General features: G+C 68.1%; 63 protein-coding genes and 1 pseudogene (2 of these 64 cut by a window edge). 30 read left to right on the plus strand and 34 right to left on the minus strand.

The annotated features are described in order from the left end of the window. From VMT65_RS13960 to VMT65_RS13975, 4 genes are all read left to right on the plus strand, one after another. Window positions 1–447 carry the end of an amino acid ABC transporter permease gene (locus VMT65_RS13960; protein WP_326308601.1) on the plus strand. 501 nt of this gene lie to the left of the window's left edge, so only the last 447 of its 948 coding nucleotides appear in the window; its start codon lies off the left edge, out of view; it ends in the stop codon at window positions 445–447. A gap of 108 nt (window positions 448–555) precedes the next feature. Beyond that, window positions 556–843 carry a hypothetical protein gene (locus VMT65_RS13965; RefSeq protein WP_326308602.1) on the plus strand — a complete coding sequence of 96 codons (288 nt, stop codon included), beginning with the start codon at window positions 556–558 and terminating at the stop codon, window positions 841–843. Between the two features lie 142 nt (window positions 844–985). After that, on the plus strand, window positions 986–1546 hold the full coding sequence (locus VMT65_RS13970; RefSeq protein WP_326308603.1) for a DUF1990 family protein: 561 nt from the start codon (window positions 986–988) through the stop codon (window positions 1544–1546). A 75-nt stretch (window positions 1547–1621) separates the two neighbouring features. Further along, window positions 1622–2155 (plus strand): DoxX family protein, encoded by a 534-nt coding sequence (locus tag VMT65_RS13975; RefSeq protein WP_326308605.1) that lies wholly within the window; start codon window positions 1622–1624, stop codon window positions 2153–2155. A gap of 4 nt (window positions 2156–2159) precedes the next feature. Here the strand turns inward: VMT65_RS13975 and VMT65_RS13980 are convergent, their stop codons facing one another. From VMT65_RS13980 to VMT65_RS13995, 5 genes and pseudogenes are all read right to left on the minus strand, one after another. Beyond that, the gene (locus VMT65_RS13980) at window positions 2160–2585 is read right to left on the minus strand and encodes a pyridoxamine 5'-phosphate oxidase family protein (protein ID WP_326308606.1); all 426 of its coding nucleotides are present in this window, start codon (window positions 2583–2585) and stop codon (window positions 2160–2162) included. A 216-nt stretch (window positions 2586–2801) separates the two neighbouring features. Then, a complete protein-coding gene (locus VMT65_RS38435; RefSeq protein WP_442790247.1) occupies window positions 2802–3224 on the minus strand; it encodes a hypothetical protein in 423 nt (140 codons plus the stop codon). Between the two features lie 186 nt (window positions 3225–3410). Further along, window positions 3411–3959, minus strand: a pseudogene (gene recX / locus VMT65_RS38440) (recombination regulator RecX); the annotation flags it as partial. A 1280-nt stretch (window positions 3960–5239) separates the two neighbouring features. Beyond that, window positions 5240–6274: a recombinase RecA gene (recA, locus tag VMT65_RS13990; protein WP_326308609.1), complete on the minus strand. Its 1035-nt coding sequence runs from the start codon at window positions 6272–6274 to the stop codon at window positions 5240–5242. Between the two features lie 171 nt (window positions 6275–6445). Then, on the minus strand, window positions 6446–7468 hold the full coding sequence (locus VMT65_RS13995; RefSeq protein WP_326308611.1) for an Lrp/AsnC family transcriptional regulator: 1023 nt from the start codon (window positions 7466–7468) through the stop codon (window positions 6446–6448). Window positions 7469–7563: 95 nt separating this feature from the next. Between VMT65_RS13995 and VMT65_RS14000 the strand changes: the two genes are divergently transcribed. Beyond that, window positions 7564–8973: an MFS transporter gene (locus tag VMT65_RS14000; protein ID WP_326308612.1), complete on the plus strand. Its 1410-nt coding sequence runs from the start codon at window positions 7564–7566 to the stop codon at window positions 8971–8973. Window positions 8974–9041: 68 nt separating this feature from the next. On the opposite strand, the gene VMT65_RS14005 is transcribed toward VMT65_RS14000, so the two are convergent. The 3 genes from VMT65_RS14005 to VMT65_RS14015 are packed head-to-tail and all read right to left on the minus strand — an operon-like array spanning window position 9042 to window position 10907. Continuing rightward, window positions 9042–9494, minus strand: a complete 453-nt coding sequence (locus tag VMT65_RS14005; RefSeq protein WP_326308613.1) for a nuclear transport factor 2 family protein — start codon at window positions 9492–9494, stop codon at window positions 9042–9044. Window positions 9495–9519: 25 nt separating this feature from the next. Continuing rightward, a complete protein-coding gene (locus VMT65_RS14010) occupies window positions 9520–10407 on the minus strand; it encodes a pyridoxamine 5'-phosphate oxidase family protein (RefSeq protein WP_326309173.1) in 888 nt (295 codons plus the stop codon). 47 nt (window positions 10408–10454) lie between these two features. Beyond that, a complete protein-coding gene (locus VMT65_RS14015; RefSeq protein ID WP_326308614.1) occupies window positions 10455–10907 on the minus strand; it encodes a VOC family protein in 453 nt (150 codons plus the stop codon). 154 nt (window positions 10908–11061) lie between these two features. Between VMT65_RS14015 and VMT65_RS14020 the strand changes: the two genes are divergently transcribed. After that, the gene (locus VMT65_RS14020) at window positions 11062–11583 is read left to right on the plus strand and encodes a CGNR zinc finger domain-containing protein (RefSeq protein ID WP_326308615.1); all 522 of its coding nucleotides are present in this window, start codon (window positions 11062–11064) and stop codon (window positions 11581–11583) included. Between the two features lie 48 nt (window positions 11584–11631). Here the strand turns inward: VMT65_RS14020 and VMT65_RS14025 are convergent, their stop codons facing one another. From VMT65_RS14025 to pgsA, 14 genes are all read right to left on the minus strand, one after another. Further along, on the minus strand, window positions 11632–11823 hold the full coding sequence (locus tag VMT65_RS14025; protein WP_326308616.1) for a DUF3046 domain-containing protein: 192 nt from the start codon (window positions 11821–11823) through the stop codon (window positions 11632–11634). Window positions 11824–11905: 82 nt separating this feature from the next. Beyond that, window positions 11906–13069, minus strand: a complete 1164-nt coding sequence (locus tag VMT65_RS14030) for a glycosyltransferase (RefSeq protein WP_326308618.1) — start codon at window positions 13067–13069, stop codon at window positions 11906–11908. 336 nt (window positions 13070–13405) lie between these two features. Further along, window positions 13406–14119 (minus strand): PIG-L deacetylase family protein, encoded by a 714-nt coding sequence (locus VMT65_RS14035; RefSeq protein ID WP_326308620.1) that lies wholly within the window; start codon window positions 14117–14119, stop codon window positions 13406–13408. Between the two features lie 33 nt (window positions 14120–14152). Beyond that, the gene (locus VMT65_RS14040; RefSeq protein WP_326308622.1) at window positions 14153–15304 is read right to left on the minus strand and encodes an ROK family protein; all 1152 of its coding nucleotides are present in this window, start codon (window positions 15302–15304) and stop codon (window positions 14153–14155) included. A 25-nt stretch (window positions 15305–15329) separates the two neighbouring features. Continuing rightward, on the minus strand, window positions 15330–16757 hold the full coding sequence (locus VMT65_RS14045) for a sugar ABC transporter permease (protein WP_326308623.1): 1428 nt from the start codon (window positions 16755–16757) through the stop codon (window positions 15330–15332). A gap of 33 nt (window positions 16758–16790) precedes the next feature. After that, entirely contained in the window at window positions 16791–17564 is a 774-nt protein-coding gene (locus tag VMT65_RS14050; RefSeq protein ID WP_326308624.1) for an ATP-binding cassette domain-containing protein, read from the minus strand. Window positions 17565–17574: 10 nt separating this feature from the next. After that, complete coding sequence (locus VMT65_RS14055) at window positions 17575–18744, minus strand: sugar ABC transporter substrate-binding protein (RefSeq protein WP_326308626.1); 1170 nt, start codon at window positions 18742–18744, stop codon at window positions 17575–17577. 124 nt (window positions 18745–18868) lie between these two features. Further along, entirely contained in the window at window positions 18869–19813 is a 945-nt protein-coding gene (locus tag VMT65_RS14060; RefSeq protein WP_326308627.1) for a quinone oxidoreductase family protein, read from the minus strand. A 71-nt stretch (window positions 19814–19884) separates the two neighbouring features. Continuing rightward, window positions 19885–20061, minus strand: a complete 177-nt coding sequence (locus VMT65_RS14065; protein WP_326308628.1) for a hypothetical protein — start codon at window positions 20059–20061, stop codon at window positions 19885–19887. A 425-nt stretch (window positions 20062–20486) separates the two neighbouring features. Further along, a complete protein-coding gene (gene pspM, locus VMT65_RS14070) occupies window positions 20487–21620 on the minus strand; it encodes a phage shock envelope stress response protein PspM (RefSeq protein WP_326308629.1) in 1134 nt (377 codons plus the stop codon). Window positions 21621–22094: 474 nt separating this feature from the next. Continuing rightward, complete coding sequence (pspA, locus tag VMT65_RS14075; RefSeq protein WP_326308630.1) at window positions 22095–22928, minus strand: phage shock protein PspA; 834 nt, start codon at window positions 22926–22928, stop codon at window positions 22095–22097. 211 nt (window positions 22929–23139) lie between these two features. Continuing rightward, window positions 23140–23595: a helix-turn-helix domain-containing protein gene (locus tag VMT65_RS14080; RefSeq protein WP_326308632.1), complete on the minus strand. Its 456-nt coding sequence runs from the start codon at window positions 23593–23595 to the stop codon at window positions 23140–23142. Between the two features lie 81 nt (window positions 23596–23676). Next, on the minus strand, window positions 23677–24171 hold the full coding sequence (locus VMT65_RS14085; protein WP_326309174.1) for a CinA family protein: 495 nt from the start codon (window positions 24169–24171) through the stop codon (window positions 23677–23679). A 64-nt stretch (window positions 24172–24235) separates the two neighbouring features. Further along, window positions 24236–24892 carry a CDP-diacylglycerol--glycerol-3-phosphate 3-phosphatidyltransferase gene (gene pgsA / locus VMT65_RS14090; protein ID WP_326309175.1) on the minus strand — a complete coding sequence of 219 codons (657 nt, stop codon included), beginning with the start codon at window positions 24890–24892 and terminating at the stop codon, window positions 24236–24238. A gap of 189 nt (window positions 24893–25081) precedes the next feature. On the opposite strand from pgsA, the gene VMT65_RS14095 reads away from it, so the two are divergent. Together VMT65_RS14095 and VMT65_RS14100 are read left to right on the plus strand one after the other, a co-directional pair. Continuing rightward, a complete protein-coding gene (locus VMT65_RS14095) occupies window positions 25082–25624 on the plus strand; it encodes an amino-acid N-acetyltransferase (RefSeq protein WP_326308634.1) in 543 nt (180 codons plus the stop codon). A 40-nt stretch (window positions 25625–25664) separates the two neighbouring features. After that, a complete protein-coding gene (locus tag VMT65_RS14100; protein WP_326308635.1) occupies window positions 25665–25949 on the plus strand; it encodes a YciI family protein in 285 nt (94 codons plus the stop codon). 157 nt (window positions 25950–26106) lie between these two features. Here the strand turns inward: VMT65_RS14100 and VMT65_RS14105 are convergent, their stop codons facing one another. After that, window positions 26107–27231 (minus strand): Gfo/Idh/MocA family protein, encoded by a 1125-nt coding sequence (locus VMT65_RS14105; protein WP_326308636.1) that lies wholly within the window; start codon window positions 27229–27231, stop codon window positions 26107–26109. 91 nt (window positions 27232–27322) lie between these two features. Here VMT65_RS14105 and VMT65_RS14110 point away from each other — a divergent pair, with 91 nt between their 5' ends. The 3 genes from VMT65_RS14110 (at window position 27323) to VMT65_RS14120 (ending at window position 29619) form a co-directional block, all read left to right on the plus strand. Continuing rightward, window positions 27323–27910 carry a TetR/AcrR family transcriptional regulator gene (locus tag VMT65_RS14110; RefSeq protein ID WP_326308638.1) on the plus strand — a complete coding sequence of 196 codons (588 nt, stop codon included), beginning with the start codon at window positions 27323–27325 and terminating at the stop codon, window positions 27908–27910. Between the two features lie 98 nt (window positions 27911–28008). Beyond that, window positions 28009–29169, plus strand: a complete 1161-nt coding sequence (locus VMT65_RS14115; RefSeq protein WP_326308639.1) for a type II asparaginase — start codon at window positions 28009–28011, stop codon at window positions 29167–29169. An 18-nt stretch (window positions 29170–29187) separates the two neighbouring features. Further along, a complete protein-coding gene (locus VMT65_RS14120; RefSeq protein WP_326308640.1) occupies window positions 29188–29619 on the plus strand; it encodes a TIGR03668 family PPOX class F420-dependent oxidoreductase in 432 nt (143 codons plus the stop codon). Between the two features lie 22 nt (window positions 29620–29641). Here VMT65_RS14120 and VMT65_RS14125 read toward each other — a convergent pair whose 3' ends face one another. The 3 genes from VMT65_RS14125 to VMT65_RS14135 all read right to left on the minus strand — a co-directional run bounded on the left by VMT65_RS14125 (window position 29642) and on the right by VMT65_RS14135 (window position 32045). Further along, the gene (locus VMT65_RS14125) at window positions 29642–30127 is read right to left on the minus strand and encodes an FKBP-type peptidyl-prolyl cis-trans isomerase (protein WP_326308641.1); all 486 of its coding nucleotides are present in this window, start codon (window positions 30125–30127) and stop codon (window positions 29642–29644) included. Next, complete coding sequence (locus VMT65_RS14130) at window positions 30111–31430, minus strand: glycosyltransferase 87 family protein (protein ID WP_326308642.1); 1320 nt, start codon at window positions 31428–31430, stop codon at window positions 30111–30113. The genes VMT65_RS14125 and VMT65_RS14130 overlap by 17 nt, the downstream gene beginning before the upstream one ends. Before the next feature lie 132 nt (window positions 31431–31562). Next, a complete protein-coding gene (locus tag VMT65_RS14135; RefSeq protein WP_326308643.1) occupies window positions 31563–32045 on the minus strand; it encodes a hypothetical protein in 483 nt (160 codons plus the stop codon). A gap of 132 nt (window positions 32046–32177) precedes the next feature. On the opposite strand from VMT65_RS14135, the gene VMT65_RS14140 reads away from it, so the two are divergent. From VMT65_RS14140 to VMT65_RS14180, 9 genes are all read left to right on the plus strand, one after another. Next, the gene (locus tag VMT65_RS14140; protein WP_326308644.1) at window positions 32178–32603 is read left to right on the plus strand and encodes a hypothetical protein; all 426 of its coding nucleotides are present in this window, start codon (window positions 32178–32180) and stop codon (window positions 32601–32603) included. A 119-nt stretch (window positions 32604–32722) separates the two neighbouring features. Beyond that, window positions 32723–34078 (plus strand): lipase family protein, encoded by a 1356-nt coding sequence (locus tag VMT65_RS14145; RefSeq protein ID WP_326308645.1) that lies wholly within the window; start codon window positions 32723–32725, stop codon window positions 34076–34078. A gap of 276 nt (window positions 34079–34354) precedes the next feature. After that, a complete protein-coding gene (locus tag VMT65_RS14150; protein WP_326308647.1) occupies window positions 34355–35035 on the plus strand; it encodes a vWA domain-containing protein in 681 nt (226 codons plus the stop codon). A gap of 2 nt (window positions 35036–35037) precedes the next feature. Further along, a complete protein-coding gene (locus VMT65_RS14155) occupies window positions 35038–36078 on the plus strand; it encodes a protein phosphatase 2C domain-containing protein (RefSeq protein ID WP_326308648.1) in 1041 nt (346 codons plus the stop codon). After that, complete coding sequence (locus tag VMT65_RS14160) at window positions 36075–37604, plus strand: hypothetical protein (RefSeq protein WP_326308649.1); 1530 nt, start codon at window positions 36075–36077, stop codon at window positions 37602–37604. The genes VMT65_RS14155 and VMT65_RS14160 overlap by 4 nt, the downstream gene beginning before the upstream one ends. 138 nt (window positions 37605–37742) lie before the next feature. Next, window positions 37743–39200, plus strand: coding sequence for a hypothetical protein (locus VMT65_RS14165; RefSeq protein ID WP_326308650.1), 1458 nt, complete (start codon window positions 37743–37745; stop codon window positions 39198–39200). Window positions 39201–39241: 41 nt separating this feature from the next. Next, a complete protein-coding gene (locus tag VMT65_RS14170; RefSeq protein ID WP_326308651.1) occupies window positions 39242–39619 on the plus strand; it encodes a hypothetical protein in 378 nt (125 codons plus the stop codon). 75 nt (window positions 39620–39694) lie between these two features. Next, on the plus strand, window positions 39695–40690 hold the full coding sequence (locus tag VMT65_RS14175) for a Gfo/Idh/MocA family protein (RefSeq protein ID WP_326308652.1): 996 nt from the start codon (window positions 39695–39697) through the stop codon (window positions 40688–40690). A 40-nt stretch (window positions 40691–40730) separates the two neighbouring features. Further along, window positions 40731–41696: an adenylate/guanylate cyclase domain-containing protein gene (locus tag VMT65_RS14180; RefSeq protein ID WP_326308653.1), complete on the plus strand. Its 966-nt coding sequence runs from the start codon at window positions 40731–40733 to the stop codon at window positions 41694–41696. A 10-nt stretch (window positions 41697–41706) separates the two neighbouring features. On the opposite strand, the gene VMT65_RS14185 is transcribed toward VMT65_RS14180, so the two are convergent. The 3 genes from VMT65_RS14185 to VMT65_RS14195 form a co-directional block, all read right to left on the minus strand. Then, a complete protein-coding gene (locus VMT65_RS14185) occupies window positions 41707–41919 on the minus strand; it encodes a hypothetical protein (protein WP_326308654.1) in 213 nt (70 codons plus the stop codon). 59 nt (window positions 41920–41978) lie between these two features. After that, window positions 41979–43601: a GMC family oxidoreductase gene (locus VMT65_RS14190; protein WP_326308655.1), complete on the minus strand. Its 1623-nt coding sequence runs from the start codon at window positions 43599–43601 to the stop codon at window positions 41979–41981. Between the two features lie 72 nt (window positions 43602–43673). Then, on the minus strand, window positions 43674–44741 hold the full coding sequence (locus VMT65_RS14195; protein WP_326308656.1) for an ATP-grasp domain-containing protein: 1068 nt from the start codon (window positions 44739–44741) through the stop codon (window positions 43674–43676). 219 nt (window positions 44742–44960) lie between these two features. On the opposite strand from VMT65_RS14195, the gene VMT65_RS14200 reads away from it, so the two are divergent. After that, window positions 44961–45377, plus strand: coding sequence for a hypothetical protein (locus VMT65_RS14200; RefSeq protein WP_326308657.1), 417 nt, complete (start codon window positions 44961–44963; stop codon window positions 45375–45377). 283 nt (window positions 45378–45660) lie between these two features. Continuing rightward, on the plus strand, window positions 45661–45942 hold the full coding sequence (locus VMT65_RS14205; RefSeq protein WP_326308658.1) for a hypothetical protein: 282 nt from the start codon (window positions 45661–45663) through the stop codon (window positions 45940–45942). On the opposite strand, the gene VMT65_RS14210 is transcribed toward VMT65_RS14205, so the two are convergent. Together VMT65_RS14210 and VMT65_RS14215 are read right to left on the minus strand one after the other, a co-directional pair. Next, a complete protein-coding gene (locus VMT65_RS14210; RefSeq protein WP_326308659.1) occupies window positions 45923–46279 on the minus strand; it encodes a hypothetical protein in 357 nt (118 codons plus the stop codon). The two genes, VMT65_RS14205 and VMT65_RS14210, sit on opposite strands and share 20 nt — an antisense overlap. A gap of 187 nt (window positions 46280–46466) precedes the next feature. Further along, complete coding sequence (locus VMT65_RS14215) at window positions 46467–46946, minus strand: Dps family protein (protein WP_326308660.1); 480 nt, start codon at window positions 46944–46946, stop codon at window positions 46467–46469. A 151-nt stretch (window positions 46947–47097) separates the two neighbouring features. Between VMT65_RS14215 and VMT65_RS14220 the strand changes: the two genes are divergently transcribed. Next, window positions 47098–48078, plus strand: a complete 981-nt coding sequence (locus VMT65_RS14220; RefSeq protein ID WP_326308661.1) for a TIGR03557 family F420-dependent LLM class oxidoreductase — start codon at window positions 47098–47100, stop codon at window positions 48076–48078. 170 nt (window positions 48079–48248) lie between these two features. Continuing rightward, window positions 48249–48596 carry a MerR family transcriptional regulator gene (locus VMT65_RS14225; protein WP_442790248.1) on the plus strand — a complete coding sequence of 116 codons (348 nt, stop codon included), beginning with the start codon at window positions 48249–48251 and terminating at the stop codon, window positions 48594–48596. 1 nt (window position 48597) lies between these two features. On the opposite strand, the gene VMT65_RS14230 is transcribed toward VMT65_RS14225, so the two are convergent. Continuing rightward, on the minus strand, window positions 48598–49062 hold the full coding sequence (locus tag VMT65_RS14230; protein WP_326308663.1) for a CinA family protein: 465 nt from the start codon (window positions 49060–49062) through the stop codon (window positions 48598–48600). Between the two features lie 351 nt (window positions 49063–49413). Between VMT65_RS14230 and VMT65_RS14235 the strand changes: the two genes are divergently transcribed. From VMT65_RS14235 to VMT65_RS14255, 5 genes are all read left to right on the plus strand, one after another. Further along, a complete protein-coding gene (locus VMT65_RS14235; RefSeq protein ID WP_326309176.1) occupies window positions 49414–49959 on the plus strand; it encodes a hemerythrin domain-containing protein in 546 nt (181 codons plus the stop codon). 19 nt (window positions 49960–49978) lie between these two features. Then, a complete protein-coding gene (locus tag VMT65_RS14240) occupies window positions 49979–50398 on the plus strand; it encodes a low affinity iron permease family protein (protein WP_326308664.1) in 420 nt (139 codons plus the stop codon). Window positions 50399–50407: 9 nt separating this feature from the next. Next, the gene (locus VMT65_RS14245; RefSeq protein ID WP_326308665.1) at window positions 50408–51019 is read left to right on the plus strand and encodes a UdgX family uracil-DNA binding protein; all 612 of its coding nucleotides are present in this window, start codon (window positions 50408–50410) and stop codon (window positions 51017–51019) included. 99 nt (window positions 51020–51118) lie between these two features. Then, window positions 51119–51355 (plus strand): cold-shock protein, encoded by a 237-nt coding sequence (locus VMT65_RS14250; RefSeq protein WP_326308666.1) that lies wholly within the window; start codon window positions 51119–51121, stop codon window positions 51353–51355. Window positions 51356–51434: 79 nt separating this feature from the next. After that, window positions 51435–52379 carry a YihY/virulence factor BrkB family protein gene (locus tag VMT65_RS14255; RefSeq protein ID WP_326308667.1) on the plus strand — a complete coding sequence of 315 codons (945 nt, stop codon included), beginning with the start codon at window positions 51435–51437 and terminating at the stop codon, window positions 52377–52379. Here the strand turns inward: VMT65_RS14255 and VMT65_RS14260 are convergent. After that, the gene (locus VMT65_RS14260) at window positions 52376–53437 is read right to left on the minus strand and encodes a helix-turn-helix transcriptional regulator (RefSeq protein ID WP_326308668.1); all 1062 of its coding nucleotides are present in this window, start codon (window positions 53435–53437) and stop codon (window positions 52376–52378) included. The genes VMT65_RS14255 and VMT65_RS14260 overlap by 4 nt on opposite strands. Window positions 53438–53726: 289 nt before the next feature. Here VMT65_RS14260 and VMT65_RS14265 point away from each other — a divergent pair, with 289 nt between their 5' ends. Beyond that, window positions 53727–54233 (plus strand): nuclear transport factor 2 family protein, encoded by a 507-nt coding sequence (locus VMT65_RS14265; protein ID WP_326308669.1) that lies wholly within the window; start codon window positions 53727–53729, stop codon window positions 54231–54233. 26 nt (window positions 54234–54259) lie between these two features. On the opposite strand, the gene VMT65_RS14270 is transcribed toward VMT65_RS14265, so the two are convergent. Beyond that, a protein-coding gene (locus tag VMT65_RS14270; protein WP_326308670.1) for a Crp/Fnr family transcriptional regulator crosses the window boundary here: on the minus strand, window positions 54260–54473 show its final stretch. The gene runs 449 nt beyond the window's last position; the window shows 214 of its 663 coding nt (coding positions 450–663); the start codon falls outside the window, past its right edge — the gene reads right to left on this strand; it ends in the stop codon at window positions 54260–54262.

The following is a 54473-nucleotide window of genomic DNA, read 5'->3' on the forward strand; positions in this document are numbered from 1 at the left end:
GTGCGCTCGGGCATCCGGGCCATCCCCAAGGGGCAGACCGAGGCGGCCATCGCGCTGGGCATGCGCAAAACGCAGGTGATGGTGACCATTCTGCTGCCGCAGGCCATTACCGCCATGCTGCCCGCGCTGGTGTCGCAGATGGTGGTGGCGCTCAAGGACTCGGCGCTGGGCTATCAGATCACCTACCTGGAGATCGTGCGCCGCGGTACGCAACTCGGTGCGGCGGAACAGAATCCGATTCCGGCGCTGATCGTGGTGGCCGTCATCATGATCCTCATCAACTACACGTTGACGGTGATCGCCACCCGCGTGGAGAAGTGGCTGCGCACCCGCAAGCGCGGCTCGCGCGCCGCGCTCGCCGCGGGCGGCATCGCGCCGCCGCCGGGCATGGCGATGGCGGACGGGACCGCCGCCGGCGTGATCGGCAATCCGGGCACGGGAAACTGACCCGATTTCCCGGTTCGGGGTCGTGAACCCCGAACCGGGACCGGGCATTCCGGGAATGCTGCGCGGACCTGCGGACAAGCGCTCCGCCCACCTCGCATACTGGAAATCATGAACGAAGACGACAGCGCTCGAAGAGAATTCGTCTTCGGGCTTTTCTTGATCACCGTCATCACCCCACTCATAGCAGGCCTAACCGCCTTCGCCGCCGCCCTGGGCACCTTCTTCGCCTCCCGAGGCCTCGACCGAATCCTCACCCGCCGCCGAGCCAAACCCACGGCCGGTGCGGGCCGACCATCCGTACCCCGCATGTCCACACATCGCACGTACCGCCGTGCCGACACCCGCCACGCCCGCCGCGCCCTCTCCACCCGCCGCCCGGGCGGCGTCCTCCACTGACCTTCCGCCCCGAATCATTCCACCCGGCAGCCCATCCGGGCACGCCCCCGAACCTCGGTCGTACGCGCCATGCGCTCATTGATGTGGGCCACACGGGGCACGGTCGAGCCGGCTGCCCGGGTGCGGGCCTAGGGTGAGGCTCGTGGATGGATCTCCGACGACGGCGGAATTCAGTTATGACGTGCCAGGGGCGACCGAACCGGGTGAGACGGTGTGGGCGGGCGCGGTCCCGGGGTTCCGGCGGTTCGAGCGGACCGTGGTGGTCGGTCGGGGAGATGATTGCTGGGAACGGCTCGGTGCGGAGGTACTGCGCTGGGGTGTCAAGCGGCGCAGCGGTTTTCGTGTCGCAGCTCTGGACGAAGCGGGCTCGGTTCTCGATGACGCCGATCTGCGGGTGACTCCCGGCGCGAACTTCCGGATCACCGCGGGGTGGGGGCCGATCACGGTTCGAGAACCGGTTCGAGTCGTCGAGGTCGTGGAGACCGCGATGCGCGTCGGGTTCTCCTACGGCACGCTTCCCGGCCATCCGGTGTCCGGCGAGGAGGCCTTTGTCCTGCATCGCGACGGTGACGCGGTGCGGCTGACGCTGCGGTCGCTGACCCGTCCTGCGCCGGGTGGTACCTGGCGGGTGGCCTTCCCGGCGTTGTTGCTGGCTCAGTGCTGGTATCGGGCCCGCTACCTGCGTGTTTTGAAAGAGGATTGAACCGGGGAGGGGGCCGTGTCGTATCTGCTTACAGGGTGGGAGCTAGAGGTTGCTTATCAACCGGAGCGAGATGCGATGACCACCAATATCAGCGATAGGCGCTCTATCAAGCGGGGAGAGAGCACCGATTCCGGTGCCGCCGACATGGGGCTGCTGGTCTTGCGGGTGTTTTTCGGCGGGCTGCTGTTTGTGCACGGGAGCCAGAAACTGTTCGGCTGGTTCAATGGGCCGGGTTGGCACAAGACCATCGCGGGCTTCGACAAGCTCGGCTATCACCCGGGAAAGCTGTTCGGCACGCTGGCCGGACTGTGCGAATTCACCGGCGGCACACTGCTACTGCTCGGACTGCTCACCCCGCTGGGCGCGGCGATCATTGTCGGGAGCATGACCAATGCCATGAACGCGACCTGGCATCACGGTCTCATGGGCTACGAAAGCGCCCTCTTGTTCGCCATCGCCGCCCTGACGCTGGCCTTCGCGGGCCCCGGCCACTATTCCGTGGACCACCTGCTGCCCTGGGGTCAGCGCCGTGGCCCGATCTGGGGCGCGGCCGCGCTCGCCCTCGGGCTGGCGGCCGCGCTGATCACACTCGAGTTCAAGTGGCACTAGATCCTTACACCGTGCCCATATCGGCCGAGAGCCACTGCTCGGGCCGCATGAACACCACGACCTGCTCCCCCAACGACTCGGCGAACTTCAAATAGCCATCCACCTTGTCCGCCGGAAGATACCGCTCGGCCATCTCCCGCACGGGCCCCTCATCGGTCATGGGCTCTATCCGCACCACCGGCCCCTCCGCCGTCACATACCGCACCGACGGCGTCAAAACCTGCGCCATGATGCTGAACCGCCCCGCCTCCTCCAACGCCCGAGCCTTCTTCGACCCCGCCCCGGTCACCACCCACAACTCACCCCCCGGCGAATACTGATACCAAATAGGCACATTGAGCGGCGCCCGCCCGTTCCCCACGGCCACCGCAAGCGCACCGATATGGGGTTGAGCCAAAAACTCCTGTCGTTCCTTCAATGTCAATGCCATGACCTCACCGTACGACCCCCCACCGACACTCAGCCGACGGCAAGGTCATACGCCCGAGCGAATGCATCCGCCCGGTCGGCATCATTCAACTCCCCGCTCGAATACCCGAAACAGCCTCTCACCCACCGCATCCCGGGTCAGTCACGCCTGCGCCGCACCACCGAGACGGTCGCACGGCGGCACCCCGAACCCGTTCCGGCCCCACCCCGGGTTCTGTCAGCCATCTTCCCGCGCGGCACAAGCCATTTCGTCTTTCACCACCGAGTAGGCCAGGGATTGGGTGAAGCCGCGGCGAGCCAGGAGGCCTACCAGACGGCGGATGGTCTTCTCCCGGTCCAGGTCTCGGGGGAGGCTGCGAAGTTTTGTGCGGACAAGGTCGGCGGCTCGCTCGCGGTCGTCATCGAGCGACGGCGAATCCGGTGTGCCCACGGCGTGATTCTCGTCCAGGGCGGAGTCCTCCGCGTCCACAGCTCCCGGACCGGGATCTGAATCGAACTCACGCCCCGCCGTCACCCGAGCGCGACGGCTCAACGCCGAACCCCTGCCCAGTGACGGTTGCTCGGCCTCAGCCCATGCGGTCAGTTCCGCTGACACCGCGGCGTAGGCGGTGGCGGAGGTGTAGCCGCGGCGGGCCAGCATGGCCACTAGGCGGCGGGTGGCGGTGGCGCGGTCGAGTGTCGGTGACAGGGTTCGAAGTTTGGCGCGGACCAGTTCGGCTGCGGATTCGGCATCGTCGGTGGGCGATTCGGGTCGCGGCGCGGCACCGGTGCGGCGTCCGCGAGCTGGACCGGAATCAGTGGGCAGGCGACCGGTGGTCGATCCGTCTTCGGTACTGGCACCGGAGCGGTCGCTGGACTGCAGGTCGGCGGGTTCGATGCGGTGGGTTGGGGGGAGGGCGGAGGTGACGACCTCGTAGGCGGTGGCAGGGTTGTAGCCGCGGCGAGCCAGCATGGCTACGAGGCGGCGGATGGCTTTGTCGCGGTCGAGATCCGGGGAGAGCGAGGGCAATTTGCGGCGGACCAGCTCGGCGGCTCGGTCACGCTCGTCGGCCGCCGTCACCGATTCCAGCGCGGGTTCGGCATGTTCCGGCGCAATCCCCTTGCGCCGCAACTCCTCCGCGAGCACCTTCTTCCCCTTGCCCGCATAGGTGTGCCGCGAGTGCACCCACTGCTGCGCGAACGCCGCATCATCGATCAGCCCAACCTCGGCCAACCGATCCAACGCCCGCTTCGCCACCCCCGCACTGAACCCCTTGTCCGCCAACCGATCCGCCAACTCGAACCGACTCCTGGCCCGATCCGCCAACAGCCGCAAGCACACTTCTTTGGCCTGCGCCTCAGTGCCGCCACCCACCAGTGCCCCCGATTCCGGCAACCCCCCACCGGAATCCGCGTTCCCCCCGCGCCGACGCCCCCTCCGCCCACGCACCCCACCCCGACTCGCGCCCTCCTCCCCAAGATCGCCGCTCGCCCCCTCGGCGAATGGCTTCCCCCCACGTCCCCTGAAATCCGCAGCAGCCCCTTCAACACCACGCCAATCCGCCCCGGTGCCAGACCACTCGGCCCCGCCGACCATGTAGTCGTCGCCGACCCCGTCAGCTCCGCCCAACCCGCCACGGACAACCCCCGCGGCTCCCCCATCGCTCCGATCCCGACGCCGACTTCTCTCGCGTGCCGCGCGGCCCTTCCGCTCCCCGCGCTCACTCTGCCCAGCTTCGCCTGCATCAGCGGCCGCAGTCGCCGCGGCCAGCGCCACACGAGCCGCCCGCAGCTTCTCCTCGCGCGTAGCGCTCGGTGCGATGGTCTCCCCGGCACCACACCAGTCCGCCCCGTTGGACGTATCGGCTGCGCCCGCCGGGTCAGTGTTGTCCCATCCCGTATCGGTGTTCCCCGCGGCTCCCCCAGCGGCCGGATCTCCTCCATCCGCCGTGCGATTCTTTCGCTCCCCGCGCCTATTTCGCTCGACCCCGCTGACGTCGGCAGCAGCCGCAGTCGCCGCGGCCAGCGCGGCACGAGCCGCGCGCAGCTTCTCCTCCCGGGTAGCGGTCGGCGAGATTTGCGCTGTGGCAGAGCTGTTCGAGCCGTGCGGGTCCGCCAGATCCGCGGTTGTGGCCGGGTAGGAGTGGCCGGAGGGATCGGGGTTGGGTGCTTCGTCGGGGCCGGGGGTAGTGGGCGCTTCCTCTCGCCACTGCCCCGGCGCGCGACGTCGCCCGGTGGGCGGACGGCGGGGGTTGGCTGGATTGGGGGACTGGGCGCTTTCACCGGAGTGGGGGTCCGACGGCTCGTCGAGGTCGCTCGGTGGGGTGTCGAGGACTGCGGACTGGTTGGTTGTGCGCCAGGTCGAGTGGTCGTTGTCGACGGAAAACTGGTGGGGGGCGGTGGAATAGCCCGATGGGCCGTAGTTCCAGGTACCGGTGCCGGATGTGTAAGGGTCGGCGGAACTCCGGCCGAAGAGGTCGTGAGTCGGGTCCGAGGTGGGACCGTAGAGGTCCTGACCTGGGTTGGAGGCGCGGGGCCGGGAAGGCGCGGCGCGGTTGGTGGAGCGGGACTCCAATTGGCGGCGGAGGCGTTCTACCGCGTCCAGGCGGGGGGTGGGCCCCGGCGAATCAGGCCGGGGCCCTTCGGGATCCCGAGGGGTCATCGATCAGGAATCGATCAGAAGTCGGCGGGGGCCTCTTCGGCGGTGACGTCCGCGCCGATGCCGAGCTTTTCCTTGATCTTCTTCTCGATCTCGTCGCGGACATCGGTGTTCTCGAGGAGGAACTTGCGGGCGTTCTCCTTGCCCTGGCCGAGCTGATCGCCCTCGTAGGTGTACCAGGAGCCGGACTTGCGGATGAAGCCCTGCTCGACACCCATGTCGATGATCGAGCCCTCCTTGGAGATGCCGACGCCGTAGAGAATGTCGAACTCGGCCTGCTTGAACGGCGGCGAGACCTTGTTCTTGACGACCTTGACGCGGGTGCGGTTGCCGACCGCGTCGGAACCGTCCTTCAGCGTCTCGATGCGGCGCACGTCCAGGCGGACCGAGGCGTAGAACTTCAGCGCCTTACCACCGGTGGTGGTCTCCGGCGAGCCGAACATGACGCCGATCTTCTCGCGCAGCTGGTTGATGAAGATGGCGGTGGTGCCCGAATTGTTCAGCGCCGAGGTCATCTTGCGCAGCGCCTGGCTCATGAGGCGGGCCTGCAGACCGACGTGGCTGTCACCCATCTCGCCCTCGATCTCGGCGCGCGGCACCAGGGCGGCGACGGAGTCGATGACGATGATGTCGATGGCGCCGGAACGCACCAGCATGTCGGCGATTTCGAGCGCCTGCTCACCGGTGTCGGGCTGGGAGACCAGCAGCGCGTCGGTGTCGACGCCCAGCTTGCGGGCGTACTCCGGATCCAGCGCGTGCTCGGCGTCGATGAACGCCGCGACACCGCCCGCGGCCTGCGCATTGGCGACCGCGTGCAGGGCGACGGTGGTCTTACCGGAGGACTCCGGACCGTAGACCTCGACAATGCGCCCGCGCGGCAGGCCGCCGATGCCGAGGGCGACATCCAGCGAGATCGATCCGGTCGGAATCACCGAGATCGGCTGGCGCGCCTCTTCTCCCAGACGCATGAGCGCGCCCTTGCCGAAGCTCTTCTCGATCTGCGCCAACGCCAGATCGAGGGCCTTGTCACGATCGAAAGCCGGAGGTGCCATCGTCAGTTCCCCTTCTCAACGGGTGTCACGTGCTGTGGTTGGCGCCCACGTTAGAGGGAGGCACCGACAAGTTCCGACGACGAGCTTAGACGAACAAGTGTTCGACGCAAGCGACGCGCTGAACGACACGCGAAAGACCTGGTGGCAAATCCGCGGCAAGCACCCGAACCCTCAGGGCACGACCGCGACCTTTCGATCGTCGATCAGCGTCTGCGACTGCTTGAACATCCGCAGCGCGGACAGGACCTGGACATCGTTGATCCCCGGCAGCACGCCCAGCGATTCGGTGACGTAGCGGTACATGTGCGCGGTGTCATGGCACACCAGCGAGACGGTCAGATTCGCCGTCCCGGTCGTCGCCGCGACATAGGCGGCCTCCGGATGAGTGGCGATGGCCTTCCCGACCGCCTCCAGATCGCCGGGCCGCACCCGCATCCACAGCATGGCCCGTCCCGTGTAACCCATTCGCTCCAAGGCGAAGTCGAGATCGAAGTACAGCACCCCGGACTCGACCAGCTCGCTCATGCGCCGCGCCACCCGGCTCGCGCTCCACCCGGTGGCGGTCGCGATCTGCGCGTAGGAGGCCCGTCCGTCACGTGCCAGGATCGCCAGCATCACTTCGTCCTCGCGCGTCAGCTCGACCGCCCGCTCCGGTCCGCGCGGCTCCCACATGGGCGGGCGCGGGCCGAGTTGGCGCAGTTGCTCCGGGGTGAGCAGGTAGCTGTAGCGCGGCCATTCCTCCTCGAACGGAAACTGCCGCATCACCTCGTGCACGGTCAACTCCAAGACCTGACTGGCCCGCGGGATCATGCGCAGCAGCAGTTCCTCCTGCCGCTCCACCGACCGCGGCCGACACACACAGCTCACTTCGAATCCGTTGGACAGCAAGGAAACCCAGCTCACATCGGGCTGCCGGGCCAGGGCCTCGGCCAATGCGACCGCCCGGCTGGGCGCGGTCTTGATGCGCAGAATCCATCGGGTGCGCCCGAGCGGCACCGTATTCACCTGACCGGCGACGTGCAGCATGCCGCGCCGCCGCAGCGACCGGTAACGCCGCGCGACCGTTTGCTCGGAGACGTCGAGGATGGCCCCGAGCCGGGCGAACGGGATGCGGGCGTCGGTGACCAGGCCGTGGATGATCTGCTTGTCGAGCGTGTCCAGGACGGAGGATTCGTCCAGATTTTCGCCATCCATGGGAGGAATCCTTCGCGAGAGGCGGTGCGGCTATGGGATACCAGCGTTCCCCACCAGTCTAGGTGACGAAATCGCTCGTACTTCTGGAGGTTCCCATGCGGAAATGGCTCCCCTTGCTCGCGGCCTGCCTGGGCTCGTTCATGCTGCTCATCGACGTCACCATCGTGAATGTCGCCCTGCCCGACATCGCGGCCGACCTCGGCACGGGCCTGTCCGGATTGCAGTGGGTCATCGACGGTTACGCCCTCGCCCTGGCCGCCCTGCTGCTCATGCTCGGCTCGCTGGCCGACCGCTTCGGCGCGAAACCCACCTATCTGATCGGCCTGGCACTGTTCGCCGCGGCCAGCCTCGGTTGCGGGGTGGCCGGGTCGGCGGGCGTGCTGGTGGCGGCGCGCGCGGCGCAGGGCATCGGCGGTGCGGCCATGCTGGCGACGACGCTGTCGCTGCTGCACGCCACCTACACCGGCCGTGATCGCGGCATCGCGTTCAGCGCGTGGGGCGCGGTGTCGGGTGCGGCCGCCGGTGTCGGTGTGGTGCTGGGCGGCGTGCTGACCGATCTGCTGTCGTGGCGGTGGATCTTCTTCGTCAACCTGCCGATCGCGGTCGTCGCGATCATCCTGTCCGCCATGGCTTTCGGACCGTCGCCGCGGCGCGCGGACCGCCGTGTGGACTTCGCCGGCATGCTGAGCTTCACCCTCGCCGCGACCGCCGCCACCTACGGCATCATTCGCGCGGGTGAGCACGGCTGGGGCGATCGCGGTGCCGCGGTGGCGCTGATCGGCGGCGCGCTAGCGCTGGTGACGTTCATCGTCATCGAATCCCGCAGCGCGGCACCGATGTTGCCGCTGCCCCTGCTGCGCGGCGCGGGCTTCACCGCCACGCTGATCGCAGCTGCCGGAATGAGTTTCGCCGCTTTCTCTAGCAGTCCCCTGCTGTCACTGTGGCTGCAGCAGTACCTGCACCTGAGCCCGCTGCGGGCCGGACTGTCCATGCTCCCGCTGTCGGTGTGCGCGTTCCTGGTCTCGGGCGTCTTCGGCCGACTGCTGCACGACGTCGCACCGAAATGGACCATCGGCGGCGGCCTCACGCTGATCGGCGCGGGCAGCGCGCTGCTGACCATCATCGACACCGGATCGTCCTGGGCCGCTACGATTCCCGGCTACCTGGTGATCGGCGTCGGTGTCGGGGTCATGGCTCCGCCGCTGGTGGCGGTCGGCCTGGCTGCGGTCCCGCCACATCAGAGTGGCACCGCGGCCGGTGCGATCAATACGGCGCGGCAGCTGGGCCTGGCCTTGGGAGTGGCCGTGCTGGGCACCGTCTTCCGCAACGCGGGCTCGGGCAAGACGCCCACCCACGGCTTCATCGACGGCCTGAACTCGGCGACCATCACGGCCGGTGTAATCGGAATCCTGGCGGGCACACTGGTCTTCACCCTCTATTCCCGATCCGACCGCACCACCCCCGCGGCCCCCGCCCCCACACCGGAACCCGCCCATCTCGCCTGAAAGATCAGGGAGCTCTCAGCGAGGAATTCGCCCGAATTCACCGCACCGGGAGCTCCCTGATCTTGTTGCTAGTGCAGGGGAAGGGGTGCGGTGTCCTCTTCGGGGGTGCGGGGGCCGAAGATGCGGCGCTCTTCCTCGGCTATGGGGATGTCGTTGATGCTGGCCTCGCGGCGGGACATGCGGCCGTCGGGCGCGAATTCCCAGAGTTCGTTGCCGTAGCTGCGATGCCATTGGCCGTTGTCGTCATGCCATTCGTACTGGAAGCGAACGGCCATGCGGTTCTCACGGAAGCCCCACAGCTCCTTGCGCAGGGCGTAGCCGTTCTCCTTGGCCCACTTGCGTTTCAAGAAATCGATGATCTCCGCGCGGCCGGTGAGAAACTCATCGCGATTGCGCCAGACCGAATCCTCGGTGTACGCCTGGGCGACGGTTTCGGGATCGCGGGTGTTCCAGGCGTTTTCGGCGGCGCGGACCTTCGCCTTGGCGGAGTCCAGGTCGAACGGGGGCAGGGGTGGACGCATCGGGAGCCTTTCGAGAAGCGATGGGTCAGGGGTTGACCGGTGAGAGTTCGGGGACACCCCACCGCAGCGGTGTGCCGCCCGAGATCTCGACGACCTCGGTGAGGGTGAAATCGATGGAGCACTGGGCACCGGCGGTGAATGTGGTTTCGTTCCAGGATATTTCGGCTGTTCCGGTGAGCTGGAGGGTGACGCCGGTGCGCCAGTCCGGGATCAGCAGTCCGCAGTGCGGGTTGGCGGCGATATTGCCGAGGGTCATGAACATGGAGTTGCCGCGGTAGTCGGGCCAGCGCAGCCGGGTCGGCGAGAGGACCTGAAGGAAGCCGGGATTGCCGCCGCGATGGGAGGCATCGGCATTGCCCGAGGGGTCGGCCGAGGCGACGAAGAAGGCGTCGGCGGCCGAGACCAGCCGCCGCTGCGCACCATCGAGCGCTCTGGAGCGCCGGACCTCCGCTGTTCCGCCCGGCACCCACTCCTCGATGCTGCGCCGGGAGATGTATTTCGGGCAGTTCGAATACACCTGGTCGGTGGTGATCCGCAGGCCGGTGGCGGTCGGCTCGGCAATGCCATTGACCCGCATCCGCCGCAGCAGCTGCGGCTGAATCGCGAGCATGCCGAGATGCCTTGTGCCACAAAGTGGTTCGGCCAGCGGATCACCGGCGACCGGCACCGCGTCGACCGCGATGGCCCGATCGCCGATGGCACGCGCGAACCCCGGCGGCCCGATCAATTGGCTCGCCCACATCCGCCCGTCGTCATCGGCCGCCGCCACCACGACCATGGGCTGCTCGGCCAGGAATTGCGCGGCGGGGGCCGGAATGTCGGGCCGAATCATGCGGCCCACGCGTTCGGCGATGTGCGCCTGGCCCAAGCGCCGCTGCACGGCCAGCTCACCGGCATGAAAGATGCTGCGCATCGAGCTGCCATTCACACGAATTCCCTTACGGACACCGGTATCTCGGCTCAGAAGAACCCGCAGGTGGGTGCCGCGCCGCTCGGGGCGGGCGCGTGCTCGGCACCGCTGGGTGCGTAGACCTCGAGTCGAATCCCGTCCGGATCGATGAAGAAGATGCCACCCGAAGACGCACCCTCACCGTGGGCGACGACACCGTCGTGCGCGAAGGACACCTCCAACTCCTTCAGCACCGATTCCACTTCCCGCACCTGATCGATGGTGTCCACCTGAAACGAAAGGTGGTGCAGGCCGGGTGTTTTCACCGAGAACTCGCCGTCGCTCTGCTGCCACAGGGTGACCTGCAATTTCCCGTCACGGCCGAGGAAGGCGAAGCGGTGCGCCCCCTCGCCGCCCGCGCCGAGCTGTTCGAAACCGAGGGCGCGCCGATAGAACGCGACCGACCGGTCGAGATCGGTGACATTGAGGCCGATATGCCCGGTGGCGAGAACGGGTGCGGTCATGAGGGACCCCTTCGGAAGATATAACCGTTATTGAATGTTTGACAGGTTAGAAAGTAGCGGCGCAGACCAACCGCAGTCAACCCCTATAGTGACTTTCACCGGTTAGAAGGGAGTCGCGAACCAGATGACAGCACCCCGGCGGTTACCCTCAGGCGTGCCGAATCCACGCCCCCACCTCGGTGAACCGCTAGCCCTGGACCTGCTCAATACCCGCTGGATTTCGACCGAAGGCCGCCAGGACCTGCTCACCGACGTGCCCGGCGTCCGGCAGTGGCTCGCCGACAACGACCTCGATCTGCCTGCCGACGAGCCCACCCGGCAAGCCCTGATCACCGCCCGTGAAGCCATCCTGCGCGCCGTCAAGGGCGATACCGCCGACGACCTCAATGCCGTACTCGCCCACGGCCGCGTCCGCCGCGCCCTCACCCCGACCGGTCCGGCCTCGCTCCCCGAGGTCGCCGACCCGGCGCACCTCCCCGGCTGGCTGGCCGCCGACAACCTCCTACACCTGCTGGCCGGCACCCCCGAGCGCATCAAACAATGCGCCCACCCCAACTGCGTCCTGTTCTTCCTCGACACCTCGAAGAACGGCACCCGCCGCTGGCACTCCATGGCGGCCTGCGGCAACCGCGCCAAGGCCACCCGCCACTACGCGAAGAAGACACACTCGGACTGACCCCGAACCCGGGGCGGCTCAGCGCAATTCGTCACCCTCGCGGGCGCGTCACCACCGCGACTTGGGCACATCGAATTCCGCGCACAGCGCACGCCACACGTCCCGGGGATCCACCCCGGACTCGATCGCCTGCGCGCCCGTCTTGCCCATGGTCGGCAGCACATGATCTTTCAGCAGCACGTCACCGCGTGCCGTTCCGAATTCGGTATGCAACAACTCCTGGAACTCCGTCAATCGCACGGCGGCGAGCCTACGCCAATCTCGGACGGCCCGGCCAACCCCGACCGCCGCGGCCCGCGCCGACCGGCACGAAGCGGACAGGTCAGGCGGGGTCGGGCGATTCGACCGCGGCGTGGCAGACCTCGACCGGGTCGGTGACCACGGAGATGCCGGTGGCGGCGGAGCGGGCGGCATCGGTGTAGGAGGGGTCGTCGAGGATGCGTTTGACGGCGTCGCGCAGGGCCTCGGGGGTGGCGGGGCGGACCAGGATCGAACTGCCTTGGCGGGCGGCGCGATTGGCGAGTTCCCACTGGTCGCCGCCGCCTGGGACGGTGACGATGGGTACGCCCGCGAGGAGGGTTTTGGCGAGCAGGCCGTGGCCGCCGCCGCCGATGACGACCGCGGCGTGGCGCAGCAGCTCGTCCTGGCGGCCCAAACCGGCTGTGGCCCAGGCGGGAAGGTCGGCGGGCGGGGTGTCGAGGGTGGAGATGGCGACGCGGACGCCCGCGCCCTCCAGGGCTTCGAGGGCGAGGTCGGCGAGGCCGGCGGTGCCGGTTTGCGCGGTGGAGGGGGCGACCATGACCAGCGGCTCGTCACCCGGCGGCAGGTCCAGGATGTGGTCGGTGGGCTCCCAGAGCAGCGGGCCGACCAGGTGCGCGTTGTCGGGCCAGTCCGGGCGCGGCACCTCGAGGGCGGGCAGGGTGGCGACCAACCGGGCGGTCGGTCCCGGATCCTGCGGCGGCAGACCGACGCTCGCGCGCGCCTGCGCGCGCTGCAGTTCGCCGCGGCGAATCGCACGCGAGGTCAGGCCGCGCAGCACCGAATCCCGGGCGCGGCCCCGCACGCCCTCGCCGATCGCGAGCCCGCTTCCAATGGGCGGCAACCCCTTCGAGGGGAGGTACAGCGGATGCGGGGAAAGCTCCACCCACGGCAGCTTCAACCGCTCGGCGGCCATTCCGCCCCCGGCGGTGAGCACATCCGACACCACCAACTCGGGCAACATCGCACTCATCTCCGGCAGGATCTCGCTCGAAATGTGCGCGGCCCGTTGATGAATCCTCGCTCCCGCGTCCTCATCATCATCCTCGGCACGCGGCGCGAGCCCCTTGAGCCGCCGCACCCCGATCCCCACCCCCCGCGCGGCCTCGAACCACCGCGGACTGGTGAACAACACCGGCTCGTCCCCGGCCGCCAGCAGTCGCTCACACAACGCAATAGCCGGGAACGCATGCCCCGGATCCGGCCCTGCCACAACAGCTACTCGCACGCCCGCCACCTTGCCACACTCCCCCGACCACTCCCCCACCTACCGACCTTGACACCCCACCACCAAGATCAGGGAGCTCCCATCGCGGCGAATCGGACACATTCCCGCCACGAATGCTCCATGATCTTGCTCGCCGCTTCGGTGAGCTCCGTCCACGCGAGCTCGGGGCGAGGCGCGGGCCTGGCGACACCACCGGCGCGGGGAGTCACCTACGGGGCCAAGGACGAACCGGCGCAAACGAATCCAGGACGCGCGAGCTGCGCACAGAGTTGTGCGCGACTCTACGGACAGCTCTGTGCGCGGAGTTCCGCGTGGGAGAGAACGCCGCGAGCGGGCTCAGCCGGCGAAGTGGTAGAGCTCGAAGGCGACGGCGTGGGCGGCGGGGAAGCCTGGCTTGGGGCCGGTGGTCGTTTCGAGGACGGCGCGGGCCTGGGCTTCGACGGGGTCGGGGCTCAGGGCCTCGAGGTAGCGGCGGTGGGCGGTCAGGGATTCGACGCCGACTTCGAAGGTGTCGGTGACGTCGACGGCGTGGCTGGCGTCGGTGACGCCGCAGACGGCGGCCCAGCGGGCGGACCAGGGCGGGAGGTCGGCGAGTTCGGGGTGGATCCATTCGTTGCCCGCGTCGGAGACGGCGTCCAACGCGGCGCGGCCGACGGCGCGGTGATCGGCGGAGTTGGCGTAGCCGCGGGCCCAGGTGTCGCCGAAGTTGAACAGCACCACCATTTCCGGGCGATGGCGGCGAATGGCGGCGGCCAGATCGCGGCGCAGGGCCAGGGATTCCTCGATGCGGCCGTCGGGATGGCCGAGGAATTCGACCTCGCTGACGCCGACGATCTTGGCGGAGGCCCGCTCCTCGTCCTCACGCAGCGGCCCGGCCTCAGCGGGCGCCAGCCCCGCGATCCCGGCCTCGCCACTGCTGACCAGCACGTAGCGAATATCCTTGCCCTGCCGCGTCCAGCGCGCGACCGCGGCCGCCGCACCGTATTCGATGTCATCGGGATGCGCGACGATCACGATGCCGCGCTGCCAGTCCTCGGGGAGCTGCTCCATGCCTGAATTCAACACCAACCGCGCACCGGATGCTCACAGCATGGCCAGCACATTCTCGAATGCGGCCTCGGCCGCGCCGAGCAGTTTCAAATCGGCTCCCAGACTGGACTTCTCGATCCGCACGCCGCCCATGGCGCGACTGACCATGCTGCGCCGGCGCACGTCATCGCGCACGCGGGTCACCGCACCGTCGGGCAGGGCGGTGAACAGGTCACCGAGCACGACCAGCTCCGGGCCGAGGATGTTCACGACATTCACCAGTCCGAGCGTCAGCCAGTCCAGGTATTCGCGCAGGTGAATTTCCCAATCACCGTGCAGCTCACGCAGTTCGGCGACGATCGCCCCGCGCGGCCCGTGTTCCGGCATACCCAGCGCCCGACACAGCGCCGCCTCCCCGACCTCGGTCTCCCAGCACCCTTCGTTGCCGCAGTGGCAGATTCGCCCGCCGGGCCGCACGGTCATGTGCCCGATCTCGCCGAGATAGCCCGCGGACCCCCGCAAGAGCGCCCCCTGCGCGATCAACCCACCGCCGACCCCGACATCCGCGGAGACGAACACCGCGTCGTCCGACCCCCGCCCCGCACCCCTGACATGCTCTGCGAGCGCACCGAATTCGGCGTCATTGCCGACCACGACCGGCAGATCCAGCACCGCCCGCAACCGCTGCCCCAACGCCACCTCACCCCAGGACAGATTCGCGGCCGTATGCACCAGCCCGTCGGCGCGCCGCACCACCCCCGGCACGCACACCCCCGCCGCCACCGGCCGCAGATCCAGATCCGCCGCCAGCAGCGCCGCCGATTCGGCGACGTGGGTGATCACCTCGTCCGGGTCCCGTTGCCGCCCACGCAGATTCCAGCTGTTGCGCCCCAGGATCTGCCCGCCGAAACCCACCAGCGCGATCCCCGCGTGCTCGACCTGCACATCCACCGCCAACACCACCGCCGCCTGCGGTTGCGGCAGCACCAGCAGTGACGGCCGGCCGGCCCCGCGCGCCAGGCGCGGGACCTTCTCCTCGACCACCCCGTCCTCGGCCAGGCCGTCGACGAGCATTTTGATGGTGGACCGGTTCAATCCGAGCTCGGCCGCCAGCGCCGCCCGGGTGGCGGGGCCTCCGGTGTGCAGCAGCCGTAGGAGGCTGGAACGGTTGAACCGGCGCACCTCGTCCGGTCGGGCGACGGTCATGGACCGGTTTCTACCATTGCCCGGCTCAATGGCCCGCAATTGCCACGCGGCGTCGCGAGATCGCGTCGACCGTCGCGGCCAGCAGCAGCACCAAACCGGTCACGATGGAGACCACCGCCGCCGGTTGTTGCAGCAGGCCAAGGCCATTCGAGACGACCGCCAGCACCGCGCCACCGATCACCGCGTCGGCGACCCGGCCCCGTCCGCCGAACAGCGACGTGCCGCCGATCACCGCCGCGCCGACCGCGAACAGCAGCGTATTGAGCCCGCCCGCCTGCGGGTCGACCGAGCCGACCTTCGAGGAGTAGACGATCGCGCCGACCGCCGCGCACGAGGAGCTGATGACGAAAACGCTGGCCCGCAACTGGGTTACGTTGATGCCCGCGCGCCGCGCCGCCTCCACATTGCCGCCGACCGCGTACAGGTGCCGCCCGTAGGTGGTGCGGGTGAGCACGTAGGTGCCCGCCACCAGCAGCACCAGCACGATCGGAACCACGTACGGCACACCGGAAATGACGATCAGCTTGCTCGGCGAGCGATTCACGGTGAGCAGCGCCGTCACCACGATGGCGAAGACCACCATGGCCGCCACCTTCGCGATCACCAGTGGCGTCGGCGAGGTCACCAGTCCACGACGCCTGCGCAACACATGCCCGCCGAGGGTGACCGCGGCATACCCGCCCGCGGCCACCACGCACAGCACCCAACTGCCCGCGGTCGACAGATTCCCATTGGCCACCTCGTTGAGCACGTGCGAGGAGCTGATGCCCAGCACCCCGCCCTCACCGATGAGCTGCAGGATCACGCCCTGCCAGGCCAGGAACAGCGCCAGCGTCACCACGAACGACGGCATGCCGATCTTGGCGATCAGGAACCCGGTGATCGACCCGATGGCCGCGCCCACGCACACCGCCAACAGCATCTCGACCCACGGATTGGCATGAAAACCCACCACCACCAGCAGCAGCCCCAGCAGCGAGAAGGCCACGCCCGGCCAGATTCGCAGCAGCCCCGCCAACACCGTGGCCAGCACCATCAGCGCGATGAAGATGTAGAACACGGTGGATCCCATGCCGTTCAACAGGTTTCCATCGTCGACGAAGTGCAGGGCCAGCACGGCCGCGGCCACACCGGAGGCCGTACCCGCGGACAGGTCGATCTCACCGATCAACAGCACGAACACGATGCCGATCGCGATGATCGTCTGACCGGCGCCCTGCGCGAGCAGATTCGCGATGTTGTTGAGCGAGAAGAACACATCCGACATCAGCGAGAACAGCACCACCAGCACGATCAACCCGAGAATCGCTGGCAGCGAACCGATTTCGCCGCCTCGCAGCCGGGCCACATAGTCGCGCAGGGCTTCTCGCGTCGACAGCGTCGTGGTGTCGATGCCGAAGTCGGTGATGGCGGAACCCTGTTCGGTGGTCGCCGCTTCCGAAACATTGGTCATATCAGTGGCTTTCTCACTCACAGGCTTTCTCACTCACAGCGCCACGGCCTCCGGCCGCGCCAAGCCCAGATCACCCGAGCGCCCCGCGGTGATCAACTCCACCACCTGCCCGGTGGTCACGTCCGCGGTGCGCACCTGCGCCGCCATCCGCCCCAGGTACAGCACCGCGATGCGATCGGCGACCTCGAACACGTCGGCCAGGTTGTGGCTGATCAACACCACGCCCAGCCCCTGTTCGGCCAGCCGCCGCACCAGATCCAGCACCTGCCGGGTCTGGGCGACGCCGAGCGCCGCGGTCGGCTCGTCGAGCAACACCAGATTGCTGTTCCACAGCACCGCTTTCGCGATCGCCACGGTCTGGCGCTGCCCACCGGAGAGAGCTGCGACCGGGGTGCGCACCGATTTCACGGTGCGCACCCCCAACGAGGCCAGGGTGCGCCGCGCCGCCTCCTCCATGCTCGCCTCGTCCAGCAGCCACGGCTTTCCGCGCTCCCGGCCGAGGAACATATTGGCCACGATGTCGAGATTGTCGGCCAGGGCCAGATCCTGGTAGACGACCTCGATGCCGAGCGCCGCCGCGTCCCTGGCACCATGCAGGTGGACGGGTTCACCCCGGAAACGCACCTCGCCGGAGTCGGCGGCGTGGATTCCGGCAACACATTTCACCAGCGTGGATTTGCCCGCGCCATTGTCGCCGACGAGTGCGGTGACCTCTCCCGCCGGCACGGTGAGGTCCACGTCGTGCAGCACGTGCACCGGTCCGAAACTCTTGTTCAGGCCGGTGATCTGGAGCAGCGGCTCACTCATGTTCCTACCCTCAGGAGATGCCGAGATCGGTGCAGGCCTGCTTCACGTCGCCGGAGCAGACGTCGGAGGCCTTCACGAACCCGGAGTCGATGACCTGCTTGACCTCGGACTTGGTGATCAAATGCGGTTCCAGCAGTACCGATTTCACATCCCGCTTGCCCTTGGGGTCCTGACTCGAGGCGGTCGCCAGCGCGTCCGCGCTCGCCTTGTCACCCTTGGCCAGGGCCACGGCCAGCTTCGCGGCGTTCTCGGCCTCGTCCTTGATCGGCTTGAAGACCGTCATGTACTGATCGCCGCGCAGGATGGCCTTCAATCCATCGACCGTGGCGTCCTGACCGGTCACCGGGACCTTGCCATTGAGGCCGTTCTTCTTCAGCACGGTGATCACCGCGCCCGCGAGGCCGTCATTGGCCGCGACCACACCGTCGACCTTGCCGCCATTGCCGGTGAGGATCTGTTCGAAGGTGGTGCCGCCCTTCTGGTTGTTCCAGTCGTCGATGGCCTGGCTGCGCACCAATTTCAAAGCGCCCGAGTCGTACAGCGGCTGCAGGACGGTCTCCTGGCCCTGGTGGAACAGGGTCGCGTTGTTGTCGGTGGGCGCGCCCTCGATCTCGACGACCTGCGCGCCCGGCTTGTCCTTGAGCGCGGTGGCCAGGCCCTGGCCCTGTAGCGCGCCGACCTTCACATTGTCGAAAGACACGTAGTAGTCCGAGGATCCGCCGAGGTTGAGGCGGTCGTAGTCGATGGTCGGGATGCCGGCCTTCTTGGCCTTGGCCGCCACCGCGCTGCCGACCTCGCTATTGATCGAGGCGATGAGCAGGACCTTCACGCCCTTGGCGATCATGCCGTCGGCGAGGGTGGAGAACTTCTGGACATCGCCCTGGGCGTTCTGCACGTCGGCGTCGAAACCGGCGTCGTTGAGCGCCTTCTTGATCAGCGGCTTGTCGAAGGATTCCCAGCGAGCCGAGGTGGCGGTCTCGGGGAGGATCACCCCGACCGTGCCATTCGCACCACCGCCGCCTCCGCCGCCCGCGGACTCGCTGGTCGAAGAAGAACCGCCACTGCTGGAGTTGGATCCGCAGGCGGTGATGGTGAGCAAACCGGATAGCGCCAGCGCCGCGGCGACGACAATCCGTCGGCGTCCGGACTTCTTCGGCGGGAGCGCGCTTTTCGTCCTCATCAGGGTGACCTTTCAGGCGGCGGATCACTGGGTTGCGACCGCACACACGGCATATGTTGTGGGCAACAACATATGCCGTGCGCGGCACTCATATGGGACGTTTCGATAAATCAATCGGCCCGAATCAGGGCAGCAGGATCACCTTGCCGCCCGCGTGACCGTCGCGGACGAACTCGTGCGCCGCGGACGCCTCGGCCAGGGGGAAGGTCTTGGCGATGACCAGGTCCAACTTGCCGGTGGCCAAGGGCTCCAGCAGTTCCCGCCAGGCATTGCCGCGAATCTCGGTGCCCGGATCCGCGCCGGGGCCCATGCCCAGCACCTTAAAACCGTCGGTGGCCGCGCGGCCGAAGGCGACGATGCTGGCGATGCGGCTGCGATCGGCGACCAGTTCGAGGGAGACGTCGACCGCCTCGTCCGTGCCGACGGTGTCGAGGGCGGCGTCGATACCGTTGGGGGCCAACGTCTTCACACGATCGGCGAGACCCGGGCCGTACTCGACCGGCTCGACGCCGTAGGAGCGCAGGCGTTCGTGGCGGCTCGCCGAGGCGGTGCCGATCACCGTCGCGCCGCGCTGCACCGCCAACTGCGCAGCCAGTGCGCCGACACTGCCCGCGGCACCGTGCACGAGCACGGTGTCCCCCGGCCCGACTCCGGTCGCGACAAGCATGTGCACGGCGGTGCCGCCGACGCTGAGCACACCCGCGCCCTGCTTCCAATCCACATCGGCGGGCTTGGGCACCACGCTCTGCGCGCGGGCGTTCACCGCGGTGGCGTAACCGCCGGACACCTGCGCGATCACCTCGTCCCCCACCGCGATCGGGCCCGCCGGACCCTGCGCGTCCGGGCCGACCGCGGTGACCACGCCGGACACCTCCAGCCCGAGCCGGAGCGGCAGTTTGCTCGGATCGGTGCCGAACGCACCGCTGTACACCTTGTAGTCGAAGGGATTCACCCCGGCCGCACGCACCGCGATGGTCACCTCGCCCGGCCCCGGCTCGGGCACCTCGACGTCGATGAGCGACAAGACTTCCGGTCCACCGTAGGAGGTGGCAGCGACAGCAGTAGCCATGCCGCGATCTTACGGAAAAAGACCGTCCACCCCGGCGATCCGAGGTGGACGGTCTCCTACTGTTCGTCGCGTCAGAATTTGCCGAGCGGCGACTTGTCCTTCGACCCCGACACGGCCTTGTACACCAGGTACAGACCGAAGATGACCGCGCTGATCACCAGAATCGGGAACAGCGCCTTGATCAGCGTGCCCAGAATCGCGAGCGCGATCCACACGAGGACGACGACACCGAGAATCTTCCAAAACATTCCATGCCTCCTAGTACTCCGAACCGCCGTCCGCGCGATCCGTCACCATCCATACTGCGTCCCCCACCCAAGAAAATCACCAGGTCAGCACCGATATCCGGGACAGAATCAGGGTTCACCCCGAGTCCCCGCCAGACCTTCGTCACGAGGCTCCAGGGCCCACCACCACCCGACCTGCGACGACGGGATCACCTACCCCGGCCCACGATCGCAGAGCCAAATCCGGATGCTCATGGCCGCACCGGATTCAATGGTCAGCGCGCCACCGCTGACCGCTGGCCCCGACCGACGAGCTGCCAAGGGTGAGGGCCGCAACGGTCGCTCGGATGTGGCCCGGTCGCGCAGAGCTCGACGTGGAAGCACTGGGAAGCCGCGCGAAAGCGTTCGGGGTCCACGCGGAGCGTCAGGGGTGCGCGCCCCGAGCATCAGGGATTTGCGCGGAAGCGCTCGTCGGCCAGGTCGGTCAATGCTTGGGCCCAGCCGTCGAGGCGGTCGGCGGCGTCGCGGAGGTTGAGCATGGCCCAACCGAGATCATCGGTGACCGCAGCGCTCTCGGGGACGGCGAGCACTCGGGCGGCGGCCGCGACCATGCCTTCAAACTCGACTACACCGCCGTCGAGCCGGATCGAGACTGCTCGGACGTGTTCGCCCAGCGGCGAATTCGCACCCAGGGCACCCGAGGCGCGTTCCATGGCCACCACATCGGAGGCCAGCGCGTGCAGGGCGGCGGCACCGGAGGCGGCCGTCTCGAAGGTGTCGTTCAGGTCTTCCTCGGGCAGTCGGCCCGAGCGCGCGATCTGCGCGTGCAACCCGTGCAATGCCCGTTCCGCGCGGACCAGCCGCGCGATGGACGCCCGTGCCGCCGATCGGATCGGCGGCAGCTTTCGCGGCACGAACGCCGCCTGCGGCAACGGCTCCTTGCGCATTTCCAGGTACCGCTTCGCGGTCACCGCGGTCCCGGTCACCAATGCCACCGCACCGCCGCCGACCACGACAACCGCCCACGCCGGAGCCGAAATCAGCACCAGCCCAATGGTTCCCGCGGTCGTCAGCCCCGACGCAGTCCCCAGCCGCAGGCTCCTCCGCCGCGCCCGCCGCCGCTTGCGAAGCTCCCGCTCCCGCGGATCGGCCCACTTCCGCACGGCGACCAAAGCCTGTTCACCGACCCCTCGCAGAGTGTCCGGCAGCCGCTGCGCCAACTCCTCGGGCTCGAACCCGGTGGGCGCCAACACCTCCCGCACCGCCTCGGTGGCCCGCCGCTTCCCGCGCTTGCGCCGCTTCCCGGCCGCACCCGCGTCGGAAGTCGGTGGCGTCGGCCCTCGGCCAGGCCCCTGACCCTCATGAACGAAATCCGCTGCCCCGCTTGGGCCGCCCGCCCTATGCCCGAACTCGCCGGTCGCGCCGCCTGCTCGGGCCGGACCGGCGGGATCGCCCGCAAAGCTCGGATGGGTTGCGCCCGGGTCGAAAGCGGGCGTGGTCGGCCGCGGCGCGTACGTCGGGGGTTGCGCCGTGCCGTGGGGAGTCTGATTCGCCGCGGGCCGCGGCTGCGCCGATTCCACGGTGCCAAGGTAACCGGGGGCACCGACAGCCGGGTTCATGCCAGGGCGCATCTCCGCGGTCGAGCGCGCCGCCGAAGGTCCTGCGCCGCCGGGCGAGTCGACGGCTGCCGCCGAAGGGGTCTCGGTTGCCGATGCGGCAGAGCTTCGCTGGCGGCGGAATCTCGCTGTCCGGGTCGGCTTGTCGAGCCGGGCGGCGGGCGTTCCCAAATGCGGCTCGGCGTTTACCGGTCCTGGATTCGGCCCTTCGGAAGCCTGGGTGCCGAGCGGAATGGAAGGCGCTGCAGGAGCCGGGGTTTCAGGGGCTAGCGGAGGGGTGGGATGCTGCGCGGTTGCGGCGGGCCCGAAGGGAGACGGGAAGCCGGGAAGGGGATCAGGGGTTTTGGGGCGGGTTCGGCGGAGGAAACGGGCAGGGGAGGTCGCGGGACTGTGGTCGGCCCGCGATCTCCCCATCGTGCACTACCTTTCGCGCAGCAGTTACTGCTGGGCGGCCTGGCCCTTGTTGAAGTTGGGCTGGGTGGCGGGCTGGGCGGGCTGGCCCTGCTGGATCTGGGGCTGGGCGGCATTGCCACCGGCGGGGAGGGAGTCGCCGCGCATGGAGGCGCGGATCTGCTCGAGGCGGTTGTGCCCGGCCATCTGGATGGACGCCTGCTGGACCTCCATCATGCGACCCTGCACCGAGTTCTGGGCGAGCTCGGCGGCACCGAGGGCGTTGGCGTAGCGGCGCTCGATCTTCTCGCGCACCGCGTCCAGGCTCGGGGTGGTGCCGGGCGCGGAGAGGGTGGAGTCCATCTGCTGCAGCGAGGCCGAGACCTGCTCCTGCATCTTGGCCTGCTCCAGCTGGGACAGCAGCTTGGTGCGCTCGGCGACCTTCTGCTGCAGCAGCATGGCGTTCTGCTCGACGGCCTTCTTGGCCTGCGCGGCGGCCTGCAGCGACTGGTCGTGCAGGACCTTGAGATCCTCGACGGCCTGCTCCGCGGTCACCAGCTGCGCGGCGAAAGCCTCTGCGGCATTGGTGTACTGGATGGTCTTCTCGGAGTCACCGGCGGCATTGGCCTGATCGGCGAGCATGACCGCCTGGCGCGCATTGGCATTGAGCTTCTCGACCTCGTCGAGCTGCCGGTTCAGCTTCATCTCCAGCTGGCGCTGGTTGCCGATCACCGACGCGGCCTGCTGAGACAGGGCCTGATGCTGGCGCTGGGCTTCCTCGATGGCCTGCTGGATCTGAACCTTCGGATCCGCATGCTCCTCGATCTTCGAGTCGAAGAGGGCCATCAGGTACTTCCAGGCCTTCACGAACGGATTAGCCATCGATTGATCCCGCCTCCATATGACGTGCCGCGCCCCGTAGCGCGACAGTAGTGCGCGACCGTCGCGCACCCCTGTTGTCCCATATCTCCACTGTGCAACGGTCGTTCCGGAGACATCGGCAACAGCACGATGTCTCCGGCACGAAGCCTACAGAGAATTTATCCCTTTCGGCTCCGCAGTACAGTCTCCGTCTTTCGGCTCCGCCGAGCGATCACTTGGCGGCCACCAACACCAATCGATCCGACTTCGGGGCCGGAATCACGATGCGGGGACCGAAAGTTCCGTCGGCGGCCAGCGCCAGATCTCCGTCGCCGCCCTTGGGCGTGACCTTCGCGGCGGCCTTGGCCAGCGCCTTCGCGGGCACCTTGCCCTTGGCGGCCAACGCGGTGGCACCCGCGGCGACGGCCTTCTCGGCCGCCAGCGCGGTGGCCTTGTCGGCGTCGGCCATGGCGGCGCTCACATCGAAGAGCACCTGCGACAGCGGCACATCCAGGGCCGTGCAGATGGCGGCCAGCAGTTCACTGGACGCCTCCTTGCGACCCCGCTCCACCTCGGACAGGTACCCCAGGCTCACCCTCGCGGAGGTGGAGACCTCACGCAGTGTCCGGCTCTGGGCGACCCGAGCACGACGCAGGCTTTCCCCGATCGCTTCTCGCAGCAGCGTCATCTCGTTCTCCTCACACTCGTCTCGCCGGACCCAGCGTTTGACTGGACAACGTCCGGCGTCGGCCGCGCGTTCCCGGCTGCTTCACTCGCCCCTGACGGAGCGGACGAGTTCGGTGACCGCGGCGCGGACCGCGCCCACCCTGATCGTCCACCGGTCCCCCGACAACTTCAACCGAAGTACCTCGGTGGACTGTGGACCCGCTATACCTAGAAATACCGTGCCGACCGGTCGTCCGTCCTGCGGTTCGGGTCCGGCGACGCCGGTGAGTCCGATTCCCCAGTCCGCGGCGCAGCGGCGGCGAGCCCCTACCGCGAGCTGTTCGGCGGTGCTCGCGGCGACCGGTCCGTCGGCGGCCAGCGTGTCCGCACTCACACCCGCGAGGGACTGTTTGAGGTCGGTGGCGTAGACGATCAGTCCACCCCGCAACACGGCACTGGCCCCGGGAATTCCCGCGATGGTCGCGCTGAGCAGTCCGGCGGTCAGCGATTCGGCCGTGGCGACGGTCTGACCGGATTCGATCAGGGCCGCGACCAACTCGGCCGCGGGTGCCGCGGTGACGAGCGGATCGGGCGGGATCGGGGCGGCCGTCGCCACACGGGAGAGCGCGGCCTCGATATCGGGCCGCACGCGCACCGGGCGATCAGGACGCACGGGAACCGCCCGGCGACCCGAACCACAGGCGACCCGCCTGCACGACGTAATCCAGGCCGGTGACCACCGTCAGCACCACCGCCACGTACATCAGATCCATTCCGGCCGAAGCGAATCCGCCCGAAAGCGGCAGCAACAGCACGGCAATGGCGACGGACTGGACCAGGGTCTTGAGCTTGCCGCCCCGGCCCGCGGGAATGACACCGCGCCGCACCACGGCCAGCCGCAGCAGCGTGATGCCGAGCTCGCGGGCCACGATGACCGCAGTGATCCACCACGGCAGATCGTGCAGCATCGACAGTCCGATCAGCGCTGCACCGATCAGCGCTTTGTCCGCGATGGGATCCATGAGCTTGCCGAAGTCGGTGATCAGGCCGTATTTGCGCGCGAGTTGCCCGTCTATGCGGTCGGTGATGGCCGCGACGCCGAACAGTCCGGCCGCGATCCAGCGCCAGGTGGTGTCGTGCCCGCCCGCCGCGAACAGCGCGAGCAGGAACAGCGGCACGATCAGGATGCGAAGCACCGTCAGCACATTGGCGATGTTCATCAGCGGCACCGCCGCGGGTTCGACCACCGCCTCGGGGCGCGATGAGGCGACCGCCTCCGGGCGCGATGAGGCGACCGCCTCGGGGCGCGGGGAGGATATATATCCCGGGCTCGCCGCGGGACCGGCATCGGTCCAGCGACCTTCGAGTTCGTCACGCTGCACGGTCACCAGCGCCCCCACCGGCCGTCATAGCGACCGTCGATGCCGGACCATGCCGGTATGCGGGGGAACTGGATGTGTGACACACCGACAAGCCTATCGGTAGGTGGGCCGACTACTGTGCACCCCATGACAACACGGGCACCTGACAGCGGTTCGATCGACGGGCAGACGGCCGTGGCGCCGATCGTCCGTCGAGCGCGAACCTCTGACGTGCCCGAGATCAAACGACTCATCGACATCTACGCGGGCCGGATCCTGCTCGAGAAGAACCTGGTCACGCTGTACGAGGCGGTCCAGGAATTCTGGGTCGCCGAACGCGACGGGGTGATCCTGGGCTGCGGTGCGCTGCACGTGCTGTGGGCCGATCTCGGCGAGGTGCGCACGGTGGCGGTGCACCCGGACATCAAGGGCACCGGCGCGGGGCGGCTGATCGTGGAGCAGCTCATCGCCGTGGCGCGTGAACTCCAGCTGAAGCGGCTGTTCGTGCTGACCTTCGAGGTGGATTTCTTCGCCCGCCACGGCTTCGTGGAGATCGAGGGCACGCCGGTCACCGCCGAGGTGTACGCCGAGATGTGCCGGTCCTACGACACCGGTGTCGCCGAATTCCTGGATCTGTCCTACGTCAAGCCCAACACGCTCGGAAATACCCGAATGCTGTTGACGCTCTGACGCTTCCGTAAACATCTCTTTCGAGCAGGAGCGATTGCCCATGGCCGTCTTCGCCGTCCACTACGTCTACTCCGACACCACCGCCCCGACGCGCGACATCCACCGCCCCGAGCACCGCGCGTGGCTCAATGCCCTCGTCGACGAGGGCACCGTCCTGACCAGCGGCCCGTACCCGGACGGTTCGGGCGCGCTCATCCTGGTCCGGGGCGATTCCCTGGACGCGGTGACCAAGCTCTTCGAGAACGACCCGTTCGCCCGCGAGAATCTGCTCGAGGACAAGCGCATCGTGGAGTGGCTGCCCACCATGGGCGCGTTCGTCTCCTGACCGACACCACATTTGGGAGCCCCACCCGCTGGATTCGGGTGGGGCTCCCGCATATCCGAAGGCGGGCGCCGCACGCCCATGGGACTGGTGGCGCGGCTCGCCTGCACGATGGCCACGGCCTGCGCGGAGGGCGGTGAGGCACGGTGGGCGGCTTCGGTCAGGCCGGGATTGGTTGGCGCGCACCGGAATCGGCGCTGCGGCGGATGGCGTCCAGCACGCGGTGTAGGCGTAAGCCCGTCTCGAAGGTGGGGACGGTGTGGTCGCCGGTGCGGATGTCCTCGGCGAGGCGGGCGTAAAGCCTTGCCACATTGCGGGATTCGACCGGGAGGCTCGCTATGGGTTCCGGGTCGGCGGGGGTGAGGTCCTGCCAGGTGCCGCCCGCGCCGTGGGAGGCCAGGAGGTTCAGGTCGCTCATTTGGATTCCGCCCGCGTGTAGGCCGGACGCTCCGGCGGCGGTGTCGTTGGTGAGGACGAGATCGCCTGCGGTGCCGGAGATTTCGATGCGGGTGTGGGCGTTGGTGAGTTTGCCGTCGTGCAGGTGGGCCGAGACCACCACGTCTCCGATGCGGCCGTTGAACAGCAGATGATCCGGGCTGGTGACGCGCACCCGCTCCCCCGTTTCGACCACCGTGTTGTAGGGATTGCGGATCGCGAGGTCGGCCGACAGCTCGGTGAGGTCGCCGAGCAGGAATTGCAGCGGGTCGAGGGTGTGGCCGCCCGCCACCTCCAGCAGTCCGGCGGCATTCTCGCGATCGAGGGTGTAGGCCGCCCACTGCGGGATGGCACCGCCCGCGCCCTTGCCGCGCGAGGAGTAGACGGTGACCGAAACCGGCTCGCCCACATGACCTTCGGCGAGCAGCTCACGTGCCCGCAGTACCGCCGGAGCGAAACGAGCTTGCAGGCCCACGACATGTCGGCCGGGCGCGGCGGCGGCCTTCGCCACGATCGCCTCGGCCTCGGAAGTCGTTCGGGTGAGCGGCCATTCGGAGTACACGTGCTTGCCCGCCGCCAGCGCGGCGCGAATGAGTTCGGCGTGCGCGGGGACCTTCACGGTGATGACCACCAGGTCGACGTCCGGATGCGCGGCGAGCTCGTGCGCATCGGTGCAGGCATGCTCGGCGCCGAAGCGGCGGGCCGCCTGCTCGGCGCTCTCGCGGCGACTGGTGCCGACGGCGGTGAGCGCGAAGTCGGGCAGCGCGTGCAGGGCCGGAATGTGGGCGCGGGAGGCCCAGCCGCGGTCGGGGCTGGCGCCGATGATTCCCACTCGAATGGTGTCGGACATCGTTCACTCCTTCACTAAACGGACTCAGACAGTCCGTTTCCGACGCTAGCCAAGCGGACTCGGAAAGTCCGCTTTTGCTAGAGTCCCGGTCATGACCGCCGTCGATCGCCTGCTCGCCCACGAATCCGGGCCGACCCCGCGCGCCGACGCGCGCCGAAATCTCGAACGACTGGTCACCGCGGCGCGCGAGGCCGTGGCGGACGTCGGGGTGGGCGTGACCGCGCAGGAGGTCGCGCGGCGGGCGGGCGTCGGCAAGGGGACCTTCTACCGGCGCGTGCCCTCACTCGAGGTGCTCCTGCGGGCGGTCCTGGAGGAGGTGCTCGACGAAGCCATCGCCGTGGCCGATCGCGCCCTCGAAAACCCGGACCCCTGGCGGGGTTTCACCGAATTCGCCGCCGCCTACGTGCATTTGCGCAAGGAAAGCTGCGGCGTGAACGAGGCCCTGGGCGGTGCCTGCGACGTGGATCGCTGCCTCGCCGACCTCCGTGACCGATTGCGCGAATTGGTCTGCCGCGCACAGGAAAACGGCTCCCTCCGGGCCGACACCACCTGGCAGGACGTCGCCTACATGCTGGCCGGAGTGGCCACCGACGACCACACCATCGGCCTGACCGCCGCCCCCGACCAATGGCAGCGCACCCTGCGCATAGTCCTCGACGGCCTCGCCGCCCACCGCTGACCCACGCCCGCAATACTGGTAGCGGGACATTTGCCTCTGCCTTGCTCGACCGCTCTTCGGGAATCATCGGCCACGACAGCACCCGAAAGGACACCGCAATGGCGCGACCCTCCGCCCTGCTCCGCATCGCCGGTCTGATCGTCGGCGCGGCCCTGGTGATCACGGGTTGCGGTGGCAATTCCGGCGATTCCGCCCACGCCACCTCGACACCCGCGAGCGCACCGGCCGCGGCCGGAAGGACCGACGACGCGCCAGCCCCGACCCCGGGCGCGCTGCCGCGCATCGCGATCCTCGCCACCGGCGGCACCATCGCGGGCAAGGCCAATGCGAATTCGGCGGTCGGCTACACCGCGGGCGAGGCCACCGCGCAGGACCTCATCGACGCCGTCCCCGGCCTCGACAAGATCGCGAAGCTGAGCGCCGAGCAGATCTCCAATATCGGCAGCCAGGATATGAACGACGAGGTCTGGGTCGAGCTGGCGCACCGGATCAACGAGCTGTTCGACCGGAACGAGGTCGACGGCGTGGTGGTCACGCACGGCACCGACACCATCGAGGAGACCGCCTTCTTCCTCGACAATGTGGTCGCGAGCGACAAGCCCGTGGTGCTGGTCGGATCCATGCGCCCGTCCACCGCCCTGAGCGCCGACGGTCCCGCGAATCTGCGCTCGGCGGTTCAGGTCGCCGCCGCCCCCGCGGCGCGCGGGCGCGGCACCATGGTCGTGTTGAACGACACCATTCACGGCGCGGCCGATGTCACCAAGACCAGCACGACCAGCGTGCAGACCTTCGTCTCGCCCAATACGGGCCCGGTCGGCCATGTCGACGCGGCGGCGGTGACCTTCCTACAACCCGCCGCACAGCAGCGGCATTCGCATTTCCCCGTGCCCGGCGGCACGCCATTGCCGCGGGTCGACATCGTCTACTCGCACGCCGGTATGAACGCCGATCAGGTGAACGATGCCGTCGGTCACGGCGCGAAGGGCATCGTGCTGGCCGGTGTCGGTGACGGCAATACCGCCAAGCCGGTGGTCGACGCCCTGTCGAAGGCCGCCAAGGGCGGTGTGGTGGTGGTTCGGTCCAGCCGGGTCGGTTCCGGCGAGACGGTGCGCAATGCCGAGCTCAATGACGACGAGCTGGGCACGTCGGCCTCGCTCTACCTGAATCCGGCCAAATCCCGTGTGCTGGTTCAGCTCCTGCTGGCCAATGGCATCACCGATCCGGCCAATGTGCAGCGGGAATTCGCCGACCGGCTCTGACGGTCTAGCGTCTATCCCGTGCGATTGGACAAAGCCGAGGCCCTGTCCCGATTCCGTGCCGCGCGGGTCGCCCACCTGGCCACCGCCGACGACGCGGGGCAGCCGCATCTGGTTCCGGTCACTTTTGCCGTCTCCCCCACGGACACACCGCTTTACGTGGTGATCGCCGTCGATCACAAACCCAAGATGACGGCGAATCTGCGTCGGCTGCGCAATATCGAGTCGAATCCTCTCGTCTCGTTATTGGCCGACGAGTATGACGAGGATTGGACTCGGCTGTGGTGGGCCCGGCTCGATGGCGAGGCCGAAATCCTCACCGCCGCTGCCGATCTCGCTACGCCACTGGAATGGCTGAGCGCCAAGTACGCCCAGTATCGGGCCGAGCCGCCCGCGGGACCGGTGATCCGGATCGCGGTGGCGTCGGTGCGCGGTTGGGCCTACTCGGCCTGACGGCTCATTGGTCGTGGTCGTCTCAGTGCTCGTGGTCGTCGTCGCCGTGGGGGTGGCCGTGGGCGAGTTCGTCCTCGCTGGCGTCGCGAATGTCGACGACCTTGACGGTGAAGTGCAGTCGCACCCCGGCCAGCGGGTGATTGGCATCGATGGTCACATCGTTGCCGTCCACCGCGCGTACGGTCACGATCTGCGATTCGCCGTCCGGGGCCTCGGCGTGGAATTCCATGCCGACCTCGAGCTGGTCGGCGTCCTCGAAGGCGTCCCGGTCCACCGTGCTGACCAGTTCGGTCAGGTAGTCGCCGTAGCCCTCCTCGGGCTCGACCACGACCTCGATCCGGTCGCCGACGTTCTTGCCGTCCAGCGCCTTCTCGAGGCCCTCGACAATGTTCTCCGCGCCGTGCAGGTAGACCAGCGGCTCGTCGCCGACGGACGTGTCGAGCACCTCGCCGTCGTCGTCGGTCAAGGTGTATTCGATGGAAACGACCTTGTCAGCGGCAATCGACATGGTGGGGAGCCTTTCGCGGAGGAATGCGTACCGGGTCAATGTATCGCCTGATGACCGTCGCGCTGGTGACCACCTGCACCAGCACGAAGCAACCCGCGTAGAACGGCACGGTGAAATAGGCGAACCACACCGAATTGTCCGGGCGCGGCATCATGAACAGGCCGATTCCGATCGGATGCGGCGAGTCCTCCATGGGCGGGCGGTCGGCGAAGGTCCACCACCAGCTGAAGGCGACGAGAACGACCGCGACCGGTGCGAGCCGGGCCCATCGGTTGTCGGCGGTGCGGGCGTACTGCCAGGCCAGAATCACCAGGGGCACGAACCACACCCAGTGATGACCCCAGGAGAACGGTGACGCGCAGGCCGCGGTCATGCCGGTGACGGTGACCGCCAGCAGCTCCTTGCCGACGCGATGGGCCAGTGTCGCCGCGGTGAGCCCGAGCGCCACGACCGGCAGCAGCGCCAGCAGCCACATCCAGGTGGGCGGCTGGAACACCGAGTTCGTGTCGAAGCGCTGAATGTCGAGGAACCGCAGCATTTGCGCGAGGAACCCGTTGACGGACTGATTGCCCGGCGAATCGACGGCCCCGACCCGACCCGCGGAGGTGACCTGACCGCGCCAGTACGAGTAGGCGTCGTCGGGTCGCAGCGCGAACCCGATCGCGATGGTCGCCGCGAACGCCCCGGTGGCGATGCCCAGGCTGCGCCACTGGCGGGTGCAGGCGAGATAGAGGAGAAAGAAGGCGGGCGTCAGCTTGATTCCCGCCGCGATTCCGACGCCCACGCCGCGCAGCGGTGCCTTGGCCGGGCGGGTGAGATCCCAGACGATCAACAGCACCAGGAACACGTTGATCTGCCCGAGCCAGATGGTGGTGCGGACCGGCTCGAGCACCGTGGACAGCACCGCGAGCAATGCCGCGAACACCCAGGTGCGCACCGTGTTTCGGTATTTCAGCACCAGCAGGCAGCGTCCGGTGAGCGCGATCAGCGCCAGCATGGTCGCCAGCCACCACAGGGTTTTGGCGTGGACCAGGGAGATCAGGGTGAGCGGCAGGAAGGTCAAGGCCGCGAACGGCGTGTAGGTGAATTCCATGCCGAACACCACGGGCCCGTCGTAGAGCCCGGACTGGTCACGGATCACCTCCCCACCCGCGCGGTACACCTCGAGGTCGAGACCGTTGTTGAAGAGACCGTAGTACGGGTTGTCCACGGGAATCGCGAAGACATGGAACACCGCCACGGCCACCGCGAGCAGCGATGCCGCGATCAGCATTCGATTCGTCGGCTCGGCAGGCCCGCTCACGGGCCGCGCGGTATCGCATACCGCGCCGGATAACTCCTTAGCCCCCGTAACCACGCGCATACGATAGCGAACGTTCCCGTCGAATCGCGGCAATGACGGTGCGACACCGCCATTGCGGATGGGCCGAATCGGCTACCCGCTCGGCTGCGTGGACGTGGCGGGTGCCGCATCGCACACCGCGGGCACCCCGCCTTCGATGCGCAGCAGATCACAGAAGGTCGAGGCCGCGACCTTCCAGGAGCCGCCGATCTCGAGTGCCGTCCCGTGCCGGTCGAGCAACAACGGAATTCCGTGCTTCTTGATGGTGAAGGTCACCGCCGCCCGCCCGGGCCCATCGCCGACCACCTCCGACACACTCGCCGACGCGCCACCGGCAACGGCCGAATGCGCTTGGTGCTCCAGTGTTTCGGTGAAGGCCTGCCCGTTCTCCAGCAGCGCCATCTTCTGATCGACGGGCAACGAGCTGTCGAAGAACTTCTCGAACGTGCTGCTGACCGCCTGCACCTCGGCCGCGGGCGTCTTCCCGTCCGAGGTCGTCTCCCCCTTGCCACAGCCGGTGGTCAGCAGCACCGGCACGGCACACGCCACCAACAACCCCGCAGTTCGCCCGAACATCCCGGTCGGACCTCCTTTCCCGCCCAGACCGTAACAGCTATTCACCAGTTATCTATAGACCAAGTGACCAACTACGGAATGAGTCGGCATCGGCATGCGTCACGGCCACCGCCCCTGACAAGGAGATCGACTATGAAGCGTTCGATGAAGACCCTGATCGTGGGAGTTTCCGTGGCGGCGGCGGTTCCGCTGCTGGCCACCGCGACCGCCCAGGCCGCCCCTCCCGGCTCCGTCTACTTCAACTACGGCGGCAAGAACTGCGCCATCACCCCCGACGGCGTGATCGGCTGCGACGGTTGGCAAATGGTCACCGCGGTCACCCTCCCGGTCGGCGGCGGCCTCCCCATCGACGTCCCCGCCCCCCAATCCATCCAGGACGCGACCGGCATCCACCCCTCCTACGACTTCAGCCAGCCCTACACCCTCCCCGGCGGCAACCCGGACTTCGAATCCGTCGCCAACGACCAGGGCCCCTGGGGCCCGCGCCTCTCCTTCGCCGGCGCCTTCTGCGAAATCAGCTTCCACGGCTGGTTCCGCTGCGTCCCCCGCGGCGCCTGAGCTGACCCACCGACCGGAACCCCACCACCCCCGAACTGAAACCTGTTACGGTTTTGCCTTCGAAGGGGAGGTGGCCGATGTCGGCGAACCACAAATATCGTTACCGGGCACGGCTTTTCATGCGAACGCTGCGTGCGGCGATACTGTTGGCGGCGCTCGTGGCGACCGTGTGCGCGGCACCCGCGCCCGCGGTGGCGACGCCCGACACCTCTGATCCGTTCTATGCGCCGCCCGCGAATTACCAAGCGGCGGAACCCGGTTCGATTCTGCGGGTGCGGGAGATCCAGGCCAGCTATTCGCAGTTGGTGCCGATGCCGGTGGCGGCCTGGCAGGTGCTGTATCGCACGACGAACGCGGACGGACGGCCCTATGCCGCGGTCACGACGATCATGAAATCGCGGCGCACCGACCAACCCGCGGCGCTGCTGTCCTACCAGAACATGACCGATGCGATCGCGCCGAAATGCCAGCCCTCGCAGGTGCTGCGGCAGGGACAGGTGCCGTGGATCGATCCGTCGGCATCGGGGCCGCTGCAACTGTCGACCATGGCCGGTGAGTCACCGATGGTGGCCGCCGCCCTCGCGCGCGGGTGGGCGGTCTCGGTGCCCGATTTCGGTGGCGTCGACAATCATTATTCGACGCCGCGCGAGCCCGGATACGTTGTGCTGGACGGGATCCGGGCCGCCGAGCGTTTCGAACCCGTGGGTCTGCCGGGTTCGGACACCCGCGCTCTGCTGTGGGGATACTCCGGCGGCGCGATCGCCTCGGCCTGGGCCGCCGAGACGCAGCCGCGCTACGCACCGGAGCTGGCCATCGCGGGCTCGGCGCTGGGCGGACCGGTCGGCGACCCCGCCGCGACCCTGCGCGCCGCCAACGGGACACCCGTCGGCGGGGCGCTCGTCCCGGTCGCGCTGATGGGCCTCATGCAGGATTCCCCGGCCTTCACCGCGGCCCTGAACCGCTACCTCACCCCGGCGGGCAAGCAGAAGATCGATGCGGCCAAGGACAACTGCACACCGCAGAACATGATCTCCGACCTGGGTTTCGACGCGAACCAGTTCCTCACCGCATCCTGGGACGACGTGCTCGCCGACCCGGAAATCCGCACCGCGCTCGAGGACCGCACCCTGGGCAAGTCCGCGCCGACCAGTCCGCTCTACGTCTACAACGCGATCAATGACGAGGGCAGCACGATCGGCGCGGTCGACGCTTTGGTGTCCACCTACTGCGCGGGCGGCACCCCGGTGACCTACCGCCGCGAACAGATCGAATACCCCTACTCCGGCCACACCCTCGAGTGGTTCCTCGGCGCCCCCGCCGCACTCGCCTGGCTCGAACAGCGAATCGACACCTCCACCGCCCCTTCCGGTTGCGACACCCAATCGGTCCCCGCCACGGTCTTGGACCCCACCGCCATGAATGCTCTCGTTTCGGGCATCCTCACCGCGCCCCTTCGCGTCATGCTCGGTTACTGAGTCTTGGAAAGCAATGATGAATCGAGATGCCTTGCCGCAATTCGATGGTTCGGTTCGGAGGTTTCGATGTTTATTGATATGAACCAAATCTCGTGAGGTCTCCGGCTACGCGAGCTTCTCGAATAGATAACCGGATCGTATCGAAAAGCGTAATTCACTCTTCCGGCACGACATTCACCCGCACGCGCATCGATTGCGGGCCTACCGTAGGCATATCGATCCTCGGGGTCTCTCGCCGGGAATGACTTCCGAGTCGGTGTCCGATTGGGGGATCTTGTGCCGGAAGTCAAGGGAGTACTGCTGCCCGCCTATGTGCTGGCAGACGAGTCGGGGTCGATGGGCCCGTTTCGCACCGACCTGTACAACGGTCTGGTTTCACTCTGTGAGGGATTGCGCGCCGAACCGATGATCGCCGCCAAGTTGCGCCTGGCGATTCTCGGATTCTCCGATGACGTGCAGGTCCGCCTTGCCATCGCCGACATGCGGGTACAGACCGCCCTGCCGCAGGTGGTCATTCGCGGATTGACCAATTACGAGGCGGTATTCGACGATCTGCTGCGCCGAATCCCCGACGATGTGCAATGGCTGCGCGGTGAGGGCTACAAGGTGCACCGCCCGGTGGTGTTCATGCTCAGCGATGGTCAGCCAACCGACGGCGGGGCCTGGCGCGGGCCGCACGGCATTCTCATCGACAAGTCCCGAACACCCGTCGCCCCCAATATCATTGCCTGCGGTATCGGCGATGCCGAGCCCATGACCATGGTGGAGGTGGCCACCCGACCCGAGTTCGCATTCGTCGCCAAGCCGGGCGTCGATATCGGCCAGGCGATTTCGGAATTCTTCCACGCCCTGACCGCGAGTCTGGTCGCCTCGGGCATCGCCCTGAATTCCAGTACGCCGCAGTTGGTTATCAATCGCCCGGATCAATTCACCATGGCGATCGACGAGGTGGGGTAGCGATGTCGCCGCGCTGGTGGCGCAAACCGGCCGACGACATCGTTCCCACCCGGGACGAGCCCGGTGCGGCCGGTCCGCTGCGCACCGCGATCGATGGTGTGCCCGAGACCGACAGGACGCCCGAGGCCGATCGGGTCCCGGAGATGGATCGAGTTCCCGAACCCTGGGTGCCGATCGAGGTGGACGAGCCGGGTCCGATCTTCGAGGCCCGCCCGCCGATCGGTCCGGACTGCTACGACTTCCCCGACACCGAATGCGACGGCTGGTCCACCCCCGACCTCACCCTGCGCTACGCCTCCGTCCGCGGCGCGCGTCATCGCTTTCATCAACAGCCACGCCAGGATTCGGCCCGGGCCGCGCTGCATCAGCCCAGCGGCACCATCGTGTTCGCCGTGGCCGACGGCGTCTCCAGCGCCACCCTCGCCCACCGCGGCGCGCACGAGGTCTGCGGATTCGCCATCCATCGCATGCTGAAATGCCTGACGGCCGACCCGAATTGGGGCGACTGGCACGATCTGGCGCAGCGGTGCGCCGGGTGGATGGCGGAACTGACACGACGGCGGCAGGGCGAGGCGCACCCGGCCCCGCACCGGATCGCGGAGCTGTACGCGACCACCCTGGTGGCCGGTCTGATCTGGCCGCACGCCGATGGCCCGGCCGTAGAACTGTGCCGCATCGGCGATTCCGACGCCTGGATCCTGGACCACTCCACAGGTCGCTATTATCCGCTGTTCCGATCGGGAGCCGATGCGCACGGCGATGTGGTGTCCACCGCCGTCACTCCCCTGCCTCACGTACCCGAACGGGTGGAGCGGGCCGCTCACCAGTTGACTCCAACGCAGGTCCTGCTCGTCGGCACCGACGGCTTCGGGCTCCCGCTCGGCGACGGCGACGGCCTCATCGGCGATCTGTTCGCCCGCCAGCTCGAGACACCGCCCGCGCCGACCTGGCTCGCCCACGTCCTCGATTTCTCCCGTGCCACCTTCGACGACGACCGCACCCTACTGGCCGTCTGGCCTCGCAGTCCGTCGAGGCCGCAATGACTTCCACTCAATCGCGCACCGTCGATTACACGGCCCTCGCGCTCGGCAAACGACTCGGGCGCGGCGGGCAGGGGTCGGTGTACGAGGTGACCAATCGGAAGTTCAAGGTCGGCACCGGCCCGTCCTGGAACGTGGTCTTCAAGGAATACGACACGGGTCTGTTGCCATCGCTGGACGCGGCCGCGTTGACCGCCATGGTGGATCTCCTGTTCGACCTCAGCACCACCGACGGCGCGTGGCTGTGCGAGCGGGCGGCGTGGCCCGCGGCGGTGGTCGAGCGGCAGGGTCAGGTGTGCGGGTTCCTCATGCGCGCGGTCCCGGATCGATTCCGATTCACCCTGCGCAGCCTGTCCGGCTCCGGCACCTCCACCCTGGCCAACTTCGAATACCTGCTCAACGACGACGCCTATATCGCCGGAATCGGGCTGACCATCGGCGATTCCGATCGGGTGGCGCTCTTGGCCGACCTGTCCGCCACCCTGGCCTGGCTGCACCGCAACGGGATTGTGGTCGGCGATCTGTCGCCCAAGAATCTGCTGTTCTCGACCCGGCCGGAAGCGGCCTGCTTCCTGCTCGACTGCGATGCCATGCGGCTGCGGGGCGCGAGTGTGCTGCCGCAGGCCGAAACACCGGACTGGCAACTGCCTTCCGGTGAGGAGAAGGCGACCCGCCCCGGCGACATCTACAAGCTCGGGTTGCTCGCGGCCCGATTGTTCGAACGCGATCAGTCCACCACCGATCCGACGGCGCTCACCGCGGTCACCCCGATGCTCGGCAATCTGGCGACCACCAGCCTCTCCCCCGAACCGTCACGGCGACCGAGTCCGGGCATGTGGACCGAATTGGCCACGGCCGCAACGCCTACCGTGCGCATTCAGACGCCGGTGCGGCCTTCGACGGGTCCACCCGGCGTTCCCGGCACCCCGACGATGACTCCACCACCACCGCCACCGATCCTCAATCCGGTTCTGCTCGCGATCGCCGCCACCGTCATCATCGTGCTGGTGGTGGCGTTCGTGAGCACTCGGTCGCAGCCCAGCTCCGACCACGGTCGAAGCGCCGCCACGACGGTGGTCGGGCAGAACGACTATTCGGCGACCCGCACGACACAGCCCTACCTGACGACACGCGCGCCCGTAACCCGGGTCGGGATAGTCGATCTCGCGCCTGCGCTGGCCGACGACTCGCGCGCGATCGCGGTGGCCACGACGCTCAACGCCTACTTCGGCGGGATCAACAACCACGACTACAGCGCGGCGTTGGACCAGTTGGATCCCTCGCTGCGCTCCGACAAACTCGCCAGCGACGACGCCACCTCCTTCGACCGCAATATCGAAGTGCTCGACGTGGGTTCGGGCCCCAGCGCCCGGGTCACCTTCCAGAGCACCCAGGCGGCCGGTATGGGCCCGCGCGGGCTGGAGTGGGCGACCTGCGTGAACTGGGATCTGCGGTACACGTTCACCGACACCGGTTCTCGGTACCTGATCGCCCACAGCACCTCGGTCACCGGCCCCAGCCCTTGTTGAGGAGGGGAAATGTCAACGTGGAGTAGCAATCCAAGCGGTGCCACGCCCGGCGCGGCAACCTCCGCGACATCGGCAGCGGCGGGCGCGAGAGCGCCCAGATCGGCTACCCCGCTCGCGGCGCCCGCCGCCCCGAGAGCCGTGTCCCCGGTCCGGGCGATCACCTCGCACACCTCGGCGGCCGCCTCCGCAGCCACTCGATATCTCTGTGTCGCGGTGCATCTGGAAAGCAGGCTGGCCCGCGCGGTGATCCAGCAGATTCTGGAGGAACCGCGCCTGGCCGTCACCCGATCACCGGCGGTGGACGCGGTGACGGTCTGCCTGCACGCCGTGGCGGCGAGCCGCAGGCAGGTGGTGCGCGATGCCGTGCTGCTGGGCACGCTGGCGCTGGCGTTCTACGGGGTGACCAGCTTCCCGAGCGGGCTGCCGCTGGTCAGTCTCGCGCTGATCTTCGCCTGGGCCGCCGTCTTCACCGAGGCGTACGCGGCGTACTGGGGTGCCATCGCATACAGCCTGCGCGCGGAGAATTTCGCCACCGCGTCACCGCCGCCCGCGCCCAACGATCGGGTGCGACATCAGATCGCCCACGTATCCGCCGCTGCCACCGGCAATGTGACGGTCTATCGCGGCTACAACCCGTTCGGCGGGCACGGCTGGATTCGGGGCGGCTGGTCACTGGCGCTGGACACGACCAAGCCGCACCAGGCGGGCGCGCCGATCGTGCCGTTCAGCGCGGTGGAGTTGAACGCCCGGCTCTCCGCCGAGCTGTCGGCCCTAGATATTCCGGACATGACCGTCGAGAACCGGCTGCTGGTCAATGGCGCGGACGTGCACACCGATCGACGCTTCGTCCCCGACCCGTACGGTGCTCCGGTCCCATGGACCGATCAGGCCACCCTCGCCGCGCTGATGACCGACCCCGAGGATCGGGCCCGGCCGTATCTCACCGTCGAAATCGTCTGCTGGGACGGTGAATTGGTGTGGTCGGCGTTCATTCGGCTGGTGGTGAACGACACGTCGCTGTTCGTGGAGACGAACTACACCATGCTGCCGCCGTTCCGGCCCTACTACTACCTGATCGACGATCTGTTGGCCCGGCCGACGGGCGTTCAGATCCTGCGGCTGGCGGGTCGTTCCGCGAAGCGACTGCCGCGAGCCGTACTGGATTGCGTCCCTGGCATTTCCAACCATCTGCTGGCCGGATGGCGCTGCTGGCGCAAGGACCGCAGGGATCGGCGATTCATTCGCGAACTGTCCCGGTTCCACCACGGTGCCCTCTTCAGCCCGCGCGAAAGCGCCGCGAACGGTGACGAGAAGGGCGTCACGTATCACCGTTACTTCCAGAGCCTCGATGAGCAGATGGTCACGAAGATCGTCGACAAGCGCATCTTCAACACCCTCGTCGATTTCCTGTGCGACAAGAACATCGATCCGGCCGAGCTGAAGCGACGCAGCGAGCAGATCATCAACAACAGCCTCACCATCGGCAGCAGCGTCTCGGTCGGCGGCAATCTCAGTATGGTCCATTCGGCGCTCGGCGGCTCCCACGCGTCGAACACCATGAACGCCTCCACCTTCTCCGGCACCTCGACGCCGTGAAAATCCGGTCATCCCAGGCCAATTCCTCGAAAGGCGGCATCATGCAGCGAGATGAGCACTCCGAACTGCGCATCGGCGGCAATGTCAGCATGCACGGTTCGGCGATGGCCGGGCGCGACGCCCAGGTCGTCCACGTCGATCACGGCGCGGCGCTCTCGATCGCGTCGGACCCGACGGAGATTCGCCGCGCCCTCCTCGACCTCGCCGCGCAGATCCGTACCGGCGCGGCGTCGGTGCCGAATCCGGACGAGGTGGCCGACACCGCGGAACGCGCCGCCTCCGAAGTCGGCCGGGAGCATCCGAACCGCACCATCTTGTCCGGGCTGATGCACGCCGTGGGCGGGGCGGTCGGCGCGGCGGGCACGCTGGCCCGCACGGTCACGGCCATTCAGGCCGCGATCGACGGCCTCTTCGCCTGACGGCGGAGACGCATGACGCAATCGCTGTGAAACAAGGGCATTCAGGATAGTGGGGTGGGCTGTTAGGGTCGGCGGATGATCGATGATGCGCGGGTTCGGATTGGGATTCTGGGGGCGGCCAGTATTGCTCCTATGGCCTTGATTGGACCGGCCGGGCGCAATCCCGAGGTGAGTGTGGTGGCGGTTGCGGCCCGGGACCGGGTGCGGGCGGAGGCGCTCGCGCGTAAGCATGGCATCGGGCAGATTTACGACAGCTATGACGCGTTGGTGACCGCGCCCGATTTGGATGCGGTCTATATTCCACTGCCGAATGGTCTGCATGGGCGGTGGATTCGGGGGGCGCTGGCGGGCGGGAAGCATGTGCTGTGTGAGAAGCCGTTCACCGCGAATGCCGAGGAGGCGGGTGAGATCGCCGCGCTGGCAGCCGATTCCGATCGGGTGGTGATGGAGGCGTTCCACTATCGCTATCACCCGTTGACTCAGGCGGCCGAGGAGATCATCGCCTCCGGCGAACTCGGTGCGCTGCGGCGGGTCGAGACCGCCCTCTGCTTCCCGCTGCCGAAGTTCTCCGACATCCGCTACAACTACGACCTGGCGGGCGGGGCGACGATGGACGCGGGTTGCTACGCCGTGCACATGGCGCGGACCTTCGGCGGCGAGGAGCCGGAAGTCGTTTCGGCGCAGGCCACCCTGCGCGACCCGCGCATCGATCGCGCGATGACCGCCGAACTCCGCTTTCCCTCCGGCCACACCGGCCGCATCCGCTGCTCCATGTGGTCGTCGAACCTGATCCGCATCTCCGCCACGATCACCGGCGACCGCGGCCGCCTGCGCATCCTCAACCCGGTGGTCCCACACATGGGCCACGTCCTCACCGTTCGCACCGACTCCGGCCGCCGCTTCCGCACCTTCGGCCGCCGCCCCTCCTACGACTACCAACTCGACGCCTTCGCCGCGGCGGTCCTGCGCGGCGAGCCCGTCCCCACCACCCCCGAATCCGCCGTCGCCAATATGACCGTCCTGGACGCCATCTACCGCGCCGCGGGCCTCCCCCTGCGCCAACCGAGCTGAGCGGAGTCACGACCGGGAACGACTGTGCTGTACTGGCCGGGTGATCGAATCTGGTGATCTGGACGAGACGCTCGACGCCGTGGTCGAGCGGGCGCTGCTCGGCGGACCGCGGCGGTATACCCGGACTCGGGTGGCGGAGTTGTCCGGGGTGCCGGTGGAGCGGGCCCAGAAGCTTTGGGTGGCATTGGGATTCCCGGCCGCGGCCAGTGATGACGAGGTGGCGTTCACCGATGCGGATGTCACGGCGGTGCGGACGTTCACGGCCATGGGGCCGATCGCGGGGGCCGATGAGCAGAGTCAGGTCACCGCGGCGCGGACGCTCGGGCGGGCGATGGCGCGGTTGGCCGAGTGGCAGGCGGATCTGATCACGCGCGAGCTCGGGGACGGGGAGATTACGGCGCAGACCATCAAGGTGCTCGGTGAGTTGCAGGAGTACGCGTGGCATCGGCATTTGGCCGCCGCGCTGGGGCGGTCGCACGAATCCGGGGGCACGACACGGCAATTGCTGGTCGGGTTCGCCGATATGGTCGGGTACACGCGGCTGTCGCGACACCTCGATCCCGATGAATTGACCGAGCTGCTCGATACTTTCGAGTCCGCCACCACGGATGCCATTACCACGCACGGCGGGTGGGTGATCAAGAATGTCGGCGACGAAGTCATGTTCGCGGCCGAGAACGTGCGGGACGGGGCGCGCATCGCGGTGGCGATGAACGCCGCCGTCACCGCTGCGGCACAGCGGATTTCGGAGATGCCGCAGATTCGGACGGGGTTGGCCTACGGGCCGGTGCTGACCCGCTTCGGCGACCTCTACGGCACGGTGGTGAATGTGGCCGCGCGGCTGACCGGTGTGGCGCGGCCGGGGACGATTCTGCTCGACGACGGCGCGGCCGCGGCGCTGGGCGAGGACGATGCCGAGTTCACGCTGCGGCATCTGCGGGGTGTGCGGGTGAAGGGTTTCTCGCGCTTGCGCTCCCACGTCTTGCGAGAGCGCAAGCGCAAGTAGGGAATCGGGGCTACTTGGGCTGGGACGAGCCCATGGCGACGCCGAGGTTGTTGACGATCTGAGCCCAGAACTGCCCCAGCGGCGTGGTGGCGATGCTGGAGCTGGCGCTGGAGGAACCGGAGCTGGCGGAGCCGGAATCGGCGAGGGCGGGGCCCGCGGCCCCGACGAGTATGGCCGCGAAGGCGACTAGGGCGAATCCGAGGCGACGAGTGTTGTGGATCATGGCTGCGAACAGTAGTGAAACTTAGACATTTCAGACTGAGATCGCGAGCATTAGGCGGTTCAGGTCAACCGGGGTCGTTCGGGTCGATCGAGGATGAGCGCCGCGGCGTGCTCGCCGATCATCATCGTGGCGGCATTGGTATTGCCGCCGACAATGCTCGGCATGATCGACGCGTCGGCCACCCGCAGACCCTCGATACCGCGGACGCGCAGGGTCGGGTCCACGACCGCGCGGTCGTCGACGCCCATGCGGCAGGTGCCGACGGGGTGGTAGACGGTGGTGGCGCGATTGGGGATTTCCGCAGCCAGCTCCGCTCGGGTCGGGTACTGCGCCCCCGGGGAGATCTCGACGTCCACAGCGGCGCTGATCGCCTTGGCGGCCATGACTTCTCGGATCAGTTCCATGCCGTGCGCCAGGGTGTCCAGATCGCGTTGTTCGGCAAGGTAATTGGGGTCGATGGCGGGCGGCGCGGTCGGATCGGCCGACGTCAGGCGCAGGGTGCCCCGGCTTGCGGGATAGATCATGGTGACCAGGATGGTGAGCGATCGGCGCGGGTCGGGGACATGGCGGATCGGTGCGTCCTGATTCGGGCCGGGGTAGCCCCAGGGCAGCACGTGCAACTGCAGGTCGGGCGCGCCGGTCGAGTACGGGGTGTGCAGGAAGGCGACGGCCTCGAAGACGCTGCGGGCCAGCCAGGTGCTGTTGTTGCGCAAGGACTCTCGGACGAAGGCGCGGGCGAAGTAGCCGGGTGCGGAGCGGCGCAGCGCGGTCGGCATGGCGAAGGTCATCGGGACGAACAGATGATCGTGGAGGTTGTCGCCCACCGGAAGGTCGGCGACGACGTCGATACCGAAGGCGCGCAGATGGTCGGCCGGGCCGATGCCGGAGAGCATGAGCAGCTGCGGTGAACCGAAAGTGCCCGCGCTGACGATCACTTCACGGTCGGCGTGCAGGACCCGGGTGCCCTGCGCGGTCCGGTACTCGACGCCGGTGGCGCGACCGTTCTCGATCACGATGCGCGTGACGTGCGTATCCGGCAGCACCGTAAGGTTTTTCGGCCGGTCGTCGAGGTAGCCGACCGAGGTGCTGTATCGCAGGCCGTTGCTGTTGCTCTGCTGGAGGATGGAGACGCCCTCCTGTTCGGCTCCGTTGTAGTCGGGATTCTTCGCGACACCGGCGGTTTCGGCGAGGGCCTCGATGAAGGACTCGGAGGCGGGGGTCAGTTCGCGGGCGCGGATCACCTTGATCGGTCCGGCGCCGCCGCGGAATTCGCTTGCCCCGTCCTCGAAGGACTCGAACTTCTTGAAGCTGGGGAGGACGTCCTCATACGACCAGCCGGTATTGCCCGCGCCCGCCCAATCGTCGAAGTTGCGTCTGTTCCCGCGCACGAACACCATGCCGTTGACCGAGCTCGACCCACCGACCACCTTCCCGTGCGTCTGCGGGACCTTGCGACCGAGTGCGTGTTTCTGCTCGACGGTGTAGTGCCCCCAGTCGATGCGCGCCTTCAACTGCGGCACGCTGTGCATCGGCCCGATCATGCCCGGCTTGCGCACCAACCGGCCCTTGTCGCGCCGCCCGGCCTCGAACAGCGTCACGGCCGCGCCGGTATCGGCCAGCCGGCGGGCAATAATGGCCCCGGCGCTTCCGGAACCGATGACGATGTAGTCCGCAGCAGCCATAACCAGCCCTTTCGCCACACAGCCCCGCCCTTGGCACCGGCGAAACTGGGATGTGTTGCGAAAATACTCGAATCAACCCGAATAGGAACCCGTTTCAGTAATCCGGCCGGGATTCGGGGCGATCTCCATGACCGCCTCCGCCAGTGCCAGGCGAACGCCCAGTCGGGGTGGGGTGGTCAGACCCGCGTCTCCGGTCAACAGCAGGCCGGTCGCGGCCCACGGCAGGTTCACCCCGGAGAAGGCGGTGTGGAACAGTCCGGCCGAGGGTCGCGGATTGACCTCGAGCAGTACGGGTTCGCCCGCGCGGTGCCGCAGCTGCACATTGGTCAGATACGCCAGGCCGAAATGCTTGACCAACTGCCGCGCCGTGTCGACCAGATCGGGATCGTCCAGCAGCGTCCTGAACCGTCCCTGTTTGGCGCGCGGAATGCCGAGCAGCAGCTCACCGTGGGCGGTCGAGAGGCAGTCGACACTGATCTCGGGCTCGTCGAGGTACGGCATGACGAGCAGCTCGGGAACCCGATCCCCCTGCGCCACAGCGTGATCCAGCGCCCCCGCCACCGCGTCGACGGTGGCCACCGGCACCGGTGGCGCGAGCAGATCCCGCATACGCAGCGGCCGATCATCGAGAATCCGAAACCCGAACGCCGAAAACTCCCCACTCGGCTTGATGCACAAGCGTTCTCCGGTCCGCGACAGCTCCTCGACGGCCGCCCGAAACCCCTCGCCATCCGACACGACCCGCCACGGCGGCACCGAAATCCCCGCGATCGTGGCGGCCGCGTAGGTGGCCGCCTTGTCGGTCAGCGTCCGTACCGCCTCGACCGGCGAACACATCACCTTGGTCCCGATGGCCGCGAACTCCGCGACCCGGCCCGCCAGCGCGTCGATCCGCCGCGGTGGAATGACCACATCGATCCGATGCCGCCGACAGAAATCCAGTGCGAACCGGCCATATTCGTCATTGCCGACCCGGCGTGGCTCCACCGCCGCCACATCGCATGCCGCCAAGGCCGCGGCCTCGGGATCCACATTGCTGGCATACACCGCGACCTCGACCCCATCGGGGTTCTCGCGCAACAGCCGCATCACCTGAACGGTCGCCGCCCCGGCACTGCTCAACCAAATCCGAAGCGTCACACCAGCGCCCCTCTCACATCCCAGGGTCGCCTACCAACCACCGTCCACCGTGCACCTCAACGGTATTCGCCCGTCGCCGCGCCCGCGAGCCGAATCCACCGGTACCGCACCGAGAGCTGTCAGCGGCGGTGTCAGCTCGGCGTCAGAGCGCTGTCAGGCGGGCCGGACAAAGTATGTCCATCACGGCAACCGCCACAACAGATTTCGAAGGAGAACATCATGTCCGCCACCCTGCCCCTGAACCTGACCGACCAGGACAAGGCCACCATCCGCTCCGCCGCCTACGGCGCGGTGTCGCTCATCTCGGCCGCCTCCGGCAAGGCCCACAAGGCCGCCACCGCCGGTTCCCTCGCTTTGGGCTCGGCCACCGGCCAGATCGGCCACCTGCTGAACACCAAGTCCAAGGACATCCACCTGACCGGCAAGACCGTCGCCGACCTCGCCGACCAGGTGCTGCCCGCCCTGACCTCGGCGGCGGCCGTCCTCGAGCAGCAGAACCCCGCCGAGGCCGACAACTTCCGCACCACCGTGCTGGTCGCCATCGAGGCCGCCGCGGCCACCGGCCGCAACGGCTCCGCCAGCCCCGTCGTCACCGACATGACCCGCAAGATCACCACCGCCCTGCACGCCGCCTGACGACACCGGGCCGGGCACCCGCGCCCGGCCCGAAAATCGTTTTACCGCAGCAAAGCTCCGCTGCTACCTTGACTCCAACACGGCCTCGAACCCCGAGCCGCAGGGCCGCTTCCGCGCACCGCCGCCGGACAGCGGCCCTTTCCCTTCCATCCCCGCGCACCTCAGTGGCGAGTCGATGTCAACGCCGACATCCGCGTGGGGAGGTTTCAGGGGTGATCTCGCGGTTACCCGATCGACTGTCGTGCGCCACCGGGGCGCTCGGCGGACGGAAGGACTGCGACATATGTTGGTACTCACGCCCAAAGCCGTCGATGTGGTTCGGGATATCACCACGCAGCAGGGGGTGCCGCCGGAGGCGGGGCTGCGGATCTCGACGCCTGACAATGCGCAGAGTTTCGAGCTCGCGATTACCGAGGCGCCTGCCGCCGATGACGAGGTGGTCGTCGCCGAGGGTGCGCGGGTATTCCTCGATCAGGATTCGGCGGCCTTCCTCGATGACAAGGTTCTCGACACCGGGCTCGACGCGAAGGGCAATACCGCCTTCGTCATTGGTCCGCGCCCGTAGGGCGGGCGGCCTTCGCCGGGACCGCCAGCAGCAGTAGCGAGGTCAGAGCCAGCAGGGTGATCGGGATCGACAGCCAGCCGCCGTATCGGACGAGCTGGCGGAGGTGTTCGTCGGGCTCGTCGAAGCTCGAGAGCAGGTGGCCGAGGTTCGCCGAAAGCAGTAGTCCGAGAGCGCATCCCGCGATCGCGCTGGCCGCTCGCGCCGCGATGAGCAGCAGGACGGATGCCACCGCCGCGAGCACCACCGTTGCGATGGCCAGGGTGCTGTCCGCGCGGTGCGGCGGCGATTCTCCGGTCGGGCGCAACAACCAGTAGCACAGATGTAGACCGGCGGCCACGAAAAGGATGTAGGCACAGAGGATTTCCTTCGGCCGCCGGTCCCCTCGCCGACGGCCTGCGACCGACGTCGCAGGCCGTCCCAATTCTTCGCTCATCACGTCCCCCAACAGTCACTCGAGCCGACCTGAGGAAATGGCGGCCATGGGGGTGGACGTTAACCGCGTGACCGCATCGAGTCGGCGGCGTTCATCGGGCCTGTTGGGCCTGCCACATCCAGTGCAGCTGTTCGAGGCGGGCGGCGATGGTGATGAGCAGGTCCTGGGTGACGGGGTCGGCGGTTTCGGTGGCCTCGATGTGGTCGCGGAGTCGGGTGATGATGGCCCACAGGGTGGACACCATGGTGGCGATGACGTCGGTGTCGGTCTGCCAACCGGATTCGATGCCGGGGACGCCGGTTTCCTTGACCACGGTCGCCGCGCGGCCGTCGGGGCTGACACCGATCGCGGTAGCGCGCTCCGCCGCGGCATCGGTGAATTCCCGTGCCGCGGCGACCACTTCGTCGAGACCCAGGTGCACGGACCGGAAGTGCGGTCCGACGACGTTCCAATGCGCCTGCTTGGCAACGAGTGACAGGTCGATCAGATCGACGACCGTCTGCTGCAGCGCATCCCCGGTCACGCGCAGCGAGTCACCGCTGAGTGGGCTCTGAATCGGCTGCACCGGCATGGCTTGTCCTCCTGGCTAGTGGTCGAGGGTTACCTCCACGCTCTACCCGGCCAACCGTCGCTCAATCGACCAGGTTCCGGCCGACGCATCAATCGAGGACCACCGGGTAGCTCGTCGGTATCTCAGTCGTCGACAGGTGGAGGAGTGAGCCATGACCGCATTCGGATACACATTGATGACCGAGCAGAGCGGGCCGCGCGAGCTGGTTCGGTACGCGGTCGCCGCGGAGCGGGCCGGATTCGATTTTCTGGTGAGCAGCGATCACTTCTCGCCGTGGCTGGACGAGCAGGGGCATGCCCCGCACGCCTGGACCATGCTCGGGGCCGTCGCACAGGCCACCGAGTCGATTCCGCTGATGACCTACGTGACCTGCCCGACCATGCGGTATCACCCGATCATCGTGGCCCAGCAGGCCGCCACCTTGCAGATCCTCGCCGAGGGCCGCTTCACCCTGGGCCTGGGCAGCGGCGAGAGCCTCAACGAGCATGTGGTGGGCGAGGGTTGGCCGGGGCCCGCCGAACGCCACGAGCGGCTGGCGGAAGCCATCGGCATCATCCGCGAATTGCACACCGGTCGGACGGTCACCCGCCATGGGCATTGGTACCGTGTCGATTCCGCGCGAATCTGGGATCTGCCGCCGGATCCGGTGCCGATCGCCGTCGCCGTGTCGGGAGCCCGCTCGGTGGAGCGGTTCGCGCCGTTGGCCGATGAGATGATCAGCACCGATCCCGACGCGGACCTGGTGCGCTCCTGGACCGCGGCCCGCGGCGAGGCCACCGGCCCAACCCGCGTGACCGGACAGCTGCCGGTGTGTTGGGATACCCACCGCGACAAAGCGATTCAGCGTGCGCACGAGCAGTTCCGATGGTCGACCGGCGGCTGGGACGTCAACTCCAATCTCCCCACCACCGACGCCTTCGCCGCCGCGACCCGCCTGGTTCGGCCCGAGGACGTGGCCGACACGATCCCCTGCGGCCCCGACCTCGACGCCATCGTGGAAGCGGTACGCCCCTACTGGGAAGCGGGATTCACCGACATCGCGCTGGTGCAGGTCGGCGACGAAGCACAGTGGCGATTCCTGTCCGAGGCCGCCGGTCCACTTCTGGAGAAGCTGCGGGCGGCTGCCCCGTGATCGGGCATGGCCAACCGCAGCATTCCGTTCTAGACCGAGGAGTACCAGATAACCTCTGTCATCTGACGCAGATATTATTTAGAGCTCTCCATAGGTGAGTGCAAGGTTCGAGGCAAGGTAATCTGACCTCGAACCGACACTCCCGTAGACAGAGGAAGGCACCCCGGATGCTGGCAGGCGAACACGGCCACCTCCCGCGCTCCGAGCAGGCGGTCTACGCCATCTCGGTGGCCGCCGAACTGTCCGGCGTGGGCGTGCAGACGCTGCGCCTGTACGAGCAGCACGGGCTGATCACCCCCACCCGCAGTGTCGGCGGCACCCGCCGCTACAGCGGCGACGACCTGGCGCGGCTGGCCCGCATCGTCACCTTGGCCGGGCAGGGCATCAACCTGGCCGGGATCGGGCGCATTCTCGAACTCGAGGACACCAACACCGCCCTGCGCGCCACCAACGCCGCCCTCGAGACCACCAACGCCGCACTGCGCCAGTCGAATACAGCCGCGGACGAACGCCGCTAACTCAACCCTCGACGGCCGCGAGCAACATCGCGATCGCCACCTCGACCGCCCCGGCCAGGACATCCGCTGGCGCACAGTCGAATTGCTCGTGCCGCGCCCACTGCTCTCCCCCGGCGTCCACGGCCAGCCACACCGAGCCCGCGGGCTCCCCGTCCTGGGGGCCGGGCCCGCCCACACCCGTCACCGCCACCGCGACATCGGCACCGAGCAACGACCGCGCACCCGCGGCCATGGCCCGTGCGGCCGTCTCCGACACGACGGGAACATCGGGCACCCCGAGCACCCGATGCTTGACCTGCGCGCTGTAGGCCACCACCGCCCCGCGCAACCAACGCGCGGAATCGGGCCCCGCGCCGAGCGCCGACGACAACTTTCCACAGGTCAACGATTCCGCGACCGCCACGGTGCGACCCGCCCGCTCGGCCGCCTCCGCCAGGCGTTTCGTGAGCTCACCGATCTCCGCCATCCCCGCCTCCTCTCGATTCGACCTCAGCACTACCCCGCTCGCACCCGCTGAATCGACCGCACCCGACGGCCGTGCGTGAGACTCCCGAATCGGGGTACGGCGAACACACCCGGCCCCTACGCCGGTGCGTCGTTCACTACGAGGAGGGACCATCCCATGGCAGACACCGGCAACCCCGGCCAGTTCGGCAACCGCCCGGACACCGTCGAGCAGGCCCGCAAGGGCGGCAAGGCCAGCAGCGGCAGTTTCGGGGCGGAGAATTCCGCCGATCCGCGCGAGGCGGGTTCGCACAGCCACGACAACGACCCCGGTCACGACAACGACCCCGGCCGGGCGCACGAGCCCGACGGTATCGGCGACGCCCTCGAATTGCTGCTGCGCCAGCACGAGCTGATCAAGACGTTGTTCACCCAGACCCTGGACGCCACCGATCCGGCGGAGCGGGAGACCAACTTCCGCACCCTGCGCCGCCTGCTGGCCGTGCACGAGACCGCCGAGGAGGAGATCATCCATCCGCGGGCCCGCACCGAGATCGAGGACGGGGCCACGGTGGTCGACGCCCGGCTCGAGGAGGAGCACCAGGCCAAACAGCAACTGGCCGACCTGGAATCCCTCGACATCGATTCCGCCGAGTTCGAGAAGGGTCTGGCGCAGTTGCGCGAGGACGTCATCGCGCACGCCGAACACGAAGAGCAGGACGAGTTCTCGCAGCTGCGCCACGAGCTCGAGCCCCACCAGCTGCGGGCCATGCGGCGGGCGGTGGAGATCGCCGAGGCACTGGCCCCCACCCGGCCGCATCCGGGCGTGGAGTCGGTGGAGGCCAACCTGTTGACGGGCCCGTTCGCGGCCATGCTCGACCGTGCCCGCGATGCCATCACCTCACTGCGGGAAGGCTGAGTTCGGAAAGGAGCGCGAGGTGGACCGGCCCAAACGCCAACCGGGCGACGGCGGCACGCTGTCGCTGTTCGACCGATTCGCCACTGCCACCAGCGATTGGGCCTCGCGGGCAGGATTCTTCGTGTTCTGCGTGGGGCTGGTGGTGGTGTGGGTGCCGTCCATTCTGGTGCTGCCGAGTGTGGACACCTGGCAGCTGGTGATCAACACCGCCACCACCATCATCACCTTCCTGCTGGTGGCTCTGCTGCAGAACACCCAGCGCCGCAGTGACGCCGCGGTGCAGGACAAACTCAATGCCATCGCGGGCGCGCTGGCCGCGTTCATGGGTGAGCTCAGTGCCGAATACCCCGAATTGGACCGGCACCGTAGTGAACTCGCCGATTCCGTCGGCCTGGAGAAGCGTGAGGGCTCGGGCCGACGGACCAATTCCGACGGCTAGGAGCCGATCATGTCGGACGCCACGCGGTACGTACCGCCCGACGGTGACCTCGACGACCTGCGCGCCGCCGCCCGCGACTGCCACGGCTGCGAGCTGTATCGCCATGCCACGCAGACGGTTTTCGGCGAGGGCCCCGCGGATGCGCGGGTCGTGCTGGTCGGCGAACAACCCGGCGACCAGGAGGACCGCCAGGGTCATCCGTTCGTCGGACCGGCCGGGCGGCTGCTCGATCGCGCGCTCGCCGAGGCCGGAATCGATCGCGACGCGGTGTATGTGACCAACGCGGTCAAGCATTTCAAGTTCGTCGAGCGCGGCAAGCGCCGCATTCACGCCCAACCCGGACGGACCGAGATCGTGGCCTGCGCACCGTGGTTCGAGGCGGAGATGCGGATCGTGCGGCCGCGCCTCGTCGTGTGTCTGGGCAGCATCGCCGCCAAAGCGGTACTGGGACAGTCGTTTCGAGTCACCGCGCAACGCGGCCGGTTGATCTCCACCGAGGACTACGAGGTGATCGCGACCGTGCACCCCTCGGCGGTGCTGCGGGCTCCCGACCGCACCGAGGCGTACGCCGCGTTTCTCGCGGATTTGAAGGCGGCTCGCTCGATCTTCCCCGAGAGCTAGCCGTTTGCCGATGATCCGTTGCCCGCCAAGGGGTTTCGCGATCACTCACCCGGGTAGGACCCCATCGCCAGAAACTCTGCCGATCGAAGGAGATTCGAAATGCCGGTCACCACGAGCCCTGTCGAATCGCGTGTCCACGGTGTCGTCCTCTGGTTCGACACGGCGAAGGGCTTCGGTTTCATCACCTCCGACGAGCAACCCGCGCGGCGCGTCTTCGTCGAGTTCTCCGGCATCGACCTCCCCGGCTATCGCACCCTGACCGAACATCAGCCGGTGAGCTTCACCCTCGAACGCGATGAGCGCGGCCTGCACGCCGCGGCGGTGCGCCCGCGCTGATCCGCGATCCGCCGGGCCGTGCGCGGCCACGGTTTCGGGTACCGGCGGCCGGGTATGGCGACACCGCGCGGAGGTGAACATGGACGGGCACGATATCGGTGGGCCGACCGACCTGCCGCGGCACGCGTGGATCGGCGTGGCGCGCAGGGTTTTCGGATCCATCTGGTCGAATCGCGTGACCGATTGGGCCGCGGCGCTCACCTACTACAGCGTGCTCTCGCTGTTTCCCGGCCTGGTGCTGTTGGCCGCGTTGCTGGGGCTGCTCGGGCGCGGCGCGACCGACGCGTTGATCTCGACGGTCCAGGATGCCGGGCCCGGCAACGAGACCGGAGCCGTGGTGGACGCACTGCACCAATTGCAAGGCGCGCGAACCTATTCCGGTCCCGTCGCCATCTTCGGTCTGATCACCGCCCTGTGGACGGCGTCGGGCTACATCGGCGCCTTCATCCGGGCCGCCAACTCGCTCTACGACGTCAGGGAGGGCCGTGCCGCCTGGAAGACCCTGCCGCTGCGGATCGGCCTCACCCTGGCCGTCCTCGTGGTGGTCGCGGCCGCCGCCCTGGGCCTGGTGCTCAGTGGCGACCTGGCGCAGCGCACCGGCCGCTGGCTCGGCGTCGGCACCACCGCGGTCGCGGTGTGGAACATCGCCAAATGGCCGGTCCTGCTGCTCTTGGTCAGTCTGGTCTGCGCCCTGCTGTACTGGGCCGCTCCCAATGTCCGCCAACCCGGTTTCCGCTGGCTCACCCCCGGCAGTGCCGCCGCCGTCCTCATCTGGACCGCCGCCTCCGCCGGATTCGCGCTCTACGTCAGCCATTTCGGCTCGTACAACAAGGTCTACGGCTCCCTGGCCGGAGCGGTCGTCTTCCTCATCTGGCTCTGGCTGACCAACCTGGCCGTCCTGTTCGGGGCCGCCTTCGACGCCGAACTCGCCCGAGCCCGCGGCCAAGCCCAGGGCCAACCTCCCGACCAACAACCCTTCCTGCCCCCACGCGACGAACCCGACGACGCCCCCGAACAGGTCTAGTCGGACGCGCCGACAGCCGATCGGGTCAGCTCGCGGCGGTATTCGGTCGGGGTGCGGCCGGTCCAGCGTTGGAAGGCGCGGGACAAAGTGCGGTGGTCGTCGTAGCCCAGGCGCAGGGCGATGGTGCGGACCGGGAGAGCCGGATCGCGCAGCAGGGTGGTCGCCAATTCGTGACGGGCCGTGTCGAGTTCGGCGCGCCAGGTGGTGTCGTGCTCGGCCAGGCGGCGTTGGAAGGTGCGGCGGCTGAGGTTCATCCGGTGCGCGACGTCATCGATGTCGATGCCGTGAGCGGTGTTGTCGGACAGGACATATCGAATGGCGGTGCGCACCTGCTCCGGCCAGGTCGGGGCCGGGCGTGGATGCTCGAGCAGATTGCGGGCGTAGTCCTGCAGGATCGAGTAGAGGCGCGGGTCGTAGGGCTCCCGGGCGCAGCTGTCCGTGTGCAGGAAGGTCAGGCCGCCACGCTCCTGCTCGAAATGAATATTGCCGGTGCCGAAGGCGTCGACCAGATAGCCGTACCGGCGCGGCGCCGCGTGCGGCAGATCGACGCGAACGGGAATACCGCAGTCGCCGAACACTTCCCGAGCTCGCCGCTGGGTGATGGCGAGCGCGAATTCGGCGAAGGCCGCGAGCGCGGGTCCCCGGAACGGGGAGTCGGCCAGATCCAGGGACAGGCGCGCGCCGTCGTCGGTGATCCGCATGGACACCGCGGGATCGCAGATGGTCGCGGTGTGCTCGGCGGCGGTGCGCAGCCCCGCGGCCAGGGTGGGCGCGGCGCCGATGAGGTAGTCCCACACGTGCAGTCGGCCCGGATCGGCCAAGGCCGCCATCCGAATACCGGCTTCCGGACCGATGTGGTGCTGGAGGATCTCCCACAGCCGCGTCATGTCCGTGGTGGGGACCCGGGTCCGGTCGTCCACCGACGGACTTCGCACCAGCGCGGCGATCGGCGCGAGTTCCGAGCACGGCACCCCGGCCTGCTTGGCCGTGTCCAGCGCGAGCAGCGCGACATGCGACGACACCGTGTTCGCGAGGGCGCCGCGCTGTGCTGATGTCATGGCAACTCCTGATCCGACTCCGGCTGGGGTTCGGCTACAACCGCGGCGCGACCCGGTCTTGTTCCGCGACAGCCCCGTTCCCCGGTGATAGCCGCGTCACTCGTGGCATCGATATCCCCCTTGTTGGCGCGAATCGACACCCGCCCCCACCCACGCCCACTCCTACGGTCGGTGCAGGACCGAGTCTTCACGGCGAATCCAGCCCTGAGGTTCCTCGCGGACCGGCCGGAATACTGACTGCCCCGCATCGGGTTGCCTCCCGGGAACCCGACACCACAAGGAGATCGACGTGAGCGTCACCCACCGGGCCCTGCGGGCCCCCGCCACCGATTCGGCCGCCGTCGCCGGCGAGCTGCGCGATCGAGCCGAGATCGCCGACGCTCTCTACCGATTCGCCCTCGGGCAGGATCTGAAGGATCGCGACCTGTTCGCCTCGGCCTTCACCGAGGACGCCGAACTCGACTTCCGGCCCGCCGCCGCCCGATGGGGAGCCGAACCGCCCGTCATGACCGGCCGGGACTTCATTGTCGACACGATTCTCGGAATGTTCACCGGCCGTGTGGATACCACGCACCAGGTCACCAATCCACGCATCACCGTCGACGGTGATGCGGCGCGCATGACCGCGCTCGTGGAGGCCCAGCACCTGCTCACCGCCGATCACGACACCTTCGCCCTGCTCAAGAATCCCTATGTGCTGGAGCTGAGGCGCGACGGCGACCGCTGGCTCATCCACCGCATGCGCATCGAGAACACCTGGTATCTGGGCGAACCCAAGGCCATCTTCGGCGGCTGATACGGATCCGCCCGGGCACCAACGGGTTACGGGCTGGACGCGATCGCCACCAGCTTCGCGCGATCGGTGACGGTGATCCGTCCACGCCCCAGTGACACGATGCCCCGGTCCTCGAGCTCGCGCAGCACCCGATTGGCCGTGACCCGCGTCGTCCCCGCCATCGACGCCAAATCGTCCTGGGTGAGCCGGATTTCGGCGATCGGCGCGGGGCCGCCGTAGATGCGGGCGAGATTGGCCAGG

Source organism: Nocardia sp. CDC153 (assembly GCF_035818515.1).
Taxonomy (GTDB): Bacteria; Actinomycetota; Actinomycetes; order Mycobacteriales; family Mycobacteriaceae; genus Nocardia.

What these genes read in the sequence shown, in the direction of transcription:
- VMT65_RS13965 (WP_326308602.1), top strand. Translation starts at nt 556, where the DNA reads ATGAACGAAGACGACAGCGCTCGAAGAGAATTCGTCTTCGGGCTTTTC.
- VMT65_RS13975 (WP_326308605.1), top strand. Translation starts at nt 1,622, where the DNA reads ATGACCACCAATATCAGCGATAGGCGCTCTATCAAGCGGGGAGAGAGC.
- VMT65_RS13980 (WP_326308606.1), bottom strand. Translation starts at nt 2,585, where the DNA reads ATGGCATTGACATTGAAGGAACGACAGGAGTTTTTGGCTCAACCCCAT.
- VMT65_RS38435 (WP_442790247.1), bottom strand. Translation starts at nt 3,224, where the DNA reads ATGCTGGCCCGCCGCGGCTACACCTCCGCCACCGCCTACGCCGCGGTG.
- recA (WP_326308609.1), bottom strand. Translation starts at nt 6,274, where the DNA reads ATGGCACCTCCGGCTTTCGATCGTGACAAGGCCCTCGATCTGGCGTTG.
- VMT65_RS13995 (WP_326308611.1), bottom strand. Translation starts at nt 7,468, where the DNA reads ATGGATGGCGAAAATCTGGACGAATCCTCCGTCCTGGACACGCTCGAC.
- VMT65_RS14000 (WP_326308612.1), top strand. Translation starts at nt 7,564, where the DNA reads ATGCGGAAATGGCTCCCCTTGCTCGCGGCCTGCCTGGGCTCGTTCATG.
- VMT65_RS14005 (WP_326308613.1), bottom strand. Translation starts at nt 9,494, where the DNA reads ATGCGTCCACCCCTGCCCCCGTTCGACCTGGACTCCGCCAAGGCGAAG.
- VMT65_RS14010 (WP_326309173.1), bottom strand. Translation starts at nt 10,407, where the DNA reads ATGCGCAGCATCTTTCATGCCGGTGAGCTGGCCGTGCAGCGGCGCTTG.
- VMT65_RS14015 (WP_326308614.1), bottom strand. Translation starts at nt 10,907, where the DNA reads ATGACCGCACCCGTTCTCGCCACCGGGCATATCGGCCTCAATGTCACC.
- VMT65_RS14035 (WP_326308620.1), bottom strand. Translation starts at nt 14,119, where the DNA reads ATGGAGCAGCTCCCCGAGGACTGGCAGCGCGGCATCGTGATCGTCGCG.
- VMT65_RS14040 (WP_326308622.1), bottom strand. Translation starts at nt 15,304, where the DNA reads ATGACCGTCGCCCGACCGGACGAGGTGCGCCGGTTCAACCGTTCCAGC.
- VMT65_RS14045 (WP_326308623.1), bottom strand. Translation starts at nt 16,757, where the DNA reads ATGACCAATGTTTCGGAAGCGGCGACCACCGAACAGGGTTCCGCCATC.
- VMT65_RS14050 (WP_326308624.1), bottom strand. Translation starts at nt 17,564, where the DNA reads ATGAGTGAGCCGCTGCTCCAGATCACCGGCCTGAACAAGAGTTTCGGA.
- VMT65_RS14055 (WP_326308626.1), bottom strand. Translation starts at nt 18,744, where the DNA reads ATGAGGACGAAAAGCGCGCTCCCGCCGAAGAAGTCCGGACGCCGACGG.
- VMT65_RS14060 (WP_326308627.1), bottom strand. Translation starts at nt 19,813, where the DNA reads ATGGCTACTGCTGTCGCTGCCACCTCCTACGGTGGACCGGAAGTCTTG.
- VMT65_RS14065 (WP_326308628.1), bottom strand. Translation starts at nt 20,061, where the DNA reads ATGTTTTGGAAGATTCTCGGTGTCGTCGTCCTCGTGTGGATCGCGCTC.
- pspA (WP_326308630.1), bottom strand. Translation starts at nt 22,928, where the DNA reads ATGGCTAATCCGTTCGTGAAGGCCTGGAAGTACCTGATGGCCCTCTTC.
- VMT65_RS14080 (WP_326308632.1), bottom strand. Translation starts at nt 23,595, where the DNA reads ATGACGCTGCTGCGAGAAGCGATCGGGGAAAGCCTGCGTCGTGCTCGG.
- VMT65_RS14095 (WP_326308634.1), top strand. Translation starts at nt 25,082, where the DNA reads ATGACAACACGGGCACCTGACAGCGGTTCGATCGACGGGCAGACGGCC.
- VMT65_RS14100 (WP_326308635.1), top strand. Translation starts at nt 25,665, where the DNA reads ATGGCCGTCTTCGCCGTCCACTACGTCTACTCCGACACCACCGCCCCG.
- VMT65_RS14105 (WP_326308636.1), bottom strand. Translation starts at nt 27,231, where the DNA reads ATGTCCGACACCATTCGAGTGGGAATCATCGGCGCCAGCCCCGACCGC.
- VMT65_RS14110 (WP_326308638.1), top strand. Translation starts at nt 27,323, where the DNA reads ATGACCGCCGTCGATCGCCTGCTCGCCCACGAATCCGGGCCGACCCCG.
- VMT65_RS14115 (WP_326308639.1), top strand. Translation starts at nt 28,009, where the DNA reads ATGGCGCGACCCTCCGCCCTGCTCCGCATCGCCGGTCTGATCGTCGGC.
- VMT65_RS14125 (WP_326308641.1), bottom strand. Translation starts at nt 30,127, where the DNA reads ATGTCGATTGCCGCTGACAAGGTCGTTTCCATCGAATACACCTTGACC.
- VMT65_RS14135 (WP_326308643.1), bottom strand. Translation starts at nt 32,045, where the DNA reads ATGTTCGGGCGAACTGCGGGGTTGTTGGTGGCGTGTGCCGTGCCGGTG.
- VMT65_RS14140 (WP_326308644.1), top strand. Translation starts at nt 32,178, where the DNA reads ATGAAGCGTTCGATGAAGACCCTGATCGTGGGAGTTTCCGTGGCGGCG.
- VMT65_RS14145 (WP_326308645.1), top strand. Translation starts at nt 32,723, where the DNA reads ATGCGAACGCTGCGTGCGGCGATACTGTTGGCGGCGCTCGTGGCGACC.
- VMT65_RS14155 (WP_326308648.1), top strand. Translation starts at nt 35,038, where the DNA reads ATGTCGCCGCGCTGGTGGCGCAAACCGGCCGACGACATCGTTCCCACC.
- VMT65_RS14160 (WP_326308649.1), top strand. Translation starts at nt 36,075, where the DNA reads ATGACTTCCACTCAATCGCGCACCGTCGATTACACGGCCCTCGCGCTC.
- VMT65_RS14170 (WP_326308651.1), top strand. Translation starts at nt 39,242, where the DNA reads ATGCAGCGAGATGAGCACTCCGAACTGCGCATCGGCGGCAATGTCAGC.
- VMT65_RS14175 (WP_326308652.1), top strand. Translation starts at nt 39,695, where the DNA reads ATGATCGATGATGCGCGGGTTCGGATTGGGATTCTGGGGGCGGCCAGT.
- VMT65_RS14185 (WP_326308654.1), bottom strand. Translation starts at nt 41,919, where the DNA reads ATGATCCACAACACTCGTCGCCTCGGATTCGCCCTAGTCGCCTTCGCG.
- VMT65_RS14190 (WP_326308655.1), bottom strand. Translation starts at nt 43,601, where the DNA reads ATGGCTGCTGCGGACTACATCGTCATCGGTTCCGGAAGCGCCGGGGCC.
- VMT65_RS14200 (WP_326308657.1), top strand. Translation starts at nt 44,961, where the DNA reads ATGTCCGCCACCCTGCCCCTGAACCTGACCGACCAGGACAAGGCCACC.
- VMT65_RS14205 (WP_326308658.1), top strand. Translation starts at nt 45,661, where the DNA reads ATGTTGGTACTCACGCCCAAAGCCGTCGATGTGGTTCGGGATATCACC.
- VMT65_RS14215 (WP_326308660.1), bottom strand. Translation starts at nt 46,946, where the DNA reads ATGCCGGTGCAGCCGATTCAGAGCCCACTCAGCGGTGACTCGCTGCGC.
- VMT65_RS14220 (WP_326308661.1), top strand. Translation starts at nt 47,098, where the DNA reads ATGACCGCATTCGGATACACATTGATGACCGAGCAGAGCGGGCCGCGC.
- VMT65_RS14230 (WP_326308663.1), bottom strand. Translation starts at nt 49,062, where the DNA reads ATGGCGGAGATCGGTGAGCTCACGAAACGCCTGGCGGAGGCGGCCGAG.
- VMT65_RS14245 (WP_326308665.1), top strand. Translation starts at nt 50,408, where the DNA reads ATGTCGGACGCCACGCGGTACGTACCGCCCGACGGTGACCTCGACGAC.
- VMT65_RS14250 (WP_326308666.1), top strand. Translation starts at nt 51,119, where the DNA reads ATGCCGGTCACCACGAGCCCTGTCGAATCGCGTGTCCACGGTGTCGTC.
- VMT65_RS14255 (WP_326308667.1), top strand. Translation starts at nt 51,435, where the DNA reads ATGGACGGGCACGATATCGGTGGGCCGACCGACCTGCCGCGGCACGCG.
- VMT65_RS14260 (WP_326308668.1), bottom strand. Translation starts at nt 53,437, where the DNA reads ATGACATCAGCACAGCGCGGCGCCCTCGCGAACACGGTGTCGTCGCAT.